The sequence below is a fragment of the Methylobacterium sp. Leaf102 genome, assembly GCF_001422425.1.
In the GTDB taxonomy this organism is placed as follows: Bacteria; Pseudomonadota; Alphaproteobacteria; order Rhizobiales; family Beijerinckiaceae; genus Methylobacterium.
The window spans coordinates 1-45,533 of sequence record NZ_LMMX01000014.1 but is presented as its reverse complement, the minus strand read 5'-3'; the positions used below and the strand labels follow the sequence as shown (position 1 = coordinate 45,533).

The window sequence follows — 45,533 nt, the reverse complement described above, 5'->3', positions numbered from 1 at the left end:
CGCGGGGTGGAGCAGCCCGGTAGCTCGTCAGGCTCATAACCTGAAGGTCACAGGTTCAAATCCTGTCCCCGCAACCAACATCACAACAACAAACCAAAGCCCCCAACCTCACGGTCGGGGGCTTTTCGCTGTGCCAAGGAGCCCGTCCCATCGCCGAGTCGCCAGACCTCCTCGTTCCTCGTCCGCATCAGGAGGAGGCGGCTCGGACCATCCTAGAGGCGCGGGCCGACAGGAAACCCGGTTTCCTGCTCGGAGACATGACGGGGCTGGGAAAGACCCTGTCGGTGTGGAGCGCCCTGGCGCGCATGCCTGAATCCGAGATCCTCATCGTCTGCCCGAAGGGCGCCATGCCGCAATGGCGGCGGACCATCGCGCAGGCGGGCCTGGCGCCAAAGGCCGTGACGCTCATCAATTACGAGCGCACCAAATCGCTCATGGCTCCCCCGGCCACGAGCACGAAACGGTCGACGCGGGCGAAGAACAACGAACTCGCCAAGCGCGGGGTCCTGAAACGGACCTGGCCCATCGTCGCCTTCGACGAGAGCCACCGCCTGCGCAATCCGACGGCCCAACAGAGCCTGGTCTGCCGCCAGATCGCGGAAGCTGCCACCTTCACGGTCTATCTCAGTGCCACCGCGGGTCAGGCGCCGCACGAACTGTCCTATCTCGGCCGACTCCTCGGGGCTGCCGCCGGCACGCCCTGCGAGACCCTGGCCGACTTCCGCATCCTCCTGCGAAGCCTCGGCATCGGTGGGGCGAAGGGCCGGTGGGCCAATTGGAGCTGGACCGCCAATGCGCGCGACTGCGCCGTGATTGCGGATCTTCTCTATGGGGGATCGAAGGCCATCGGCCTGCGCCGGCGTCCGGGCGACATCGTCGGTTGGCCCGAGGTACAACGTGAGCTCGCCGCCACCGCCCTCGATCCCGCGGCGCGCCGGCTCTACGATGCCAACTGGCGGGAGTTTCGCCGGTCCTGGGGCCTGCTCGGCGGGAGCGGCCGCCGCCCGGCCGGGTGGGCGGCCGATCTGCGCTTTCGGCAGAAGGCGAGCCTTCTGCGCGTCGACGGCACGGCGGATTTCGTCGAGACCCTGCTCGAAGCCGGCCAGGCTGTGGCGATCTCCGTCGCCTTTCTGGAAACGGGCGCCGCCCTCACCGAAATTCTAGCCCGACGCGGCTGGCGTGTGGGCAGCATCGACGGAACGCGGGACGCCGGGACGAACGAGAGCGAACGGGTGGCATTCCAGTCCGGCGCACGCGACGTCATGGTCTTCACCGTCACGGAATCGATCTCGCTCCACCGCAACGAGATGGCGGGGGGCGAGGCGGTGCGTGCCCTCGTCATCCACGACATGCGCCACAGCGCGATCCAGGTCGCGCAGATCGAGGGCCGCTGCCATCGCGACGGGGAGCAGGCGACGATCTACTATGCGTTCGCGGAAGCCACGGTGGAGGAAGCCATCGCCGGTACGGTTCTGCGCCGCATGAGAGCCATGGACGCGATGGCCGGCGAGGACACGGCGCTGCTCGATGCGATTGCGGTCCTCATCGAACGGTCCCCCGAGCCTTGCGACCTCTGATCTCTGTTTCCGACCGATGCGAATTCCGAGCGCTTTCCGAGACTGGCTTCGACGCTTCCGGCGAAACGTCGTCCGATGAACCGGATCGGCGAACGACGTTGCGGACAAGTCCGCAGGCAGTCGTCGGCCGGGTCGGCTTTCGCCAGAATCGGATTCCACTTTGCCGAGCGATGCCGTAAGGCGAGCCCATGTCAGACTTGGAAGCTCTTCTCGACCGCCTGAAGAATGCTCAGCGCGATCTCATCCTGGACGCTGCGAAAGTCGCCATGTTGCCACCCGACAGCATGTTGCGCCGGATCGCCGATCTGGAGAATACCATCGCGGCCGTCGAGGCGCTCATCGATGAACAGCGTCACGCCCGCGCCTGACCGTCGGGTCCTGGAGACGCCGGACGGTCGCTACATCGTCGTGCGGGGACGGCTCTGGCGGCGGGCCCGGCCGGATCTGCCCGCAGATGTCCGCGATCGTCTCGTGCACGGTCTCATGGATGCCCGGCGTGCGGTGAAGGCCGGCCGAAAGGGCGACGACGCGGCCGCCGTCGCGGACGCCCGAGCGGCCGTCGATCGCGCCAAGCGAGGTCTCGGCGAGCGTGGGCCGGTCTGGTGGACGGATGGGGCGCCGGATCTCAACCGCCGCCTCGCGCGCAACACGCCTTACGCGGACTGGTACGCCGGCCAAGATGAGACGGCATAGGGCGGGAGCGGACCGCGGGCATCGTTTTGGTGCAGCCCGGACTGGACCCGGGGCGAGGCATCACCTATATTCCAAGTGCGGTTGATGACCGGTTCATAATAACGTTTCAGGACCCGGAGGGCAGTACTCCGGCGCCTCCACCAAAAGCCCATCGCGGGACATCCGGGTAGCGTTGGGCTTCTGATGGGGGCGAAATAGGATCGACTGGGCGGTAAAGGGATCGCGAGTTCAGTCTCACTTCGGTGGGATACGATGCGACTGTCGGTAAGGTTTCGACCGGTTTGGCGTAGGTAACCCCTATTCCAGGCATCTGACCAAAACTCTAAATGCCAACGATAACGTTGTCATGGATGCCCGCCTCGCGGCGTAAGCATCTTGCGGTAGGGTAACCGTCGAAACAGAACCCGGGGCTTCGGCTCCGGGACCCATCTTTCTCCTTGCAGCCCTGTCAGCATCCGGATCGCACGAAGTGCGGTGCGGTTCTTTCGCGTGCGTGGCGCGACCGGGGGTTCGGTCACGAAAAACGCCCCGCGACGGATCGCGGGGCGTTGTCTTTCACCGAAGCGGCGCGAACCTTAGACGGGGTTCGTCGGGTATGCCCGAACGCGGGTCCGTCCATCGGCAGCGCTCGGAAGTGCGCTCGGATGCGCGGCGGAAGCGGCCTGCGGTGCCGTCCAACCCTCAGCGCGCCAGCCCTGAGCGCGCTCGTCGATGTCGATGGAGCCATGCTCCTCCAGAACGTCCATGACGGTCGCCGAGCGGGTCTCGTCCGCGCGCACCGTCACGAGGGTGCCGCCGCGGCGCACGCCCTCGGAATAGGTGTGCGCATCCGTCTCGCTCAGGCCCGCACCGGTGAGACCACCGGCCAGACCGCCCGCTGCCGCGCCGATGCCGGCACCCGTGAGGGTGGCGACGAGCCAGCCGGCCGCGACGACGGGGCCGACGCCCGGTATGGCGAGCAGTCCGAGACCGGTGAGGAGGCCGGCGGCACCGCCCAGGACCGTACCGACGGTCGCGCCGGTACCGGCGCCGGTGGCCGCGCTTTCCGTCGTATCGGTGTGGCCGGTCGTGGTCGCGTGCGTACCGACGCGTCCGCTGTGGCGATCGCCCTCGTTGCTGCCGACGATGCTGATGTCGCTGTGGGGAATGCCCTGCGCTTCGAGCTTGGCGACGGCGGCGCTCGCATCATCGTAATTGTCGTAGAGGGCCGTGATGGTCTGGTGTGCCATGGTGGACTCCTGTTCGGATCGTGAAGGATTGGTCGAGGTCGCGCTTACTGCGCGGCGACGTTGCCCTTGAAATCGACGCCGACCTTGACGGGCTTGCCGTCGAGCATCGCGTTGGCGCGCCAGATGCCCTTCTCGTCCTTGGTCAGACCTTTGACGTCCTTGTACCCGGCTTCCGTGAGGCGGTGATGCGTCTGGGCCTCGGTGAAGCTGTTCGCGCCCTCTTCGAGCTTCGCACCCGTGGCGGCGTGGGCCGTTCCGGGCTTGGTGGCATCGGGCTTGTCGGTGTTCGGCCGGGTCACGGCCTCCTGGCCGCCGGACGTGGCGCTGGACTTGGCGTCGGGGGCGGGAGTTCCGGTCACGGTGGTCTGGGCCAAAGCCGGGCCGGCGCCGAGGACCGTCAGGATAGCGAGGGTTTGCAGGGTCCGGTTCACGGTATTCTCCTTGAGCTGAGGACCCAATCAATCATCGGGATCGCCCAATCGTTCCGCTTGCACAGCGATTGGGTCAGTCTTGATCGCCACGATGCATGCGTTTGACCGGGCGTCGTTCGCCGGCTCACCGTAGCGATCGGGCCTAATCCGACCTGGATACGAAAAACCGTCCCCCGCCGAATGAACCTGATCCTTCCCGATACGGTGGCTTTGCTGTGCCGAGCACCCGAGCGCGGCGTCGGGCGTCCGAGCGGATCAGGATGCGGCGTCCGATCCCTCTGCGTCCTGCGGCGTGGCTTCGTCGCCGGCGAGTCCCGCCGGGTGCTCCACGGGCGGAAACATCTCGGACAGGCCCTGGGCGACGCCGTAGGTCACGGGATCGAAGGCGGCGGCACCGCAATAGAGAAGGGAATTGGTTTCGTTCACGGACCGCTTGCTCCCAGGGCAATCTCTCCCACCGCGGCGATCCATTCGCCGGGAGAGATGAGTCACAGGGACGTTCAAGTCGTCAGATGCCGATCGTTTCCCATGTCCCAATAAAAAGTCGTCGGTGTGGCCTTGCATGCCGCCTCGCGCTCCCGCCTCACGACGGATGCATCGAGGATCTATCGGTGGCGGGAAGAGCTATATCCGGAGTCCGGCCATCGGCACTCCCGACCCGCCGGAGGAATTCGCGCGATCGGCCTCAGACGATCCTAAGCATTCGCGACAAACCCCACGAATCGGTGGGAACTGTTCAGATTTAGGATCCGTTAACGGCTCATCCCGGCGTGCAGCGGGGATTGACAACGAGAGCCGAATTCCCATGACCCGAGCCCGGCCTTTCGTGCGTGGCGCCGCTGCCGCCACCCTCCTCGCCAGCCTGTGCCTCGCCCTGCCGAGGCCCGCCTTCGCGGCCGATGACGGATTGGGCGGCCTGTTCCAACGACTGTTCCAGCCGAGCCCGCCCGCGGCGGTGCAACCCGTGCCCGCACCGGACACCCTGGGCGCGCGTCAGACGGATGTCCGCCGTGCCGCCCGGGCCCTGAACAGGCGGCCACGCCCGATGACGCGCTACGCCGCCCTGCCGAAGGCAGAACCGCTCAAGCTCCACGTCGGCGACCGCCAGGTGCCCCTGGACATGAGCGCGGGTGCCGCCGCCGCGTTCATGAAGGATCCGACCTTGCGACCCGGCGACATCGTCGTTCTAAAGGACGGCGTGAAGGTGTTCACCGGCGATCCGGACAAGCGCCACGCGGCGCGTGATTTCGAGAGCATTGGGCGGTCCGCCTTCATCGACAGGCATACCCGGACGTTGCTCTCCGCCATGGTGATGCCCGCCGGAGCGATCCCGGCCGCGGAAGCCCGGCGGATGACGGCCCAGGCACGCAAAGTTCCGCCGACCGCCGTCGCCCCGGTCCAGGCCGAGACGGCGTCCATGCGCATCATCTCGCCGTGGATCGTCGCGACCTCGAACTGATCGTCAGGCGTCGGCGGCGGCGCGATCGAGGAGCCACGTCACCGGTCCGGCGATGCGGGCCGCCGGTAGGTCTTCGCCATCGGCGAGGCGCTCGAGCGGTCGTCGCTTGGACGCCCCCGTGACCAACACCAGAACATGCCGCGCGGATGCGAGGGCCGGGAAGGTCAGGGTGATCCGGGGAACGAACGGGGCGAGGCCCGCCTCCGGCACCGGAGCGACCCAGGCGCCGCTCTCCTCGACGGCCGGTTTGCCCGGGAACAGCGAAGCGGTGTGCCCATCCTCGCCGAGGCCGAGGAGAACGAGGTCGAACAGGGGGCGGTCGGGATCGAGGGTCTCGGCTCCGTAGAACGCCTTCAGTACCGATTCATAGGCGGCGGCATCGGCGTCCAGGGTACCCCCCGTGGGGATGGGATGGAGGTGCCCGGGCGGGATCGGCGCATCCCCGAATGCGTCCTGGGCGGCGCGGACATTGCTCTCCGGATCGTCCCACGGCACGTGCCGGTCGTCCCCGAAGAACCAGTGCAGGCGCGCCCAGGGGAGGGCGTCCGCATACTCGGGGCGAGCCAACAGGGCGTAGAGGCGCTTCGGCGTCGAACCGCCCGAGAGGCAGACGGCGATGGCCCCCTCGGGCGATGCTTCGCAGAGGGCGACGAACCGGTCCGCCGCCGCCCGTGCGACGGCGTCCGCATCGGCGAGAAGGTCTGCATCGTTGGGCAGGGGGATCATCGCGGCTCCTCGTTTCGGAAGGTCTCGGCGCGTCGATCGAAGGGGATGCGGTGCGGCCCCTATTTCGGCTCCTGGTGTCCGCCGAACCCCTTGCGCATGGCGGACAGCAGCTTGTCGGCGTAGCTCGCATCCTCGCGGGAACGGAAGCGGGCGTAGAGGGCCGCCGAGAGGACGTTGGCGGGCACGGATTCCTCGATGGCCGCATTGAGGGTCCAGCGACCTTCACCGGAATCAGCGACGAAGCCCGAGAAGTTCGACAGGCTCTCGTCACCCGCGAGTGCCCCGGCCGTGAGGTCGAGGAGCCAGGACGAGACGACGCTGCCGCGGCGCCACACCTCGGCGATGTCGCCGATGTTGAGGTCGAAGCGCTGGCCCTCGGGGAGGTCCGTCGAGTTCGCATGCTTGAGGATGTCGAAGCCCTCGGCATAGGCCTGCATCAGGCCGTACTCGATGCCGTTGTGGATCATCTTGACGAAGTGGCCGGCGCCGCTCGGGCCTGCATGGATGTAGCCGTCCTCGGCGCGGGCATCGCGCCCCTCGCGGCCGGGGGTCTTCGGGATGGTGCCGGGGCCCGGCGCCAAGGTCTTGAAGATCGGGTCGAGGCGCGCGACGGCCGCGGCGTCGCCGCCGATCATCATGCAATAGCCGCGCTCCAGGCCCCAGACGCCGCCGGAGGTGCCGACATCGACGTAATGGATGCCCTTCGGCTTCAGTTCGGCGGCGCGGCGGATGTCGTCCTTGTAGAACGAATTGCCGCCGTCGATGATCACGTCGTCGGCGGCCATGAGGCCGGCGAGGGTGGCGACCGTGCCCTCCGTGACGGCGCCGGCCGGCAGCATCACCCAGGCGGTGCGCGGCCCATCGAGCTTGCCGACGAACTCTTCCAGGCTCGCCGCGCCGGTAGCGCCTTCGGCGACGAGGGCCGCCACGGCCTCCGGACTCTGGTCGAACACCACGGCCGTGTGCCCGTCGCGCAGCAGCCGGCGGACGATGTTTCCGCCCATCCGGCCGAGGCCGATCATGCCGAGTTGCATGGGTGATCTCCGTCGCGTGAGGAACGCGGGGCGCCGAGGCCCCGCGCCGAAACAACCAATAGAAGGCTCTTCATCACCGGCGCCGTCATTCCGGGGCGTCAGAGGCGGACCCGGAATGACGCAGCGCTGGAACGTCGAACTGCCCGCCCTACGCCAAAGCCGCCTTCAGCGCGGCGGCGATGCGCTTCAGGCCGGCCTCGACCTCGCCGCCCCTGATGTGGACCCGCAGGGCCCGCCGGCCCCGTTCGGCGAGCACCGCAAAATCACCCCGCGCCTGGGCCGCCACCACGGTGCCGAAACCGAGCTTGCGCCCCGGGATCGACAGGTCCTCCGACGGGTCCGCGGTGATCTGGAGGAAGACGCCGGTGTCGGGCCCGCCCTTGTAGGCCTGCCCCGTGGAGTGGAGGAAGCGCGGGCCGAATTCGAGGCAGGTGGCGAGCCGGGTCTTGTCGCGCAGCGCGACGCGGGCATCCTGCAGGATCGCGTGATGCTTCGGGTTGCGCGCCACGTAGGCGAGCAGGGCGACGTAATCGCCGGCCTTGGTGCGGGCGAGGTGCGCCTTCAACGCCGCGTCGAGACCTTCGCCGGCCTGGGGCAGGGCTTCGGCGTTCTTCGCATCGGCGTAGAGCGCGAGGGTGTCGTCGGAGAAGAGCGGCGTCTCGGCGGGCAGGGACCCGCTCGCCTCGGCGGCGTCGAACAGCTTCTTCGTCTCGATCTTGCTCGCTTCCACGTCGGGCTGGTCGAACGGATTGATGCCCAGCATCGCGCCGGCCACCGCCGTGGCGATCTCGAAGCGGAAGAACTCCTGCGGCAGCTGCTCCTCGTTCGCCAGGGTGATGTGGACGACGGGATGGCCCTCGCGCTCGAGGTTGCGCACGGCCTCGTCCTGACGGGCGTCGGCCCGGCTGTCGAGGCGCAGGTACACGAAGATCCGGTCGAGGCCGTAGACGGCCGGCACGTCGACGGGCTCGCCGTCGATGGGGATCAGGCCCTTGCCGTCCTTGCCGGTGGATTCGGCGATGAGCTGCTCGGCCCAGGCGCCGAAGGTGTCGATCCCCGGGGAGGCGATGAACGTGACCTTGTCGCGCCCGGCTGCGAGCGCGGCGGCCCCGAGCGCCGTTCCGAGGAGGACGCCGGGGTTCTGCGCCGGCGGCACGGCCGGTCCGCAGGAGCGGACCATGGTGCGGGCGGTGTCGAGGAACGCCTTCACGTCGATGCCGGAAGCCGCCGCCGGCACGAGGCCGAAGGCCGAGAGCACGGAGTAGCGTCCGCCGATCTGCTTCACGCCGTAGAAGATCTTGCGGAAGTTGTCGGCCTTGGCCGCCGCCTCCATGGCCGAGCCGGGATCGGTCACGGCGACGAAATGCGCTCCGGCGCGCTCGCCCACCGCCGCCTTCATCCGGCCGAGGAAGTAGTCGCGGAAGACGTTGGGCTCCAGGGTGGAGCCGGACTTCGAGGCGACGATGAACAGCGTCGTCTCGAGGGTGATCGCGGCCTCGGTCTCGCGCACCTGATCCGGGTCGGTGGAATCGAGGATGCGTAAGCGTGGGAAGCCCTCGCGTGTGCCGTAGGTCTCGGCCAGCACCTCGGGGCCGAGGCTCGACCCGCCCATGCCGAGCACCACCACGTCGGTGAAGCCGGTCTGGCGCACGTCGTCGGCGAAGGCGGCGTAGTCGGAGACGCGGGCGAGCTCGTCCTCGACGATGCGCAGCCAGCCGAGCCAGGTGTCCTCGTCGGCATTCGACCACACGGTCTTGTCGTGGGCCCACAGGCGGCGGATGGCGCCGGACGCGCGCCAGGCTTCCACGGCCTTCTTGGCTTCCGCCGCGATGGGCTCGGGGAGCACCAGGGTCTGGCCGTCGAGCTTGGGCCCAAGGAAGTCGATGCGCTTGCCCGCGACCGCGCCGAGGAGCTTGTCGGCGGCGTCGATGAAGAGCTGCACGCCCTCGTCCACGAGCTGGTCGCCGACCGTCTCGATGTCGATGCCGGCACGGGCCAAACCGTCCATCACGGCCTTGGCCCCAGGAACGTCGGTCTCGATGGCGGCCTTCACGGTGCCGTGATCGCGAAAGGCGTCCATGGTGGCCGGCGGCATGGTGTTGACGGTGTCGGGGCCGATGAGCTCCTCGACGTAGAGCACGTCGGAATAGGCCTTGTTCTTCACGCCCGTGGACGCCCATAGCAGGCGCTGCGCCTTCGCGCCCCTTGCGGCGAGGGCCTGCCATTTCGGCTCGGCGAAGACCGCCTTGTAGCGTTGGTAGGCGAGCTTGGCGTTGGCGATGGCGACCTTGCCTTTGAGAGCCTCCAACGCGGCCTTCTCATCCGCGCCTTCCGTGGCGGCGATCCTGTCGTCGAGGGCCTTGTCGACGGCCACATCGATGCGGCTGATGAAGAAGCTCGCGACGCTCGCCACCTTCGAGACGTCGCCGCCCTTGGCGCCGAATTCCTCCAGGCCGTCGATGAAGGCGCGGGCCACGGCCTCGTAGGTCTCCACCGAGAACAGCAGGGTGACGTTGATGCTGATGCCGTCGGCGGTCAGCGCCCGGATCGCCGGGATGCCCTCACGGGTCGCCGGCACCTTCACCATCAGGTTATCGCGCGCCACCGTCTTGTGGAGCCGCCGGGCCTCGGCCAGGGTCTCGTCGGTGTCGAGGGCGAGGTAGGGCGAGACCTCGAGGCTGACGTAGCCGTCGGCCCCGTCGCTCGCCTCGTAGACCGGCCGAAGCACGTCGGCCGCCGCCTGGATGTCGGCGATGGCGCAGCCCTCGTAGAGGTCGATGACCCGGGCGTCCCCCTGGTCCATCACCGATTTGAGGGCGGCATCGTATTCCTGCGAGCCGCCGATGGCCTTCTCGAAGATCGACGGGTTCGAGGTCACGCCGCGCAGGCCGTCCTCGTCCACCAGGGCCTTGAGCTTGCCGTCGAGGACGAACCCGCGGGCGACGAAGTCGAGCCACACGGCCTGGCCCTGTTCGGGGAAGAGAGCCTTGAGCGGATTCATGGAAACTCCTCGTCGTCCGTCGCGGTGCGTGGCGCTCACGCGGGGGAGCGCCGTTCAGCCATCATGTCGGGATGCGCCCCCCTCCGACGAGGGGAGCGCATCCCACCTTCGAGAAACCCCCGAACCCTACTTCTTGTGCCGCGCGATCTGGTCGCGTGCGGCCTGAAGCACCTTCTCGGGGGTGAAGCCGAACTTGGTCTGGAGGTCCTTGATCGGCGCCGAGGAGCCGAAGGTGTGCATGCCGATGATCGTGCCGGCGGAACCGGCGTAGCGGTCCCAACCGATGACCGACCCCTGCTCGACAGCGACCCGCGCCAGCACGTCCGGGATGAGGACGGAGTTGCGGTAGGCCTCGTCCTGGCACTCGAACAGGTCCCAGGACGGCATCGAGACCACGCGGGCCTTCACGCCCTCGGCCTTGAGGGCCTCGTAGGCGCCGACGCAGAGTTGCACCTCGGAACCGGTGCCGATGAGGATCACGTCGGGCGTGCCTTCACAGTCGGCGAGCACGTAGGCGCCCTTGGCGGTTCCGGCGGCGCTCGCATACTGCGAGCGGTCGAGGGTCGGCAGGGGCTGGCGGGAGAGGGCCAGCACCGCCGGCTGGTCCTTCAAGCCCATGATCACCCGGTAGGCTTCCGCGACCTCGTTGGCGTCGGCCGGGCGCAGGGTGACGAGGCCGGGGATCGCCCGCAGGGTGAGGAGCTGCTCCACCGGCTGGTGGGTCGGCCCGTCCTCGCCGACCCCGATGGAATCGTGGGTGAAGACGTGGAAGACCGGCAGCTCCATCAGGGCCGCGAGGCGGATGGGCGGGCGCATGTAGTCGGCGAAGACCAGGAAGGTGGCGCCGTAGGCGCGCAGGCCGACGAGGCCGAGGCCGTTGACGATGGACCCCATCGCATGCTCGCGCACGCCGAAATGGATGTTGCGGCCGCCCGGCTCGAACGGCGTCAGGGTGCCGGCGCCCTCGAATTCGAGCTTGGTCTTGTTCGACGGGGCGAGATCGGCCGAACCGCCGAGCAGGTGGGGCACGTTCTTCGCGATGGCGTTGAGGACCTTGCCCGACGATTCGCGCGTCGCCATGCCCTTGGCGTCGGCCGGGAAGACCGGGATGTCGCGGTCCCAGCCCGCGGGCAGGCGGCCGGCGTGCAGGGCGTCGATCTCCTCGGCCAGCGCCGGCTCGGCGGCCTTGGCCTGCCCCATGAACCGTTCCCAGTCGGCGAAGAGCGCCGCGCCGCGCTCGCCGATGCCGGCCTGGAAGTTTTCGCGCACCCCCTCGGGCACGAGGAACTGCGCGTCCTCGGGCCAGCCATAGGCGCGCTTGGCTCCCCGGGCCTCCTCCTCGCCCAGCGCGTCGGAATGGGCCTTGGAGGTGTTCTGCTTCTTCGGGGCGCCGAAGCCGATGATCGAGTTGACGACGATGAGCGTCGGCCGGTCACTGGATTGGAGGAAGGTCTCCAGGGCCCCCGAGATCGCGTGGACGTCGTTGGCGTCGGCCACCCGCAGCACCTGCCAGCCGTAGCCGAGGAAGCGTGTCGCGACCTCCTCGGAGAAGGCCAGTTCCGTATGCCCTTCGATCGTGATGGTGTTGTTGTCGTAGATCCAGCACAGGTTCGACAGGCGCAGGTGCCCGGCGATGGAGGCGGCCTCGGAAGCGACGCCCTCCATCAGGTCGCCGTCCGAGCAGATCGCGTAGACGTTGAAGTCGAACAGCGGCAGGTCGGGACGGTTCAGGGTCTCGCCGAGGAAGCGCCCGCCCATGGCCATGCCGACGGAATTGGCGACCCCCTGGCCGAGCGGCCCGGTGGTGGTCTCGACGCCGGTGGTGAAGTGGTATTCCGGGTGGCCCGGCGTCTTGCTGTCGAGCTGGCGGAAGTTCTTGATGTCGTCGAGGGACACCGCCGGCTCGTTGCCGCCGTCGGTCTGGGCGACGCCCGCGAGATGCAGCAGGCCGTAGAGCAGCATCGAGGCGTGGCCCGCCGAGAGCACGAAGCGGTCGCGGTTGGGCCAGTGCGGATGCGCCGGATCGTAGCGCAGGTACCGGTTCCACAGGGTGTAGGCCACGGGCGCGAGCGCCATCGGGGCGCCGGCATGGCCGGAATTCGCCTTCTGCACGGCATCGATGGCGAGGGTGCGCAGGGTATCGATGCTGAGCTTGTCGATGGGGCTCAGGGCCTCGCTCGGCTTGGTGTCGGCTCCGCTCATGATCTCACGTCTTCCTTCGTGTCGCCTGGGCCGCCCGCGCCGCGGATCCGGCCCTCGTCCCGTGGGGGGTCGCCGACGCGACGCCGGACCCGCCCACCTCGATTCCCATAGTGCCGGCCGTCAGGCCGACATCTCGACCGCTTTGATTTCGTCGACCTTGATTTGGTCGACCTTGGCCTCGCCGGCCTCGTCCCCCTGGAAGCATGCCCCCTCGGACCCGGTTCCATCCTCCGCGCCCGCGCTGCGTTCCCGGGCCGGCCCGTTGGCGCGGCTGTAGTTCAGGATGGTGTTCACCAATGTGACGTGGCTGAACGCCTGTGGGAAGTTGCCGACGAGGCGCTTGGCCTTCACGTCGTACTCTTCCGAGACGAGGCCGACGTCGTTGCAGACGCCGATGAGTTTCTCGATCAGGGCCCTGGCCTCCTCGCAGCGGCCGAGCCCGATGAGGTTGTCGGCGTACCAGAAGCTGCACGGCAGGAAGGCGCCCTCGTCGCCCGGCAGGCCGTCCGTGGTCTGGTCCTCGGTGTCGTAGCGCAGGACGAAGCCGTCGCGCATGAGGGTCCTGCCGATGGCCTCGACGGTGCCGACGACGCGCGGATCGTGCTGGGGCAGGAACCCCATATGGGCGATGAGCAGCAGGCTCGCGTCGAGGCGCTTCGAACCGTAGGACTGCACGAAGCTGTTCAGCTCCGTGTCGAAGCCCTTCTCGCAGACCTCGGCGTGGATCTGGTCGCGGATCTCGCGCCAGCGCTCCACCGGCGCCCCTGGGCGGGTTTCGCCCTCTTCCTGGGAGCGGATCGCCCGGTCGAAGGCCACCCAGGCCATCACCTTGGAATGGACGAAGTGCCGACGCCCGCCGCGCACCTCCCAGATGCCCTCGTCCGGCGTGCTCCAGACCTTCTCGAGGTGGCGCAGGAGCGCCAGGCCGACGCGCCAGCCATCGGCATCGCCGAGCAGGCCGCGCTGGCGCGCCTGATAAAGGGCGTCGAAGATCTCGCCGTAGACATCGAGTTGGAACTGCTCGACGGCCGCGTTGCCGATGCGCACGGGCTTCGAGTTCTCGTAGCCGGGCAACCAGTCGAGTTCGATCTCCGGCAGCATGCGCTCGCCGGCGATGCCGTAGAGGATGTGGGCCTGCTCGGGGTTGCCGGCCACCGCCCGCACGAGCCAGTCGCGCCAGGCGCGGGCCTCGTCGAGGTAGCCGCCATCCATCATCGCGATGAGGGTGAAGGTGGAATCGCGGAGCCAGCAGAACCGGTAATCCCAGTTGCGCACGCCGCCGAGGTCCTCCGGCAGGGAGGTGGTGGGCGCGGCGACGATGCCGCCGGTGGGATGGTAGATCAGCGCCTTCAGGGTCAGCAGCGAGCGCTGCAGGATGGCGTCCCACGGCGTGCCGCGGGCGCAGCGGTTCGACCAGTCGCGCCAGTGGCGATCGGTCTCGAACAGCACCTTGCGCGGCTGCACCGGCGGGGGGTCGTCCTCGTGCGAGGGGCCGTAGCTCAGGGTGAAGGCGACGCTCTCGCCCGCCGCCACGGTGAAATCGGCCGCCGTGGTCTGGCCCTCGCCGTGGAGCGGCACGAGGGTGCGCAGGACCACCTTGTGCGGCCCCGAGATGGCGCGCAGGTCCCCGAGCTCGTTGTGCGACACCCACGGCACGGCCAAGCCGTAATCGAACCGTACGGCGAGATGCATCCGCATGGCGACGTCGCCGCGCAGTCCCTCGACGATGCGCACGAGGTGCGAGCCGTCGTTGGCCGGCATGTAGTCGGTCACCCGGACGCATCCGGCCTCCGTCTCGTGTTCGGTCTCGAGGACGAGGCTACCGGTCCGGTACTGCCGCGAGGTCTTCGCCGCCGGGTCGGCGGGGCCGAGCTTCCAGAAGCCGTGATCCTCGGTGCCCAGGAGGGCGGCGAAGCAGGCGGCGGAATCGAACCGGGGCCAGCACAGCCAGTCGACGCTGCCGTCGCGCCCGATCAGGGCAGCGGTGCGGCCGTCACCGACGAGCGCGTAATCCTCGATCCGTCCCGCCATTCACGCCCTCGTCGCGGCCACCTCTCGATGGGCCCCGCCGCGTGGCGCCGCACCATCGATGGCGTCCACCTAGTCCCCCGAGGGGGCAGGGTCCAGGGTCCATTCGGCGATTGCCCGAAGCCGGGCGGCGAAACCGGGGTGAAACCGGACTGCGTTCAGCGCAGGGTCCCGACGAAGTCCACCACCGCGCCGCCCAGCGCAGAGGCCTGCGTGCGCGCCGCAGCGCCCTGAACGCCGACGAAATCGCGAGCCCGGCCCACGGCCCGGATCGCCGGGGCGAAGGGCAGGGCGAGATCGGGCAGGAGGCCGCCCTCCTCGACGGGCACCTCCGCCTGCGCCACGGTCCCGACGGGATCGGCGTGCTGCGCCGCAGCGGGGGCGGCAATGGCCTTGGCGGGGGCGGGCCGACGCAGGGCGGCGACACGGGGCCCGGAGGGCCGGTGCTGCGCGACGGCGGGCGCCGCGAAGGTGCCTTGTGCCGGGGGAGTGCCTTGTGCCGGAGCGGCGACGTGCGCCGCCACCATCAGGGGGAACTGGCGCGGAAAGGTGAGGGCGGCGGGCACGAAGGGCGTCGCGGGAACGGCCTCGGACACCAGGGTCGCGGGCGCCGAAGCGATCCGCGCCGCGAGGGTCGTGGGGGCCGGGGCGGGCACCTCCGGTTCGCGGCAGAACAGCGAGGCCGCGCCGAGCACGAGGGCCATGACGAGGGTGGGGAGCAGGGGCGGGGTGACGCCGGAGGTCGCATCCATGGCGAGGCCGTCATTGGCACACCCGCACTGGCTTCGCTCCGTCATGCCGGCGTCCTCGCAATCCATCGTCTTCGAAACCCCATTAGCGGCGCCGTTTACGGCGGAAGCTGGGCTATTTCCTTTCGCAAAGGTAAACCACGCCGGGCGCGATGCGTCCCGCTCCCCGCTGCTTCGGGCCGAGGCCGTTGCCGACACGACGAACCGCCCGTGCCCAAAACCTCGCCTTGCCGAGAATCGTGAGGCCGTGCGATCAGCGGAAGGGCGGCCTTCCCCCAATGTCGGACCCCGCGCCCTTCGCTTCGGACACCCAGCCCCGCTTTCGGACACCGATGACCGAGCCGTCCCTCACCGTGGCCGTGATCGACCCGAGCCCGGCGCGCGCGGCGATCCTCGAAGAGGGCCTGGCGGCGGCCGGCATCGCCCGCGTGGTGATCCTGCCAGACACCGCCGATCTTCCCGCCCGCGTCGCCGCCCTGAACCCCGACGTGGTGGTGATCCATGTCGAGAGCCCGAGCCGCGACATCCTCGAGCAGATGTCCGGCCTGTCGCGCCACGTCGAGCGGCCGGTGGCGATGTTCGTCGACCGCTCGGACGTGCCGATGATGCAGGCGGCGGTGGATGCGGGCATCTCGGCCTACGTGGTCGACGGCCTGCACCCGCAGCGCATCCGCTCGATCCTCGATGTCGCGATCCTGCGGTTCAACGCCTTCGCGCGGCTGCAGCGCGAACTGCTGGAGGCGCGGGGCGAACTCGCCGACCGCAAGCTCATCGAGCGGGCCAAGGGCATCCTGATGACGGCCAAGGGCCTCCCCGAGGAGGAGGCCTACCGGCTGATGCGGCGGAAAGCCATGAACGAGAAGCGCAAGATCGCCGACATCGCCCGCGCCATCGTCACGGCGGCGGATCTGCTCGGATGAGAGCCGTGGTCAGATGAGACTCGCTCTGGGATACGTTCCCCTCGTCGATGCGGCGGCGCTCATCGTCGCCGTGGAGCGCGGGTTCACCGCGGCCGAGGGGCTGGCGGTGGATCTCGTCCGCGAGCCCTCGTGGGCGACCCTGCGCGACAGGCTGGCCCTCGGCCACCTCGACGGCGCCCACATGCTGGCGCCCCTGGCCCTGGCCAGCAGCCTCGGGATCAGCGGACCCGAGACGCGCCTCGCCGTGCCCCTCGCCCTCAATCTCAACGGCAACGCCATCACGGTGTCGCGGCCGCTCTGGGCCGCCATGATGCGCGACGGACCGGGGGACGAGGGCCTCGACACGGTGGCCACGGCCTTCGCCGGGGTGGCCCGCGCGCGCGCGCGGGAGGGGGCTCCGTTGACCCTCGGCACCGTGCATCCGTTCTCGAGCCACACCTATCAGCTCCGCCTGTTCGCCGCGCGCGGCGGCCTCGACCTCGATGGGACGGTGCGGATGGTGGTGATCCCGCCACCGCGCATCGCCGAAGCCCTGCGGGACGGCCACATCGACGGCTTCTGCGCGGGAAGTCCCTGGAACAGCCTCGCGGTGGAGGAGGGCTACGGCCGGATCGCGGCCTTCGGCTGTGCGCTCGCACCGGACTGCCCCGAGAAGGTGCTGGCCCTGCCCGCCTACGCGGCGCCGACCTGCGGAGCCCTGGTGCGGGCGGTGCACCGGGCCGGCCGCTGGTGCGCGCGGCGCGAGAACCACGAGGAACTCGCACGCCTGCTCGCGCGGCCGGACCACCTCGCCATCGCGCCCGCCCTCGTCCGCCGCGCCCTGGCCGGCACGGTGGTGGTGGATCCCGACGGCACGCGACGGGACGCGCCGGATTTCGTCCTGTTCGGCGAGACGGCCGAGCGGCCGAGGCCCGCCCAGGTCGATTGGCTCCTCGACCGAATGACGGAGGCCGGCCAGATCGTCGCCACGCCCGAGGTGAGCGAGCGCGCCCACGCCCTCTATCGCCCGGATCTGTACGACGACGCTCTGCCGGATTGATGCGGCTCGCACTGGGCGAGCACATGCCCGTGCCACCGGCATTCTGCACGCGGATTGTGCAGTGCGGGAGAGAGGCTCTCCACCGAGTTGGAGGACGATATGGTTCCGGCACGTGGAATCACAGGTCCGTGAGGCCGTGGGTCGCGCTCGGGCCCGTCTCGCCCGACCATTACGGAGGGGCCTGAGACAAACTCGAAAAATTCCAGAACTGGCATCCGCTTAGGTCGCGCGCAGGATCCCCGACAGGATCGCCGGGACGCACGCACGGAGGCCGTCCCTTCGTCCTGGCACGCCTCCTGCTAGGAGCTGGAGGCCCGTCAACGACGACGGGCCTTATCCGTCGGCAGAGCCGCTGACCCGAGTCTCCCCAAGGCACGCACCGTTATGCGTCCGACGGATGTGCTTGGTCGGCGGCTTTCTGTTTTGGCGCTTTGCAGTCCTGGCGAGGATTCCGGTTTCGATGAGTGATGGTTTTCGCAACAGCCGGCGCAACGTCCTGAAGGGGGCCGCCGCGACCCTCTCCCTGGCAGCACTCGCCCGGACGGCCTTCCCGGGCGGCGCCTTCGCGCAGGGGGCGGGCCCGGAGGTGAAGGGAGCCAAGCTCGGCTTCATCGCCCTCACCGATGCCGGCCCGCTGTTCGTCGCCAAGGAGAAGGGCTTCTTCGCCAAGCACGGCATGCCCGACGTGGAGGTGCTGAAGCAGGCGAGCTGGGGCACCACCCGCGACAACCTCGTGCTCGGCTCCGAGGGCAACGGCATCGACGGCGCCCACATCCTCTCGCCGATGCCCTACCTCATCACCGCCGGCCGGGTGACGCAGAACAACGTCCCGGTGCCGATGCAGATCCTGGCGCGCCTCAACGTCAACGGCCAGTGCATCTCGGTGGCCAAGGAATACCTCGACCAGAAGGTCGGGCTCGATTCCAAGGTGTTCAAGGCGGCCGTCGAGAAGAAGAAGGCCTCGGGCAAGTCCGTGAAGGCGGCCATGACCTTCCCGGGCGGTACCCACGACCTCTGGATCCGCTACTGGATGGCCGCCGGCGGCATCGACCCCGACAAGGACATCGAGACCATCGTCGTGCCGCCGCCCCAGATGGTGGCGAACATGAAGGTCGGCACCATGGACTGCTTCTGCGTCGGCGAGCCGTGGAACGCGCAGCTCGTGCAGCAGGGCCTGGGCTACTCGGCGCTCACCACCGGCGAACTCTGGAAGGACCACCCCGAGAAGGCCTTCGCCATGCGGGCCTCCTGGGTCGAGAAGCATCCGAACGCCGCCAAAGCCCTGACCATGGCGGTGCTCGAAGCGCAGATGTGGTGCGACAAGCCCGAGAACCGGGACGAGTTCGCCGCCATCGTGGCCAAGCGCCAGTGGATCAACATCCCGGTGGCCGACGTCGCCGGCCGGATGAAGGGCACCATCGATTACGGCGACGGCCGCATGGTCGAGAACAGCCCGCACATCATGAAGTTCTTCTCCGACAACGCCTCCTACCCGTACCAGTCCCACGACCTGTGGTTCCTCACCGAGGACATCCGCTGGGGCAAGTTCGATGCGCAGACCGACACCAAGGCCCTCATCGCCAAGGTGAACCGCGAGGACATCTGGCGCGAGGCGGCCAAGGCCCTCGGCGTCGCCGCGATCCCGACCTCCACGTCGCGCGGCAAGGAAACGTTCTTCGACGGCAAGGTCTTCGATCCGGCCGATCCCGCCGCCTACCTGTCCAGCCTCGGCATCAAGAGGACCGCGTGATGGCCAACACCTCCACCATCGCCGCCAGCCCCGCCGTCGCGAAGGCGGCCGCCAAGCCCAAGCGCGCGCCGTTCGTCACCATGGCCACCCTGAACACCATCGCGAAAAACCTGATCCCACCCGTGGTGGTGCTCATCGCCTTCCTGGTGATCTGGGAGCTGCTGTGCTCGCGCCCCGGCGCCGGCCTGCCGCCGCCCTCGCGCGTCGTCACCGAGGCGTGGGACATCATCGCCCACCCGTTCTACGACAACGGCGGCACCGACAAGGGGCTGTTCTGGCACATCTCCGCCAGCATCCAGCGCGTGGCCCTGGGCTTCGCCCTCGCCACCGTGGTGGGCATCCTCGTCGGTACCCTGATCGGGCAGTCGGAATGGGCCATGCGCGGCCTCGACCCGATCTTCCAGGTGCTGCGCACGATCCCGCCGCTCGCCTGGCTGCCGCTCTCGCTCGCCGCCTTCCGGGACGGCCAGCCGTCGGCGATCTTCGTGATCTTCATCACCTCGATCTGGCCGATCATCATCAACACGGCGGTCGGCATCCGCAACATCCCGCAGGATTACCGCAACGTCTCGGCGGTGCTGCGCCTCAACCCGCTGGAGTTCTTCTCCAAGATCATGCTGCCCTCGGCGGCGCCGTACATCTTCACCGGCCTGCGCATCGGCGTCGGCCTGTCCTGGCTCGCCATCGTGGCGGCCGAGATGCTCATCGGCGGCGTCGGCATCGGCTTCTTCATCTGGGACGCGTGGAACTCCTCCCACATCTCCGAGATCATCGTCGCCCTCGTCTATGTCGGCATCATCGGCTTCATCCTCGACCGCTTCGTCGCCTTCGTCGGCAATCTCGTCACCCGCGGCACCGCGACGGCCTGAGGATCATCCCATGACCTATCTCAGCATCGAGAACGTCGGCATCTCCTTCACCCGCGGCGGCCGCACCAACGAGGTGCTCCGCGACGTCAGCGTGAAGATCGACAAGGGCGAGTTCGTCTCGCTCATCGGCCATTCCGGCTGCGGCAAGTCGACGGTGCTCAACATCGTGGCCGGCCTGCTCAAGGCCTCGACCGGCGGTGTCCTCCTCGAAGACAAGGAAGTGAACAGCCCCGGCCCCGACCGCGCCGTGGTGTTCCAGAACCACTCGCTCCTGCCCTGGCTCACGGTGCGGGAGAACGTGGCGCTCGCCGTCGACAAGGTGTTCAAGGGCAAGAAATCGCGGGCCGAGCGTGGGGCCTGGATCGACCACAACCTGGCGCTGGTGAACATGACCCACGCCGCCGACCGGCGCCCGAGCGAGATCTCGGGCGGCATGAAGCAGCGCGTCGGCATCGCCCGGGCGCTGGCCATGGAGCCGAAGGTCCTGCTCCTCGACGAGCCGTTCGGGGCCCTCGACGCGCTCACCCGGGCGCATCTCCAGGACTCGCTCATGGACATCCATGCGCGGCTGAAGAACGCCGTGATCATGATCACCCACGATGTCGACGAGGCGGTGCTGCTCTCGGACCGCATCGTGATGATGACCAACGGCCCCTCCGCCACGGTGGGCGAGATCCTGACCGTCGATCTCGAGCGGCCGCGCCGCCGCCTCGATCTCGTGGAGGACGCCACATACACCCACGCCCGCGCCGCCGTCCTCGAGTTCCTCTATGCCCGGCACGCCAAGCCGGCCATGGCGGCCTGAGACGCGGCGATGAAGGATCGGCTGGTCGTCATCGGCAACGGCATGGCGTCGTTGCGGTTTCTGGAGCGCCTCACCGAGCGGGCGCCGGGGCGCTACGACGTCTCCGTCGTCGGCGCCGAACCGCAGGCGGCCTACAACCGCGTCCTGCTCTCGTCGCTGCTGGGCGGCGAAGTCGACGAGGCCGGTTGCGCGTTCCGGGGCCTAGACTGGTACGAGAGCCACGGCATCCGCCTCATCACGGGCGCGCCGGTCACCGAGATCGACCGCGAGAACGGCCTCGTGATGGTGGGCGAGACCCACGTCCTGCCCTTCGACAGGCTCGTGCTCGCGGTCGGCTCCGTGCCGATCCGGCTGCCGAAGCCCGGCATGGACCTGCCCGGCGTCCTCACGTTCCGCGATCTCGCGGACGTGACGGCCATCCGCAAGGCGGCCGTGGAGCACGCCCGCGCCATCGTCATCGGCGGCGGCCTCCTGGGGCTCGAGGCCGCCGTCGGCCTCGCGCGCCTGGGCGTCGACACAACGCTTCTCCACGTCATGGACCGGCTGATGGAGCGCCAGCTCGATCACGCCGCCGCCGGCCTGGTGAAGCGCGCCATGGAGGCGCGGGGCGTCAAGGTGCTGCTCAAGGCCGACACCGCCACCGTCGAGGGTGACGGAAAAGTCGAGCGCCTGATCCTGTCGGACGGCACCGTGCTGCCCGCCGACCTCGTGGTGATGTCCGTGGGGGTGCGCCCCAACGTGGCCCTGGCCCAGAATGCCGGGATCGCGGTGGGCCGCGGCATCAAGGTCGACGACCGGATGCAGTCGTCCGATCCCCGCATCTTCGCGCTCGGCGAATGCGCCGAGCATCGCGGCCAGATCTACGGCCTCGTCGAGCCCGCCTACGAGCAGGCCGAGACCTTGAGCCGCCACCTCGTCGGCGAGGAGGCGGCCTATGCGGGCACGTCGCTCGCCACCAGCCTCAAGGTCTCGGGCCTGCCGGTGTTCTCGGCCGGCGCCATCGAGGCGCCGGAGGGCTCCGAGACGATCCTCATGAGCGATCCCGGCCTCGGTCTCTACCGCAAGCTCATCGTCGCCGACGACCGGCTGCTCGGCGCCGTGTTCGTCGGCGACATCGCCGAGCAGGGCTGGTGCAAGGACCTCATCCGCACCGGCGCCTCCGTCGCGGCGCATCGCGACGACCTGATGTTCGGGCGAACCGCCCCCCAACCCCTCGCAGCCTGACGGAGGCTTTCATGGCTGACGATTTCAACACCGAGCAGAAGCGCTACCTCGAAGGTTTCGCCTCCGGCATCTCCGCGGCCCGCATGACGGGCGGCCTCGCCCTCGGGCAGGCCGCCGCTCCGCCGGCCGAGCCCACCGGGCCCGACGCCATCCACATCAAGGCCCAGGACGCCACGGTGAAGGCCGGCGGCAAGCTCTGCGACCAGGAGAAGTGGAAGCGCGCCGAGAACGCCTTCGACGGCCACAACCGCCTCATCGCGGAGGCCGCCACCGGCAAGGCCCCGAAACCGGAGGACAATTTCCGCTGGCGCTATCACGGCCTGTTCTGGGTGGCACCGACCCAGAACTCCTACATGTGCCGCCTGCGCATCCCCAACGGCATCCTGCAGCACTGGCAGTTCGCCGGCATCGCGGATCTCGCCGACGCCCATGGCGGCGGCTACAGCCACGTCACCACCCGGGCGAACCTCCAGGTCCGCGAGATCACGCCCGAGCACGGCCAGCCCTTCCTCGACGGCCTCATCGACCTCGGCCTGACCGCGCGCGGCGCGGGCGCCGACAACATCCGCAACGTCACCGGCTCGCCGGTCGCCGGCATCGACGCCCAGGAACTGCTCGACACCCGGCCGCTCGCCAAATCCTGGCACAACCACATCCTCAACGACCGCTCGCTGTTCGGCCTGCCGCGCAAGTTCAACGTCGCCTTCGACGGCGGCGGGGTCATGCCGGTGCTGGAGGAGACCAACGACATCGGCTTCCAGGCCATCCGGGTTCTCGACGGCGCCGCCGTGGCGCCCGGCATCTGGATGCGCCTCGTGCTCGGCGGCATCTCGGGCCACCGCGATCTCGCCCGCGACACCGGCGTCGTGCTGAAGCCCGAGGATTGCAACCGGGTGGCGGACGCCATCCTGCGGGTCTTCATCAAGAACGGCGACCGGACCAACCGCAACAAGAGCCGGATGAAGTACGTCCTCGACGCCTGGGGCTTCGACAAGTACCTCGCCGCCGTCGAAGACGAACTCGGCCGCAAACTCGACCGCGTCGATCCCGCCCATGTCGCCCCGCGCGGCCCCATGGACCGCTTCGCCCATGTGGGCGTGCACGCCCAGGTGCAGCCCGGCCTCAACTGGATCGGCGTGATCCTGCCCGTCGGCAAGCTCACCACCGACCAGATGCGGGATCTGGCCAGCATCGCGACCGAATGCGGCGACGGCGCCATCCGCATGACCGTCTGGCAGAACTTCCTGTTTTCCGGGGTTCCCGACGCGAAGGTGGCCGAGGTCCAGGCACGGGTCGCCGCCTTGGGCCTCACCACGGAGGCGTCGAGCATCCGCGCCGGTCTCGTCGCCTGCACGGGCAACCGGGGCTGCAAGTTCGCCGCCTCGGACACCAAGGGCCACGCCCTCGTCATCGCCGATTACATCGAGGCCAACCTCAAGGAACTCGACGTGCCGGTGAACGTGCACCTCACGGGCTGCCACCATAGCTGCGCCCAGCACTACATCGGCGACATCGGGCTCATCGGCGCCAAGGTGGTGGTCTCGGAGGAGGGCGACACCGTCGAGGGCTACGACATCGTCGTCGGCGGCGGCTTCGGCGACAGCCCGAAGATCGGCACGGAGATCTGGAAGGCCGTGAAGGCCGAGGATTGCCCGGCCCGGATCGAGGCGCTCCTACGCAGCTACCTCGGCAGCCGCGAGGGCCCGCAGGAGAGCTTCCAGGCCTTCACCCTGCGCACCGGTCCCGAAACCCTGCGCCACAGTGCCGAAGAGCAACCCGTCCTGAAGGCAGCCGCATGAGCGAGCACGTCACGCCCCCGCTGGTTCTCATCCCCGAGAACGCCCCGTTCAACCCCGACCAGCGCTCGTGGCTGTCGGGCTACTTCGCCGCCCTTCTGGGCCCCGCCGTCGAGGGCGCCACGGCGCTGGCCCCCGGCGACATGGGCGGCGGCCAAAAGCTCGCCGACAACGACGACGCGCCGTGGCACGACCCGTCGATGCCCCTGCCCGACCGGATGGAGCTCGCGCGTGAACGGCCCGAGGCGCAGAAGCTCATGGCCGCCATGGCGCAGCAGGATTGCGGCCAGTGCGGCTACAACTGCGCCGACTACGCCAACGCCATCTTCCTCAAGAGCGAGGAGCGCCTGAACCTGTGCCAGCCCGGCGGCAAGGACACGCTCCGGATGCTGAAGAAGCTCGACGAGGAGTTCGGCGCCGGCGGCGGGGCCGCCCCGAAGACCGCCGGCGACACCGCGCCCAAGGCCGAACCGACCCTCGGCCCCCTCGGCTTCTGCCGCGAGAACCCCGTGGAGGCGACGTTCCTGTCTCGGCTCCGCTTGAACGCGCCTGGGGGCGAGAAGGAAACCTGGCACGTCGAGATCGATCTGACCGACACGCCCATCGAGTACGTGGTCGGCGACTCCCTCGGGCTGTTTCCCGCCAACGCCCCGGCCCTGGTCGACGCGGTCATCGCCGAGCTCGGGGCCCGTCCCGAGCGCAGGATCGGACGCAAGACCCTGCGGGATTGCCTGCTCACGGACTATGCGCTGGGCGGCGCGCCCGACGGGCTCTACCAGCTCCTCTCCCTCCTCACCTCGGGCGAGGCGCGCAAGAAGACCCAGGCGCTCGCCGCCGGCGAGGATCCGGACGGCGACGCCGCCCATCTCGACGTGCTCGGCGCGCTCCACAAGTTCCCCGGCGCGCGGCCCGACGCCGAGGTGTTCCTCGAAGCCCTCGACGAGTTGCAGCCCCGGCTCTACTCGATCTCGTCCTCGCCGAAGGCCGATCCCGGCCGGGTCTCCCTCACGGTGGACGCGGTCCGCTACAGCCACCGCTCGCGCCTGCGGCTGGGCGTGGCCTCGACCCATCTCGGCGAGCGCATCCCCGAGGGCATGAAGGTCAAGGTCTACCTCCAGAAGGCGCACGGCTTCGCCCTGCCCGACGACCTGTCGAAGGACGTGATCATGGTCGGCCCCGGCACCGGCATCGCGCCGTTCCGCGCCTTCCTGCGCGAGCGCGACGCCACGCAGGCGCCGGGCCGCAACTGGCTGTTCTACGGCCACCAACGCCAAGCGAGCGACTTCTTCTACAGGGACGAGCTCAACGCCCTGAAGGACAAGAAGCTGCTCACCCGCCTGTCCCTGGCCTGGTCCCGGGACGGCGGCGAAAAGACCTACGTGCAGGACCGCATGCGCGAGAACGGCGCCGAACTCTGGAAGTGGTTCGAGGGCGGTGCCCATTTCTACGTCTGCGGCGACGCCAAGCGCATGGCCAAGGATGTGGAGCGGGCGATCATCGACGTCGCCGGCCAACACGGGGGCAAGAACCCCGACGAGGCCGTGGCCTACCTCGCCCATCTGAAGAAGACCGGGCGGTATCAGGCCGACGTGTACTGAGAGGCAAAACCCTCCCGGCGCCGTGGGCTATCGAACTCCGCATATCTGGCGCTCTTCAGAACGGGCGCGTCCCTCTCCCCCTTGTCGGGAGAGGTTAGGAGTGGGGGCGGTTCCGCCAGACCCCGCAGCATGAGGGGCACCCGACCCCCCCCACCTCCAACTCCTCCCCACAAGGGGGAGGAGGGCTGGCCGGCGCTTCAGGCCCGACTCTTGCTCCCATCCATGCTGACAAAAAACCCCGCCGAGGATCACGCCATGAACGCGCACGTCCAGGCGCCCGCCCCCGTCAAAACCACCTGCCCGTATTGCGGCGTCGGCTGCGGCGTACTCGCGACGCCGGACGGGCAGGGCGGGGTCGGCATCGCCGGGGACACCGCGCATCCGGCCAATTTCGGCCGCCTCTGCTCCAAGGGCTCGGCTTTGGGCGAGACCGTCTCCCTGGACGGCCGCCTGCTCCATCCGCAGGTCGACGGCGCGCGCGCGAGCTGGGAATCGGCGCTCGGCACCGTCGCGGGGTCCCTGCAGAAGATCGCCGCGCAGCACGGGCCGGAATCCATCGCCTTCTACCTGTCGGGCCAGCTCCTCACGGAGGATTACTACGTCGCCAACAAGCTCGCGAAGGGCTTCCTCGGCACCCCCCACGTCGACACCAACTCGCGCCTGTGCATGTCGAGCGCCGTGGCCGCCCATCGGCGCGCCTTCGGCTCGGACACCGTGCCGGGCTGCTACGAGGACCTCGACGAGGCCGACGTCATCGTGCTCGTCGGCTCCAACACCGCCTGGTGCCACCCGATCCTGTTCCGCCGGATGATCGACGCACGCGCCAAGCGCGGCACCAAGCTCGTGGTGGTCGATCCCCGCCGCACCCAGACGGGGGAGGAGGCCGACCTGTTCCTCGGCCTCGCGCCCGGCTCCGACACCGCCCTGTTCTCGGGCCTGCTCGTGCATCTCGCCGCCACCGGCGCCGTCGATGCGGCCTACGTCGCCGACCATACCAGCGGCTTCGACGGCGCCCTGGAGCGCGCCGCCGCCATCGCCCCGAGCGTCGCCGCCACCGCCGCCGCGACGGGCCTCGCCGAGGCCGATGTCGCCCGGTTCTTCGCCCTGTTCGCCGGTACGAAGCGCGTGGTCACGGCGTTCTCGCAGGGGGCGAACCAGTCGGCGCAGGGCACCGACAAGGGCAACGCCATCATCAACTGCCATCTCGCCACCGGCCGCATCGGTCGGCCCGGCGCGGGGCCGTTCTCCCTCACCGGCCAGCCCAACGCCATGGGCGGGCGGGAGGTCGGAGGGCTCGCGAACATGCTCGCCGCCCACATGCACTTCGCCCCCGAGGAGGTGGACCGCGTCCGCCGGTTCTGGAAGGCGCCCAACATCATCACCGGCGAGGGCATGAAGGCGGTGGCCCTGTTCGAGGCGGTGGCGCGCGGCAAGATCAAGGCCCTGTGGGTGATGGGCACCAATCCCGTCGTCTCCATGCCCCGGGCCGACGCCATCCGCGAGAGCCTGAAGGGCCTCGACCTCTACGTGGTCTCCGAGGCCGTGGCCGACAGCGACACCGCCCGGGCGACGGGGAAGAAGACCGTGCTGCTGCCGGCCCTGGCCTGGGGCGAGAAGGACGGCACGGTGACGAATTCCGAGCGCCGGGTCTCGCGCCAGCGCGCTTTCCTCAAGGCGCCCGGCGAGGCGCGGGCCGACTGGCAGATCATCGCGGACGTGGCCAAGCGCCTCGGCCACGGCGAGGCCTTCGCCTATCCCAACGCGGCCGCGATCTTCCGCGAGCACGCGGCCCTGTCGGCCTACGAGAACAACGGCACCCGCGATTTCGACATCGGCGCCCTCGCGGACATGCCCGATGCGACCTATGCGGGAACGCCCCCCCTGCAATGGCCCCTGCCGAAGCGCGGCAAGGGCCGGGCCCGCCTGTTCGCCGACGGCCAGTTCTACACCTTCGACAAGCGTGCCCGCTTCGTTGCCGTGCAGGCGCCAGCCCTGGCCCAGCCCGTCACGGAGGAACACCCCTTCGTCCTCAACACCGGCCGGGTGCGCGACCACTGGCACACCATGACGCGCACGGGAAAGAGCCAGCGCCTCTCGGCCCACCGCGCCGTGCCCTTCGTCGAGATCCACCCCGACGACGCCGCGCGGCTCGGCGTCGCGGAGGGCGATCTCGCCCGCGTCTCCACGCCCCACGGCACCGCGATCCTCGAGGCGATGGTCACGGAGGGCGTGCGCCGGGGCGATCTCTTCGCCGCCTTCCATTGGAGCGACGCCACCGCGTCGGATGCCCGCGTCGGCGCCCTGGTGCCCGGCGTGCCGGACCCGGTCTCGGGCCAGCCCGAACTCAAGGCGACGCCCGCCGCCCTCGCGCCCGCGCCCTACCGCAACCGCGGCTTCCTGCTCACCCGCGAGGCGCATACCCCGCCCGCCGGCTGGTGGTGGGCGCGCGCCACGGTGGAGGGCGGGTCCGGCCTGCACTTCGCCACCCAGGAGAGCTCACGCGCCGTCGCCCTGATGATGCGCGGCCTGTTCCAGGGCCTGGAACTCGCCGAGTACGCCGACCATGCGCGGGGGCATTACCGCTGCGCCGTCTATGACGGAGTTCGCTTGGTCGCCTGCCTGGCGCTCGCCCCGAGCGAGGCCCGACCGAGCTGGGAGGCGGCCAAGGCGTACTTCGCCGCCGAGGAGATCGAGCCCGCCGCCCGCCGCGCCCTGCTGTCGGGCCGGGCCGAGACGGCTTCGGCCGGTCCGACGATCTGTGCCTGCCACGGCGTCGGCCTCGACGTGATCACGGGCGTGATCGCGGCCGGAGCCGGCTCCGTCGAGGCCGTCGGCGCCGCCTGCAAAGCAGGCACGAATTGCGGCTCGTGCATCCCCGAGATCCGCAAGCTGCTGCCGCAGGCGCTTGCGCGCAACGCAGCATAGGCTCACTTTGTGGGTACGAAGGACCCCGATCCGAGATCCATGAGCACACCTCGCCAGCCCCGCGAAACCCGCCCCGCCAGTCCCGAATCCACCCGCGGCGCCAATGCCGCCGGCCTCGAGCCCCTGGCCGTCCTGCCGGTCTTCGTACCGTTGCAGGGCAAACGCGCGGTGCTGGCCGGCTCCAACGGCGGCGCGCCCTGGAAGGTGAAGCTGCTGGCCGCCGCCGGGGCGGACGTGGACGTCTACGCCCCCGAGCCGAGCGAGGAACTCCGCGCCGTGCCGGGCGAGATCGTCGCCGGCTCCGTCACCCTGCACGCGCGTCAGTGGGCGGAGGCCGACCTCCAGGGCGCGGCCTTCGTCATCGGCGCCATGGAGGACGAGGCCGACTGCATCGCCTTCGTCGCCGCCGGACGCCGAGCCGGCGCCATCGTCAACGCCGTCGACCGCCCGCATCTCTGCGACGTGAAGTTCGGCGCCATCGTCAACCGCTCGCCCATGGTGGTGGGCATCTCGACGGAGGGCGCCGCCCCGGTCTTCGGCCAGACCGTGCGCGCCCGCATCGAGGGCATGCTGCCGCGCGGCTTCAAGGCCTGGATCGGCGCCGCCCGCGACTGGCGCGAGGAGGTCACCGGCCGCTTCCACGGTTTTTCGGACCGCCGCGCCTTCTGGGAGCGGTTCACCGACCGCGCCTTCGCCGAGCCGGACCGGGCGCCGACCGCAACCGATCTCGCCGAGTTGCTGGGCGAGACCGAGGCCGCGCCGAAGGGCGGGGCCGTCACGCTGGTGGGTGCCGGACCGGGCGACGCCGAACTCCTCACCCTCAAGGCGCTCAGGGCGCTGCGCAATGCCGACGTGATCCTCTACGACGACCTCGTGGCGCCCGAGATCCTCGACTACGCGCGCCGCGAGGCCCGCACCATGCTGGTGGGCAAGACCGGGCACGGCCCCTCCTGCCGCCAGGACGACATCAACGCCCTGATGGTGCAGCTCGCCAAGTCCGGCAAGCAGGTGGTGCGCCTGAAATCCGGCGACCCCCTGGTGTTCGGCCGGGCCGGCGAGGAGATCGACGCCTGCCGCGAGGCCGGCATTCCCGTCTCCATCGTGCCCGGCGTCTCGGCGGCCCAGGGGGCCGCGGCCTCCCTCTGCGTCTCGCTCACCAACCGCGACGCGGCGCGGCGCCTGCAATACGTCACCGGCCACGACCGGCGCGGGGCGCTGCCCGAGGACCTGAACTGGGGCGCCCTCGCCGATCCGAGCGTGACCACCGTGGTCTACATGCCGAAGAAGACCCTGCGCGTGCTGCTGGAGCGCGCCATGACCGAGGGCCTCGCCCCCGGGACCCCGGCGCTCCTCGTCTTCAACGCCACCCGGCCGAACCAGACAGTGGTGGAAGCCAGCGCCATCGACCTCGCCGACCGCGTCGAGGCCTCGGGCCACGGGGGGCCGGCGCTCCTCATGGTCGGCGAGGCGCTGCGTCGGACGAGTGCGCAGGCCGCCCCCGCGATGGCCGAGCCGGACAAGCTCGCGATCTGATCCGGAAGCGGCGGCGGCGGCGGCGGCGGATCAGGCCGCCCGTCGGTTTCCAAAGATCGACAGGAAGTAGAAGGCCACGCCTGAGACGCACGCCCCGAAGAGAAAGAGAAGGTTGTCCATCGCGAGGATCGCCACGGCGAAGCGGTTGAGAAACCCCTGCGCGGCGGCGGCCGGGCTGCTGGGTATCGACGCAAAGATCCCGCAGACGAACAGCCAAACGATGATGGGTGCCGCGAGACTCCACCGCAGGAGGTTCCGTTCGATCGACCGCTTGAGCAGCAGGCCGCAAACGATCGCGACGACGATGAGCGGTCCGGCGAGGATGAGGGCGAACTGCAGGAGAAGCGTCGCAAGGGCGAGCACCCGCAGCGCGCCGCCGAACAGGGGGACGCGGAGCAGTGACGGATCGCCATGGGGGCCGTGCGCCAACACCAGGAGCACCGAGGCGCCCACGCCGATGAATCCCGAGGCCGCGATGCGCACCGGGATGGGGCAGGGGGCGGGGGTTCCGATCATGCCCGCCCCTCAGCTGGCCCGAGGCGGCGAAGCCCCGTGCGCGGCACCAGATCGGCCGGCTGCTTGAGGTCCCAGACCAATCCGATTCGACGCAAGGCCAGCAGAACCCACCAGCCCGGATCGTGCTGGCCGGGCTCGAGCCCGAACCGGGCCGAGTCCGGCCACGCATGATGGTTGCCGTGCCAAGCCTCTCCGAAGGTGACGAGGGACGCCGCCGGCAGGTCGTGCCCCTGCACGGCCACGCCGTCGACGACCCAGCCCTGCGGCCCCCGGCGATGCGTGAGATGACCAACGAGCCAGTGCCCCGTGAGGCTCACGGCGACCCGCACCGGCACGCCCCAGACCAACCACGGCATCCCGCCCACCCAGAAGAACAGCAGGGCCCAGGGAAGCTGCTGCACCATCCATGTCGCCTCGAGGAAGGCGAGCCCCCGATTCCGGGCCAGGAGCGGTTCCGGCACGAAACGTGGCGGGTTCGTGAGAACGAGACGGCAATGCATCTGCCACCAGGCATCGCGCAGGAACCCGGTCCGGTGGGCATGGAGCGGATGGCACACGATCTGACGCTGCGCCCAATCGCGGGTGTCGTGGAGTTGCACCATGCCAAGGGGCCCGGCCATGCCAACCAAGGTGCCGAGGTAGACGAGACCGTACTCGACCCATGGCGAAGCCGCGAAGCTACGGTGGATCAGCAGCCGGTGCAGGCCGAGGGAGTGCCCGGCGCAGAGCGTCACGGCGCTGGTGACAAGGAACAGCAGCACGGCGCCGGGTGTGACGAACACAGGCCCCAGAATCAGGGCGGTCGCGGTCATACCACCGACCCAGAGGGAGCGCGCGGGCGCCCAGACTACGCGACCGTCGGTGGCCGATGTGGCGGTCCCGGCGATCAATCGCGGTGTCGAAAAACAACCCACCCGAGCCCCCAGTACATGTCGATTAGGTAATTACCTAAACAACGATATTCTTGATTTGTCAATGGTTAGCTCCGCACTTAAGTACCGGGTGCGTGTCATCCCGTGCCCCTCGAATCACCCCTCCCATGCAGCGCGTCTTCGAAGCCCTATCCTCCTCCGTGCGAAGGAAAATCCTGGCTTATCTCGCCCACGGCGAACTCAGCGCGGGGGAGATCGCCGGGCGTTTCTCCATGTCGAAGCCTTCGATCTCGCAACATCTCTCGGTGCTCGAAGCAGCCGGGCTGATCGTCGGGGAGAAGCGCGGGCAGTTCGTATTCTATCGGCAGGTGGAGGACAGCCTGCTCAACACCCTCAACGGCTTCGTGCAGGAGGCCTGTCCGATCGGACGGCCGCTCAAGCGCGAGAGTGCCGCCCTCGCCGGAAGTCGCCGCGGACAGGATTCGAACCCCGACGATGTCTGACCGGACCTGAAGGACGCCGTGAGCCCAGCGACGGTTTAAGCGATTGCCCGGGCACGGTGCCTGTGGTCAGAAGCCGCCTTCCGTCTCCACCGTAAGGTGTCCCATGCGTCGCGCTCTGCCGCTCATCTTCTTCGCCGTCGGCCTCGTCGCCCTGGGCGTCGCCGCCGTGTTCGTTCTGGTGCCCCAGGCCAACGTCGTCGCCACCAGCACCGTCGGCGGACCATTCACCCTCACGGATCAGAACGGGCGCCGCGTCACCGAGCGTGATTTCACCGGCCGGACGCATCTCGTGTTCTTCGGCTTCACCCATTGTCCGGACGTGTGCCCGACGACCCTGCAGCAGATCGGCGACGTGCTCCGTGCACTGGGACCGAAGGGCCAGGACACCAAGGCCCTGTTCATCGCCGTCGACCCCGAGCGCGACACGCCCGCTGCCCTGAAAGCCTATCTGGCGAGCTTCGACCCGCGCATCGTCGGACTGACGGGCACGCCGGAGGAGATCGCCGCGGCGGTGAAGGGCTACCGCGCCTATGTCCGCAAGGTGCCGACCAAGGACGGCGACTACACCATGGAGCACACGGCCCTGGTCTACGTGATGGATGGCCAGAACCGCTTCCTCAACGCCCTCAACCTGACCAAGCCGCCCGAGGCCGCCGCCGCCGACCTCGCCAAGATGCTGTGAGCGCTCCGTCTCCGCATCGGCTTCTCCCGAAAACCGGCGTTCACTTTTGGGGCTGAGGGTCAGGTTCGGTGCAGCGCCCCGCTGCGGGAGCTGCGCGACAGGCCGTGCTCGGTCTTGTTCCAGCGGTCGGGGGCGAGGACGAGTTCGACGAGCCCGAGCCAGGCACCGGCGCTGACGAGGAGGAAGTAGGCCGGCATCAGGGGCACGTAGGGCAGGAGGTCCCACCAGCCCCGGCGCACGCAGCCGAGGGCGGCCGGCAGCAGCATGGCGAGGAGGCCGGACACGAACACCGTCACCGCCGTGCCGGTGGGCAGGTTGCTCCAGAATCCCGCGACGGGTTCGACCCCGGCGAACACGAACCGGTAGGCGGCGTGCCCCATCAGGAACGGGTAGGCGAGGGCGCAGACGACGGTGCCGGGCACCAGGGCGATGGCGGCCAGGGTCCCGAACGCCCCGAGTTGGCGGAACGTCTCGCGCGGCTGACGGCCGTGGGTGAAGCTCGTCTGGATGAAGCCCTTCATCCAGCGGGCGCGCTGGTGCAGCCATGCGCCGGGCCGCGCTGGAGCCTCCTCGAAGGTGCTGCTCGGCAGGTCGCCGACCCGGTAGCCCGCCCGCGCGAGGCGTAGGCCCAGATCGGCATCCTCGGTGACATTCCACGCATCCCAGCCGTGGACGGCCCGGAGGATGTGGGTCCGGAAATGCGTCGACGTGCCCCCGAGCGGAATCGGTACGTTCCAGGCGGCGAGCGCCGGGATCAGCACATCGAACAGGGCGGCGTATTCGAGGGCGAAGCATTTCGGCAGCGGGCCGTCGCGCTGGTTGTCGATGACGAGGCGCCCCTGGAGACAGGCCGTCCTCGGGTCGCTGCGGGCGAACAGCGCGGCGGCGGCGCGGAGCTGGCCCGGATCGGGTACGTCTTCGGCGTCGTAGACCACGAGGCAGGCGCCGCGGGCGAGAGGCAGGGCGCAGTTGAGGGCACGCGGCTTCGTGCGCGGCAGGCCGGGCGGCACCACCACGATCTCCGCCCCGGGCGGCAGGGCTGCGGCGGCGAGGGCGGCGGCCGTCTCGGCATCGTGCGCCTCGATCACGAACTTGATGTCGAGCTTGGCCGCCGGATAGTCGAAGGCCGAGAGGGCCGCGGTGAGGCGTGGGACCACGGCCGCCTCCCGGTGGAGGGCGACGAACACCGTGTAGACGGGGAGGTCGGCATCGGCCAGGCACGCGTCCGCCGCCACGCCCTCCGCCTCGACGCTGACGGCGGCGACCCGCAGGGTCACCATGGCGAGGAGCACGAGTTGGACGGCGGTCCAGAGGCCCACGACCAGGGTGGGCGGAAGTTCGACCATGGCGACCACCGCGAGTCCGGCGATCAGGCCGGCGATGGCGAGGGTCGGTCCCATGGGACGGGCCTTCAGCGCCCAGTCGGGCCGGTGGACCTGAAGGGAATCCGCCGCGGCGGCGGCGATGCCGGCGGGGTTGGCGCTGAAGACGGCTTCGCGCAGGGCGCGCGGCGTGGTCAGCGCCGGCATCCGACCCATGGGGCTGCGCCCGCCCAGCACTTCCGCGATGGCGGCGCCGCGCGGCGCCAGGACGAAGGCGGCCGGCGCGCCCGGCAGCAGGGGGGCGACGCCGGCGACCACGCTCTCGGGGTAGCGTGCGCCGGGCCCCAGGGGGATCGCGCCGGCGAGGAAGGGGGTGCCGAGTTCGGCCGCGAGCGCCCGGTAATAGGCCTCCTCCGTGACGGTGCCCGACGCGAGAAGGGCGGAGGCTCCGTCGGTGCCCCAGGCGCGGGCGCGGTCGGCGGCCTTGGCCAGGGCTGCCGGATCGACACCGTGATCCAGGAGGAAGGCGAGGTCGGGCGGCAGGGGCGAGACGCCGGCCTGCGACACGAAGGGTAAACCGAGGATCGACAACGGGAGCGTCTCCCGGCGGCTCGAGAACGTGCTAGGGAGACGGCGTGAGCCAGACCGCGTCCGCGCACAACCAGCGCACCACGAATACAACCCCGAGGTCAAGGACGCGCTGGATTTCTCCGGCGGTCCTCGCCGTGGCGATGGCCCTGCTGGTGGGACGCGCAGACGCGCAGACGCCTCCCGCGCCGGGACAGGGGGTCGCCATCCCGAACTTCTGGAACCCGCGCGCGCGCCAGGAGCGCATCGACGCGCCCCAGACGAGCCGCACGGTCCGCTTCCTCACGGACGACGAGTTCCCGCCCCTGCACTTCCCCGGGCCGGACGGCACGCCCACGGGCTTCTCGGTGGAGCTCGCCCGCGCGGTCTGCGAGAAACTCGCCCTGACCTGCACGGTCCAGGCCCGGCGCTTCGACACGCTGCTCGATGCGCTGGCCGACAAGCAGGGCGACGTGGTCGCCGCCGCCATCCCGCTCACGCCGGCCCTGCGGGCGCGGTTCCTGGCCACCCGGCCGTACTTTCGCTGGCCGGGCCGGTTCGCGGCGCGCACGGACAAGGCGCTGCCCGTCCCCTCCGCCACGGCCCTCGCCGGCCGCAGCGTCGGCGTGGTCGCGGGCAGCGCCCACGCGGCCTACCTCAAGGCGTTCTTCCCCAAGGCGGAGGCGCGCGACTTCAACGATCTCGCCGCCGCCGAGGGCGCCCTGCGGCGCGGCGAAGTGGAGTACGTCTTCGCCGACGGCCTCAACCTCGCCCTGTGGGTCGGCGGCATCGAATCGGCGCAGTGCTGCGCCCTCGTCGGCGGCGACTACCTCGAGAACCGCTATTTCGGCGAGGGCATCGGCCTCGTCACCCGACCCGACGACGCGGCCTTGGCCCGCGCCCTCGACGACGCCCTGCAACGGGTGTGGGACGACGGCAAGTACGCCGAACTCTACCTCAGGTTCTTCCCCGTCAGTCCGTTCTAGAGCGTTCCGCGAACGGCACCGTTCTGCCCGGGGAACTCGCTCCCGGCAAGGGTATCGCGCGCATCCCAAGGGTATCGCGCGCATCCGATGCGTATCGCACCTCAAAACGACGACTTACAGCAAGCTCACACCGGCCGACATTACGTCATCGCCCGACAAGGCGCGATCAGGTCCGCAACTTCTAACGGACCATAGCTTCGCCATGACAGCCTTGTCGGAAGGCGATGCATCGCCAGCGGGGCCGGTCCTTCGCCGTTCGCCGCGAAGTCTTGCGGCGCGACCGCGAAGACCAGTGCATCCGGAACCGGCGCGCGACAGTCCGGTTGAGTCCTCATCACCCGTTCGATGCCCAGAGGAGGCCGCATGACCACCAAGGCACCGCCCGTCCCCCCGGCCAACCAGTCCGACAAGGGGCCCGGAAGCGCACCCGACGCCCCCCTCGCCACCGGGCCCAAGGGTTCGGGTCAGACCCGGAACCCCGACACGATCGGTCAGGCCGGCAATTCCAAGGTGAACACCACCCATCAGGGCCATCAGCAGGATCGGTAATGAGCACCTCGAAGAAGACACCTGCCGCCGACCGGCATCACGGCGGCCCCGGCAGCAGTCACCAGGACGCGAGCAAGCCGCAAGCGGAGACGCGTGACGGCTCGAATCCCGGCAGCCCGACCAGCGATGCCAAGTCCCACGTCTCGGGCGGCGGCGGAGAACGTGACCGTCACCACGCCCACGACGCGGACGGCAACAGTCCCGCCCGGTCGCACTGACATCGTTCCCCCAACGCGATCTGCCCCGGCGCGGATTCGTCCCGGGGCGAAGCCGAATGAGAGAGTGAGCGCAGCATGGCGAACGCGAACAAGCACAAGATGGGGCCTGGCACCCAAGGCAAGAGCTCCGGAACGGGCGCGATGACCGATCTCCCGGAGGGCATCCTCCCGGAAAACATGGTCCTGAGCAATCGCGACAAGGCCCAGCACAGCGACGAGCGCGGCCTCGACAGCAAGAACGTCCAGACCGAGCAGTATCAGGACCACGTCGGCAACCGCCTGGCCGACGACGTGGGCGCCGCGGCCACGGGCGGCGACAACGTCAGCGGATCCACGAGCCCCATGACCGATACGTCCGGCGACGCGAGCAGCCTCACGCGTCAGCAGAACGGCTGAAACGCCCGCCGCCGGAACCGGTCCGCACGCTTCAGGGGTTCGAAGACGGGATTGCGTTGGCCTGCCGGCGCAATCCCGCTTAGGGTGACGCCCTTCCGCCAAGGCGCTCACTGGAACCGAACCCCGGCCTCATGTCGTCCTCGACTTCGTCCCCGCTCGCCCTCGACCCCGCCCTCATAGAGGCCGCTGTCTCCGCCACCGCGTGGCCGTTCGAGGAGGCGCGCAAGCTGTTGGCACGGCTCGAGCGAAACCCTAAAAGCGAAGTGCTGTTCGAGACCGGCTACGGCCCCTCGGGCCTGCCGCATATCGGCACCTTCGGCGAAGTCGCCCGCACCTCCATGGTGCGTCACGCCTTCCGGGTCCTGACGAAGGACAGCGTGCCGACGCGGCTCATCGCGTTCTCGGACGACATGGACGGCCTGCGCAAGGTGCCGGACAACGTGCCGAACAAGCCGATGCTCATCGCGGCCCTCAACCAGCCCCTGACCAAGGTGCCGGACCCGTTCGGCACCCACGAGAGCTTCGGCGCCCACAACAATGCCGAGCTGCGCCGCTTCCTCGACGCGTTCGGCTTCGACTACGAGTTCCACTCGGCCACGGAATGCTACAAGCAAGGCCTGTTCGACACGGCCCTGCTGACGGTGCTCGACCGTTACGAGGCCGTGATGGCGATCATGCTGCCGTCCCTGCGCGCCGAGCGCTCGGCGAGCTACTCGCCGTTCCTGCCGATCCACCCTGTGACCGGGGAGGTGATGCAGGTGGCCATCGACGAGGTGCGGTCTGGCGCCGGCACTCTGGTGTGGCGCGACCCGAAGACGGGGGAGGCCTACGAGACCCCCGTGACCGGCGGCCATGCCAAGCTTCAATGGAAGCCCGACTGGGCCATGCGCTGGGTGGCGCTGGGCATCGACTACGAGATGGCCGGCAAGGATCTCATCGATTCGGTGAAGCTGTCGGGCGAGATCGCCCGCGCCCTCGGTGGCGAACCGCCGGAGGGCTTCAACTACGAGCTCTTCCTCGATCGTGAAGGCCGCAAGATCTCGAAGTCGAAGGGCAACGGCCTATCCATCGACGACTGGCTCGTCTACGGCACCGCCGACAGCCTGGCGCTGTTCATGTACAACAAGCCCCGCGAGGCCAAGCGCCTGTTCGTGGAGATGATCCCGCGCCAGGTCGACGACTATCTCGGCTTCCTCGAGAAGTTTCCCGGCCAGGAGCCGGCCCAGCAGCTCGGCAACCCGGTCTGGCACCTGCACGCCGGCCGGCCGCCGGCGGCCGAGGCGGTCGGCAAGGGCGGTGCGCTCAACTTCGCCATGCTCCTCAACCTCGCGGCGGTGGCCAACACCGAAGATCCGGCGGTGCTGTGGGGCTTCATCCGCCGCTACGATCCGGATGTCGGCCCGCAGACCCATCCGGTCCTCGCCCGGCTGGTCGGCCACGCACTCGCGTATTTCCGGGACGTGGTGCGGCCGCAGAAGACCTACCGGGCGGCGACGGAGGCGGAAGCGGCCGCCCTCTCGGACCTGTCCGAGACCCTGGCGGCGCATGAGGGCTCGACCGATCCGGAAGGGCTCCAGGCCATCGTGTACGAGGTCGGGCGGCGGCACTTTCCCGACCTCTCGGGCAAGGCGAAGAGCCCGGACGGACGGCCCGGCGTGTCGCAGGCCTGGTTCACCACCATCTACAACGTGCTGTTCGGCGAGGCGCGCGGCCCCCGCTTCGGTTCGTTCGTCGCCCTCTACGGCGTGGCCGAGACGCGGGCGCTCATCGCGGAGGCCCTGTCGGGGGCCTTCGTGCCCACGGAAGCATGAATCGGCTGTCCGCACGAAGAATTGCGCAACAAAACACCACCCCTTCGGCGGCCGGCGCATCATTGTGCTTGTCGCCAGGGGGCCGGGAGGCTAGAAGCCGCTCCACCGAAGACAAAAAAAGGCCGCCCCGGTGAGGGAGCGGCCCGAAGTCTAGGGAGGAAACGCCCAAGAAGGGCACACCGCGGCGACGCCATCGCTGCGGTGCATGTGACTGAGATGCCATTTTGCACTGCACCCTACAACGCCCCCGAATGGGGGGATGGGTATGCGCGGAATGCATTCAGACCCGTCCGGTCCCCGCCGCTCCGGATGACGCGGCCGTCGAAGGCAGACCGAGCTGGTCGAGGCTCAGGTGCCAGATCCGTTCCTGCAGATCGGGATCGGCGGCCCGGCGCGAGGTCGCCACCGGACGCGAGCGCGCGAAGTAGAGTCCCGTCACACCCGCGAGCTCCGGTGCGCTCGCCACGTGGATCGACGTGGCCGCGCCGTCGACCGGCGAAGCCATGAACGGGCGGATCAGGCGCCAGCCGAAACCGAACCAGCCCCCGGTGCCGCCGGCGAACCCGCTGGCGATGACCCCGGGATGCAGGGCGTTCACCGTCACGCCCGTGCCGTCGAGGCGGCGGGCGAGGGCCTTGGTGAACAGCACGTTCCCGAGCTTGGCCTGGGAATACACCGTCATGGCGGAGAAGCCGCGCGCATGGCCGATGTCGTCGAAGGCGATGCGCCCGCGGGTATGCGCCGCCGAGGCGACGTTGACGATGCGCGACGGCGCGCTCGCCTTCAGCAGGTCGAGAAGTTCGAGGGTGAGGCACACATAGGCGAGATGATCGAGCGCCCAGGTGCGCTCGATCCCGTCCTCCGTGAGCCGATGGCTGTCGAAGATCGCGCCGGCGTTGTTCACGAGCACGTCGAGGCGCGGATAAAGCGCCCGGACTTCGCCGGCGAGACGCCGGATCTCAGCCTGTGCGGAGAGGTCCGCCACGAAGGCATCGACCTGTGCACCCGGGACCGCCGCCTGGATCGTCCCGACCGCGTCACGGGTGCGGGCGGCATCGCGACCGACGAGGCCGACCCGGGCGCCCCTTCGGGCGAGGCCGAGGGCCGTCTCGAAGCCGATGCCGGAGGTCGCGCCCGTGACGAGGCAGATCCGGTCCCGCATCGGCGCCGCGCCGGTCATGCCGCCCGCCACGGGATCAGAAGACCGCCTGCCCGACGGCGAAGGCCACGACCACGATGACGATCGCCACCACGAGGAACAGCCCGAACAGGATGCGCGCCAGGGAGCCCGCGCCCGAGGCGATGCCGGTGAAGCCGAGACCACCCGCCACGAGGGAGATCAGGAAACAGATGAGGGCCCATTTCAACAGGGTCATGCGCAGCACTCCAGCACGCGGGAACGAGCGATAACCCTGCGGTCACGCTTCCGTTCCCGCCAAGCTCGCGGATTCGGTCGGGCGTCCGGGGTCGGCCCGGTCGTCGGGCCGCATCAGCCGGCCTGACGGTTCTCCGCCCGCGCCAGCAGGCCCGCGGCCAGGGCATGGTAGAGCCCCTCCGGGCAGATGGATTTCGAGACGGCGTCGCTGATGAGGGCGGCGATCATGAGGGGGATCATCAGGGCGTGGCCCTGGGTCATCTCGGTGACGATGACGAAGGCCGTGATGGGCGCCTGGAGCACGCCGGTGAGGTAGGCCACCATGCCGACGAGGACGAGGGCCGCCACGGGCACCCCCGGGAAGGCGCCCTGGAACACGGCGCCGAGGCCGGCCCCGACGCTGAGGGAGGGCGCGAACAGGCCGCCCGGAATGCCGCTGATGGCCGAGAACAGGGTCGCGAGGAACTTCAGGGGCGCGAAATCGAGGGCGCCGCCGCCGGCGCCATGGAGGAGGGTGCGGGCCTCCTCGTAGCCGGTGCCGTAGACGGCGCCGCCCGAGGCGAGGCCGCACAGGGCGACACCGAGGCCACAGGCCACCGCGAACACGATGGGCCGGCGCGCGATGACGGCGCCTGGACGCCCGGGCAATCCGCGGGCGAACAGGATGACGACGCGGGCGAACACGCCGCCCGTCAGCCCGCCGAGGACGCCGATCACCGGCACGGCGATCCAGCCGGGGCCGAACGGGAGGGCCGCGTCGGTGGTGCCGAAATAGGTGTAGTTGCCGGTGATCGCCAGGGCGGTGAGGCCGGCCGCCACGATGGCCGCCACGATCAGTCCGCCGGTCCGGGCCTCGTAGGCGCGTCCGAGTTCCTCGATCCCGAAGACGATGCCGGCGATGGGCGTGTTGAAGGCTGCGGCAACCCCGGCGGCCCCACCGGCGAGGATGAGACCGGGCTGGCGGTTGGGGGTGAGGTGGCCGACGGCGGCCATGATCGCCGCGCCGACCTGGACGGTCGGGCCCTCGCGTCCCGTGGAGGCGCCGAACAGCAGCCCAAGCGCCATCACGACGATCTTGCCCGCGGCCGTGCGCAGGGAGACCAGGGCCCGCCGCAGGGACGCCGTCGCCGTGTGGCGCGCCGCGATCACCTGGGGAATGCCCGAGCCCTGTGAATTCGGGAACACCGTGCGGGCGAGGTAGGTGCACAGGCCGAACCCCACGGGCGTGACCGCGAGGGCCATCCAGGGCGACAGGGACAGAATCATCCGGAACCCCTCCTGCGCCGCATCGGCGAGCTTGGCCATCAGGACGGCGGCGAGGCCGACGCCGATGCCGCCGAGGAGGAACAGCAGCCGCCGCCGCCAGACCGCGAAGGCATCGACGGCCCCACTGCGCAAACGTGTGATGGTGGGGCGGATGCGGGAACGGGACGGCATGGGTGGGGGATCCGGCGTTGCGGCGCACGGCGCCTCAGGCAAGGCGCATACCCGGCGCCGGCCCGCCTTGCATCACCCCTCTCGAATCACGTCTTGCATCACGCTTGCACGCCTTCCGCCGCGCACAGCTCCGCGACGGTCTTCAGGTAGGCCTTGGCGTCGAACTTTCGGAGGGAATTCTCGCTCTGGTAGCGCACGGTCCCGAAGACCTTGCGCCGGGCCCAGGGGCGGTCGTGCAGGCCGTAGACCCAGGCGACGTTGGTGAACGAATTGGCGTCGCGGCCGTCTAGGAAGTAGCGGTTGTTGAGGCGCAGGGTGCGCCTGAATCCTTCCTCGGGGGAGGGCGACCAGTCGAGGATCTTCTTGCCCCAGTACATGCGCAGGTGGTTGTGCATGTAGCCGGTCTCGCGCATCTCGGCCTGGGCCGCGTTCCAGTGGACGTCGTGGGTCCCGCCCGCGGCGAGTTCGGCCTCGGTGTAGGTGTGCGGACGCGGATCGTCGGCATGCTCGGCCAGGGTCTTGCGCGCCCATTCGGGGACCGCGTGGGCGTAGGACTCGTAGCCCTTCGTGTAGTGGACGTGGTTCATGGCGAGCTCGCGCCGCACGATGAGCTCCTCGAGATAGGCGGTCTTGTCGTCGTCCCCGCCGGTCCTGGCGGCGCGCACGGCGAGCGCGATCTCCACGGGCGAGATCTGGCCGAAATGCAGGTAGGGGCTCATGTGCGAGGCCGCGCCCGCCTCGGGCTTGTTGCGCTCGGCCCCGTAAGTGGCGAACGGGCCGGCGAGGTAGGCCTTGAGGCGCCGCCGCGCTTCCGTCTCGCCGCCCGTGAAGCGTTTGACCGGGGGAACGTCCCGGTCGAGGGTCATGCCGGCCAGCACCGCGTCCGGGTCGGCGATGTCGATCTCGGCCTTCGGCAGGCCGCGCCCGGCCCTGTGCTTCACGGTGCGCTCGGACAGGCCGAGGATATAGTCGTCGAACAGGCGGTTGAGCTTCGGCCGCAGGGTGCGGGCGGCGTATTCGTGCTTGGTCGAGGCCACCTCGACGGGGACGACGACATCGCCCTCGACCTGGACGATGCGGGTCTTCACCGCCGCCACGATCTCCCCGTACCAGCGCTTCTGGATGGCGAGATAGCCGCGGTCGAGGACGAGCAGGGCGGCGTCGCGGGCGAGGTCGATGGCGATCTCGGCGGGGGAGGCCTTGCGCAGGCAGAAGCCGATCCCGCGCCGGTCGAACCCGGCCCTGGCGTCGGCGAGGCCCTGCAGCAGGAAGGCATAGTGCCGGGCGTTGGCCTCGGGAAAGCCGTTGGCCCCGTCGAGGAGGCCGAAGCACGCGACGACCGGCACGCCGAGGCGGTTGGCCTCCGCGACGGCGTATTCCAGCGCCGGGTTGAAATGGGCGCGATTCGCCTGCTGCAGCAGGTAGACGACGTAGGCCCCGTCCGCGCGGGGTTCCACATCGTTCAACACCCTGATTCGCCCTGCCTGTATCGTCATCGTGCCCGCTGCGTCCCGTGTGGTGCTGAAAATGTAGAGCCTCGGCGACACGCGCGGCGGCGGCGGATCAGCACGGCCTTCGGCCAGATCCGCACCGCGGACCGGTCTTTGTCGCGCTCGAAAAACCCCTTGGTATCAGGGCGTTGACGCTGGCCCCGCCCGTCTCGATGCGGCTCGGCGACGTTGCAGGGATGCCACCGGGGGCCTGCGACATTTTGGAGACAGGCGGATTACAACGCGTCGGGTTGCACGAAAAGCGACAGGGGTGCTGCCCCAACGGCCTTGCATTTCCGAGCGGGAGGATCAGATTGTGCATTGCGGGAACGCGATGGCGTCGCGCTCCCGTTGCCCTTCTTGGGCGTTTCCTCCCTAGACTTCGGGCCGCTCTTCGGAGCGGCCTTTTTTTCGGCGCGATGCAGGTCCCCCCGCGCGGGCGCGGATCGTGAAGTCATCCCCGCGCGCGGGCGCGGATCATGAAGTTGTCGTAGGTGTACTCGGCGACCTGGAACCAAAGGTATTCCTCGTTCCGGAAGGTCCGCATCGCTTCGTAGATGCGCTTGAAGTCCGGATTCTTGCCCGCGATCTCGTTGTAGACATCCGTCGACGCCTTCAAGGCGGCTTCCATCACCTCCTGGGGGAACGGACGCAGCTGCGCCCCGGCGGCGACGAGGCGGCGCAGGGCCTTGGGATTGCGCGCATCGTACCGGGCCTGAACCTCGGCGTGGACCTGCGCGGCCGCAGACCGCAGGATCGTCTGATACGCCTTCGGCAGGGCCTTCCACGCTTCGGCGTTGAACCAGACGTGGATGAGGGCGCCGCCCTCCCAGAAGCCCGGATAATGGTAGATCGGCGCCACCTTCTGGAGGCCGAGCTTCTCGTCGTCGTAGGGGCCGATCCATTCGGCGGCATCGAGGGTCTTGGCTTCGAGGGCGCCGTAGATCTCCGGACCGGGCGTCGCCTGCGGCACGGCGCCGAGCTTGGCCAGGACCTGGCCACCGAGGCCGGCGATGCGCAGCTTGAGGCCCTGGAGATCGGCCGTCGCCTTCACCTCCTTGCGGAACCAGCCTCCCATCTGCGCGCCGGTGTTGCCGGCCGGCAGGGCCACGAGGCCGTTGCGGGAGAAGATCTCGGCGAACAGGTCGGCGGCGCCGCCGTCGAGCCACCACGCGGACTGACCCCGGGCGTTGAGGCCGAAGGGGATGGCGGTGGCGAGGGCGAAGGTCTGGTCCTTCGCCACCCCTTGCGTCGCGGGCGCATAGCCCATCTCGACGGTGCGGGCCGCGACGGCATCGAGGATTCCGTCCCCCGGCACCGGCTCGCCCGGTCCCTGAACCTGAATCTGGAAACGGCCGTCGGTCGCCTCGGCCACGAGGCGGCCCAGGGTCTCGGCAGCGCCGTACAGGATATCGAGGCCCTTGGGGTACGCGCTGGCGAGGCGCCAGCGCAGCTCCGGCGCCCCTTGCGCGAGGGCGGGCGCGGCGACGGCCGCCGCACCGCCGAGACCGGCGGCGAGGAGGGCGCGCCGGGGGAGGGCGCGTCCGGAGAGGGGTGGGGGCATGACGCCTCGCTTCACAATCGATCCACGCACCGGAGAATCGGCGCGGGCGGCCCGTCCGGCCATCGGTTCACGAACGGGGACGCGCCCGAAACGATCCCGTGCCGGGTCATTTGGCGAAGAATCATCAGGGCCGGGATCATTTGGCGTAAGCGAAGGTCCCGTCGTTCCAGACGTAGAGAACGTAGCCCTGCGCCGTGACGTCGCCCTTGGCGTCGAAGCCGACGGAACCGAGTACGAGGTCGAAGCGCTCGGCATGCAGGGTCGCGGCGAGGCGCTTGGAATCCTGGCTGTGGGCGAAGTTGCCCGCCGCCACCAGGGCCTGGAGGGCGGCGTAGCCGTAGATCGTCGAGCCCTCGGGCTCGACGCCCTCGGTCTTGAAGGCGGCGACCACGGCCGCCGCCTCGGGCTTGCGGCGCGGGTCGAGGTAGAAGGTCATCAACACGCCGTTGCTGGCCGGTCCCGCGATGGTGGCGAATTCCTGGGTGGCGATGGCCGAGGTGCCGAACCATTGCGGCCTGTAGCCCCGCTCGGCCGCGATCCGCACCAGACGGCCCATCTCGCGGGCGTCCCCGCCGTAATACGCCACCGCGATGCCGGCTTCCTTGAGGCGGTCGGCCAGCGCCGCGTCGTCGGCGTCGCTGGAGGCGAAGGCCGTGGCGAGGGCCTCGTTGATGCCGATGCGGTTGAGGTTCTCCTTCGTCGCGGCGGCGAGGTTGCGCGAGCCCGGCGTGAGGTCGTTGAGGATGGCGATCTTCTTTTCGCGGAAGCGCTCGGCCAGGATCGTCGCCGACAGCTTGGCCTGGTCGTCGTCGCGCCCGCAGACCCGAAAGATCGTCGGCAGGCCGCGATCGGTGAGCTTGGCGGCCACGGACGCCGCCGTGATCATCAGGGTGCCGTTGGCGGCGTAGACTTCCGAAGCGGCGAGCGAGGCGTTGGAGCAGACATGGCCGACCACGAGGCGCACGCCCTGCGCGGCGTAGTGGTTGGCCACCGCCACGGCCTTGTTGGAATCGCAGGCGTCGTCCTGCACGTCGAGGACGATGGTCTGGCCGTCGAGGCCGCCCTTCGCGTTGGCATCGCGGGCCGCAGCCTGGACGCCGCGCAGAACCTGCTCGCCCACCGCCACGTAGGCGCCCGAGCGCGGCACTGCGACGCCGATGACGACGTCCGCCCGCGCGGCCCCGGCCGGCAGGAGGCTCACCGGCACGAGGCTCAACAGCAGGAGGCCGGCCGCCCACCGCCCATCGAGCCCGAGGCGCCGGGTCGCGCGTCTGAACCTCGTCTCGCCCCGTCTCACGCCTCGTTCGACCTCAGGAAGGTTTCAGCGGATCTACCGAAGACAATGCGGGGCTCGCACCCCTTGGACCGCCCGACCCGTGCGGGAAGCCGCACGAGAACGCAAGTCTGGATTCGTGCCGCGATCCGCAACGGGCGAACCCGCCGCGGACCATCGCCCCGTGGAAGACCGCTCCGGCCCGCATCGTCCTCTCAGCGGGCGGTGGCGTAGAGGGAGGCACCGGCGGCGACGGGCGCGGTGACGGTGGAGAAGACCGACAGCACCTTCTGAACCTCGGTGAAGGGGGCGTTCGACACGTAGACGAGGTCGCGGTTGCGCATGCGGAAGGCCTGGGTGAGGAACAGGCTGTTGGGGTCGCGC

39 protein-coding genes, 1 tRNA gene, 1 other RNA gene and 1 pseudogene are annotated in these 45,533 nt (G+C 69.7%); 22 read left to right on the top strand and 20 right to left on the bottom strand.

Annotation, left to right across the window (positions count from 1 at the left end; all coding sequences use genetic code 11):
* Together ASF27_RS10565 and ASF27_RS10560 are read left to right on the top strand one after the other, a co-directional pair.
* Window positions 1-77: transfer RNA gene (locus tag ASF27_RS10565), tRNA-Met, on the top strand.
* 51 nt (window positions 78-128) lie between these two features.
* Complete coding sequence (locus tag ASF27_RS10560; RefSeq protein ID WP_347379633.1) at window positions 129-1,577, top strand: DEAD/DEAH box helicase family protein; 1,449 nt, start codon at window positions 129-131, stop codon at window positions 1,575-1,577.
* A 191-nt stretch (window positions 1,578-1,768) separates the two neighbouring features.
* Here the strand turns inward: ASF27_RS10560 and ASF27_RS22200 are convergent, their stop codons facing one another.
* Window positions 1,769-1,933, bottom strand: coding sequence for a hypothetical protein (locus ASF27_RS22200; RefSeq protein WP_156398795.1), 165 nt, complete (start codon window positions 1,931-1,933; stop codon window positions 1,769-1,771).
* On the opposite strand from ASF27_RS22200, the gene ASF27_RS10550 reads away from it, so the two are divergent.
* Together ASF27_RS10550 and ssrA are read left to right on the top strand one after the other, a co-directional pair.
* Complete coding sequence (locus ASF27_RS10550; protein WP_056264645.1) at window positions 1,920-2,270, top strand: hypothetical protein; 351 nt, start codon at window positions 1,920-1,922, stop codon at window positions 2,268-2,270. The two genes, ASF27_RS22200 and ASF27_RS10550, sit on opposite strands and share 14 nt — an antisense overlap.
* A 38-nt stretch (window positions 2,271-2,308) precedes the next feature.
* Window positions 2,309-2,682: a transfer-messenger RNA gene (ssrA, locus tag ASF27_RS21540) on the top strand.
* Window positions 2,683-2,845: 163 nt separating this feature from the next.
* On the opposite strand, the gene ASF27_RS10545 is transcribed toward ssrA, so the two are convergent.
* The 3 genes from ASF27_RS10545 to ASF27_RS22195 all read right to left on the bottom strand — a co-directional run bounded on the left by ASF27_RS10545 (window position 2,846) and on the right by ASF27_RS22195 (window position 4,356).
* Window positions 2,846-3,499 (bottom strand): general stress protein, encoded by a 654-nt coding sequence (locus tag ASF27_RS10545; RefSeq protein ID WP_056359902.1) that lies wholly within the window; start codon window positions 3,497-3,499, stop codon window positions 2,846-2,848.
* Window positions 3,500-3,543: 44 nt separating this feature from the next.
* Window positions 3,544-3,930 carry a hypothetical protein gene (locus ASF27_RS10540; RefSeq protein ID WP_056168604.1) on the bottom strand — a complete coding sequence of 129 codons (387 nt, stop codon included), beginning with the start codon at window positions 3,928-3,930 and terminating at the stop codon, window positions 3,544-3,546.
* Between the two features lie 255 nt (window positions 3,931-4,185).
* Window positions 4,186-4,356, bottom strand: a complete 171-nt coding sequence (locus tag ASF27_RS22195; protein WP_156398796.1) for a hypothetical protein — start codon at window positions 4,354-4,356, stop codon at window positions 4,186-4,188.
* Window positions 4,357-4,735: 379 nt separating this feature from the next.
* Here ASF27_RS22195 and ASF27_RS10535 point away from each other — a divergent pair, with 379 nt between their 5' ends.
* Window positions 4,736-5,389 (top strand): hypothetical protein, encoded by a 654-nt coding sequence (locus ASF27_RS10535; protein WP_082478979.1) that lies wholly within the window; start codon window positions 4,736-4,738, stop codon window positions 5,387-5,389.
* A 3-nt stretch (window positions 5,390-5,392) separates the two neighbouring features.
* On the opposite strand, the gene pgl is transcribed toward ASF27_RS10535, so the two are convergent.
* From pgl to ASF27_RS10505, 6 genes are all read right to left on the bottom strand, one after another.
* A complete protein-coding gene (gene pgl, locus ASF27_RS10530; protein WP_056359899.1) occupies window positions 5,393-6,115 on the bottom strand; it encodes a 6-phosphogluconolactonase in 723 nt (240 codons plus the stop codon).
* 59 nt (window positions 6,116-6,174) lie between these two features.
* Complete coding sequence (gene gnd, locus ASF27_RS10525) at window positions 6,175-7,149, bottom strand: phosphogluconate dehydrogenase (NAD(+)-dependent, decarboxylating) (RefSeq protein ID WP_056304721.1); 975 nt, start codon at window positions 7,147-7,149, stop codon at window positions 6,175-6,177.
* A 148-nt stretch (window positions 7,150-7,297) separates the two neighbouring features.
* The gene (locus ASF27_RS10520) at window positions 7,298-10,150 is read right to left on the bottom strand and encodes a bifunctional transaldolase/phosoglucose isomerase (protein WP_056359898.1); all 2,853 of its coding nucleotides are present in this window, start codon (window positions 10,148-10,150) and stop codon (window positions 7,298-7,300) included.
* Window positions 10,151-10,276: 126 nt separating this feature from the next.
* Window positions 10,277-12,352 carry a transketolase gene (gene tkt / locus ASF27_RS10515; RefSeq protein WP_056359895.1) on the bottom strand — a complete coding sequence of 692 codons (2,076 nt, stop codon included), beginning with the start codon at window positions 12,350-12,352 and terminating at the stop codon, window positions 10,277-10,279.
* Between the two features lie 120 nt (window positions 12,353-12,472).
* Entirely contained in the window at window positions 12,473-14,383 is a 1,911-nt protein-coding gene (locus tag ASF27_RS10510) for a glycoside hydrolase family 15 protein (RefSeq protein ID WP_082478977.1), read from the bottom strand.
* 155 nt (window positions 14,384-14,538) lie between these two features.
* The gene (locus tag ASF27_RS10505) at window positions 14,539-15,177 is read right to left on the bottom strand and encodes a hypothetical protein (protein ID WP_156467500.1); all 639 of its coding nucleotides are present in this window, start codon (window positions 15,175-15,177) and stop codon (window positions 14,539-14,541) included.
* A 284-nt stretch (window positions 15,178-15,461) separates the two neighbouring features.
* Between ASF27_RS10505 and ASF27_RS10500 the strand changes: the two genes are divergently transcribed.
* The 10 genes from ASF27_RS10500 to cysG all read left to right on the top strand — a co-directional run bounded on the left by ASF27_RS10500 (window position 15,462) and on the right by cysG (window position 29,588).
* The gene (locus ASF27_RS10500) at window positions 15,462-16,049 is read left to right on the top strand and encodes an ANTAR domain-containing protein (RefSeq protein WP_056168611.1); all 588 of its coding nucleotides are present in this window, start codon (window positions 15,462-15,464) and stop codon (window positions 16,047-16,049) included.
* 13 nt (window positions 16,050-16,062) lie between these two features.
* Window positions 16,063-17,088, top strand: a complete 1,026-nt coding sequence (locus tag ASF27_RS10495; protein ID WP_056359889.1) for a CmpA/NrtA family ABC transporter substrate-binding protein — start codon at window positions 16,063-16,065, stop codon at window positions 17,086-17,088.
* Window positions 17,089-17,548: 460 nt separating this feature from the next.
* Window positions 17,549-18,838, top strand: a complete 1,290-nt coding sequence (locus tag ASF27_RS10490) for a CmpA/NrtA family ABC transporter substrate-binding protein (protein WP_056304731.1) — start codon at window positions 17,549-17,551, stop codon at window positions 18,836-18,838.
* Complete coding sequence (gene ntrB / locus ASF27_RS10485; RefSeq protein WP_056304734.1) at window positions 18,838-19,707, top strand: nitrate ABC transporter permease; 870 nt, start codon at window positions 18,838-18,840, stop codon at window positions 19,705-19,707. Before ASF27_RS10490 ends, ntrB begins: the two co-directional genes overlap by 1 nt.
* 10 nt (window positions 19,708-19,717) lie before the next feature.
* Complete coding sequence (locus ASF27_RS10480; RefSeq protein WP_056168452.1) at window positions 19,718-20,512, top strand: ABC transporter ATP-binding protein; 795 nt, start codon at window positions 19,718-19,720, stop codon at window positions 20,510-20,512.
* 9 nt (window positions 20,513-20,521) lie between these two features.
* Complete coding sequence (locus ASF27_RS10475; RefSeq protein WP_056304738.1) at window positions 20,522-21,736, top strand: FAD-dependent oxidoreductase; 1,215 nt, start codon at window positions 20,522-20,524, stop codon at window positions 21,734-21,736.
* Between the two features lie 11 nt (window positions 21,737-21,747).
* On the top strand, window positions 21,748-23,535 hold the full coding sequence (locus tag ASF27_RS10470) for a NirA family protein (protein WP_056359887.1): 1,788 nt from the start codon (window positions 21,748-21,750) through the stop codon (window positions 23,533-23,535).
* Entirely contained in the window at window positions 23,532-25,130 is a 1,599-nt protein-coding gene (locus ASF27_RS10465) for a sulfite reductase subunit alpha (RefSeq protein ID WP_056168459.1), read from the top strand. The genes ASF27_RS10470 and ASF27_RS10465 overlap by 4 nt, the downstream gene beginning before the upstream one ends.
* A 255-nt stretch (window positions 25,131-25,385) precedes the next feature.
* The gene (locus ASF27_RS10460) at window positions 25,386-28,055 is read left to right on the top strand and encodes a nitrate reductase (RefSeq protein ID WP_056359884.1); all 2,670 of its coding nucleotides are present in this window, start codon (window positions 25,386-25,388) and stop codon (window positions 28,053-28,055) included.
* Window positions 28,056-28,094: 39 nt separating this feature from the next.
* Window positions 28,095-29,588 (top strand): siroheme synthase CysG, encoded by a 1,494-nt coding sequence (gene cysG / locus ASF27_RS10455; protein ID WP_056359881.1) that lies wholly within the window; start codon window positions 28,095-28,097, stop codon window positions 29,586-29,588.
* A 30-nt stretch (window positions 29,589-29,618) separates the two neighbouring features.
* Here the strand turns inward: cysG and ASF27_RS10450 are convergent, their stop codons facing one another.
* Both ASF27_RS10450 and ASF27_RS10445 read right to left on the bottom strand, forming a co-directional pair.
* Window positions 29,619-30,071, bottom strand: coding sequence for a hypothetical protein (locus ASF27_RS10450; protein ID WP_210166268.1), 453 nt, complete (start codon window positions 30,069-30,071; stop codon window positions 29,619-29,621).
* 29 nt (window positions 30,072-30,100) lie between these two features.
* Window positions 30,101-31,018 (bottom strand): acyl-CoA desaturase, encoded by a 918-nt coding sequence (locus ASF27_RS10445; RefSeq protein ID WP_056359875.1) that lies wholly within the window; start codon window positions 31,016-31,018, stop codon window positions 30,101-30,103.
* Window positions 31,019-31,143: 125 nt separating this feature from the next.
* Between ASF27_RS10445 and ASF27_RS10440 the strand changes: the two genes are divergently transcribed.
* Together ASF27_RS10440 and ASF27_RS10435 are read left to right on the top strand one after the other, a co-directional pair.
* Window positions 31,144-31,479, top strand: a complete 336-nt coding sequence (locus ASF27_RS10440) for a metalloregulator ArsR/SmtB family transcription factor (RefSeq protein ID WP_056359871.1) — start codon at window positions 31,144-31,146, stop codon at window positions 31,477-31,479.
* A 103-nt stretch (window positions 31,480-31,582) separates the two neighbouring features.
* A complete protein-coding gene (locus ASF27_RS10435; protein WP_056168470.1) occupies window positions 31,583-32,161 on the top strand; it encodes an SCO family protein in 579 nt (192 codons plus the stop codon).
* Between the two features lie 59 nt (window positions 32,162-32,220).
* Here the strand turns inward: ASF27_RS10435 and ASF27_RS10430 are convergent, their stop codons facing one another.
* A complete protein-coding gene (locus ASF27_RS10430) occupies window positions 32,221-34,074 on the bottom strand; it encodes a glycosyltransferase family 2 protein (protein WP_082478975.1) in 1,854 nt (617 codons plus the stop codon).
* Between the two features lie 140 nt (window positions 34,075-34,214).
* Between ASF27_RS10430 and ASF27_RS10425 the strand changes: the two genes are divergently transcribed.
* The 5 genes from ASF27_RS10425 to ASF27_RS10405 all read left to right on the top strand — a co-directional run bounded on the left by ASF27_RS10425 (window position 34,215) and on the right by ASF27_RS10405 (window position 38,010).
* Window positions 34,215-35,036 (top strand): transporter substrate-binding domain-containing protein, encoded by an 822-nt coding sequence (locus ASF27_RS10425; RefSeq protein ID WP_082478973.1) that lies wholly within the window; start codon window positions 34,215-34,217, stop codon window positions 35,034-35,036.
* Between the two features lie 363 nt (window positions 35,037-35,399).
* Entirely contained in the window at window positions 35,400-35,585 is a 186-nt protein-coding gene (locus tag ASF27_RS10420) for a hypothetical protein (protein WP_056168573.1), read from the top strand.
* Window positions 35,585-35,803, top strand: a complete 219-nt coding sequence (locus tag ASF27_RS10415) for a hypothetical protein (protein ID WP_056168577.1) — start codon at window positions 35,585-35,587, stop codon at window positions 35,801-35,803. The genes ASF27_RS10420 and ASF27_RS10415 overlap by 1 nt, the downstream gene beginning before the upstream one ends.
* Window positions 35,804-35,878: 75 nt before the next feature.
* Window positions 35,879-36,199: a hypothetical protein gene (locus ASF27_RS10410; protein WP_056264685.1), complete on the top strand. Its 321-nt coding sequence runs from the start codon at window positions 35,879-35,881 to the stop codon at window positions 36,197-36,199.
* Between the two features lie 131 nt (window positions 36,200-36,330).
* Entirely contained in the window at window positions 36,331-38,010 is a 1,680-nt protein-coding gene (locus ASF27_RS10405) for a lysine--tRNA ligase (protein WP_056359868.1), read from the top strand.
* A 280-nt stretch (window positions 38,011-38,290) separates the two neighbouring features.
* Here ASF27_RS10405 and ASF27_RS10400 read toward each other — a convergent pair whose 3' ends face one another.
* The 7 genes and pseudogenes from ASF27_RS10400 to ASF27_RS23095 form a co-directional block, all read right to left on the bottom strand.
* Entirely contained in the window at window positions 38,291-39,172 is an 882-nt protein-coding gene (locus ASF27_RS10400; RefSeq protein ID WP_056264701.1) for an SDR family oxidoreductase, read from the bottom strand.
* Between the two features lie 34 nt (window positions 39,173-39,206).
* Window positions 39,207-39,386 (bottom strand): DUF1328 domain-containing protein, encoded by a 180-nt coding sequence (locus ASF27_RS10395; protein ID WP_056168587.1) that lies wholly within the window; start codon window positions 39,384-39,386, stop codon window positions 39,207-39,209.
* Window positions 39,387-39,499: 113 nt separating this feature from the next.
* Window positions 39,500-40,822, bottom strand: a complete 1,323-nt coding sequence (locus ASF27_RS10390) for a chloride channel protein (RefSeq protein ID WP_056359865.1) — start codon at window positions 40,820-40,822, stop codon at window positions 39,500-39,502.
* Between the two features lie 98 nt (window positions 40,823-40,920).
* Window positions 40,921-42,318, bottom strand: a complete 1,398-nt coding sequence (locus ASF27_RS10385; protein ID WP_056359862.1) for a deoxyribodipyrimidine photo-lyase — start codon at window positions 42,316-42,318, stop codon at window positions 40,921-40,923.
* Between the two features lie 448 nt (window positions 42,319-42,766).
* Window positions 42,767-43,876 (bottom strand): TRAP transporter substrate-binding protein DctP, encoded by a 1,110-nt coding sequence (gene dctP / locus ASF27_RS10380; protein WP_056168597.1) that lies wholly within the window; start codon window positions 43,874-43,876, stop codon window positions 42,767-42,769.
* Window positions 43,877-44,012: 136 nt separating this feature from the next.
* Entirely contained in the window at window positions 44,013-45,098 is a 1,086-nt protein-coding gene (locus ASF27_RS10375) for a branched-chain amino acid ABC transporter substrate-binding protein (protein WP_056359905.1), read from the bottom strand.
* Between the two features lie 266 nt (window positions 45,099-45,364).
* A pseudogene (locus ASF27_RS23095) lies at window positions 45,365-45,533 on the bottom strand (sugar transporter); the annotation flags it as partial.

What these genes read in the sequence shown, in the direction of transcription:
- ASF27_RS10550 (WP_056264645.1), top strand. Translation starts at nt 1,920, where the DNA reads ATGAACAGCGTCACGCCCGCGCCTGACCGTCGGGTCCTGGAGACGCCG.
- ASF27_RS10475 (WP_056304738.1), top strand. Translation starts at nt 20,522, where the DNA reads ATGAAGGATCGGCTGGTCGTCATCGGCAACGGCATGGCGTCGTTGCGG.
- dctP (WP_056168597.1), bottom strand. Translation starts at nt 43,876, where the DNA reads ATGCCCCCACCCCTCTCCGGACGCGCCCTCCCCCGGCGCGCCCTCCTC.
- ASF27_RS10385 (WP_056359862.1), bottom strand. Translation starts at nt 42,318, where the DNA reads ATGACGATACAGGCAGGGCGAATCAGGGTGTTGAACGATGTGGAACCC.
- cysG (WP_056359881.1), top strand. Translation starts at nt 28,095, where the DNA reads ATGAGCACACCTCGCCAGCCCCGCGAAACCCGCCCCGCCAGTCCCGAA.
- ntrB (WP_056304734.1), top strand. Translation starts at nt 18,838, where the DNA reads ATGGCCAACACCTCCACCATCGCCGCCAGCCCCGCCGTCGCGAAGGCG.
- ASF27_RS10510 (WP_082478977.1), bottom strand. Translation starts at nt 14,383, where the DNA reads ATGGCGGGACGGATCGAGGATTACGCGCTCGTCGGTGACGGCCGCACC.
- ASF27_RS10395 (WP_056168587.1), bottom strand. Translation starts at nt 39,386, where the DNA reads ATGACCCTGTTGAAATGGGCCCTCATCTGTTTCCTGATCTCCCTCGTG.
- ASF27_RS10500 (WP_056168611.1), top strand. Translation starts at nt 15,462, where the DNA reads ATGACCGAGCCGTCCCTCACCGTGGCCGTGATCGACCCGAGCCCGGCG.
- ASF27_RS10425 (WP_082478973.1), top strand. Translation starts at nt 34,215, where the DNA reads ATGGCCCTGCTGGTGGGACGCGCAGACGCGCAGACGCCTCCCGCGCCG.
- ASF27_RS10390 (WP_056359865.1), bottom strand. Translation starts at nt 40,822, where the DNA reads ATGCCGTCCCGTTCCCGCATCCGCCCCACCATCACACGTTTGCGCAGT.
- ASF27_RS10440 (WP_056359871.1), top strand. Translation starts at nt 31,144, where the DNA reads ATGCAGCGCGTCTTCGAAGCCCTATCCTCCTCCGTGCGAAGGAAAATC.
- ASF27_RS10460 (WP_056359884.1), top strand. Translation starts at nt 25,386, where the DNA reads ATGAACGCGCACGTCCAGGCGCCCGCCCCCGTCAAAACCACCTGCCCG.
- ASF27_RS10410 (WP_056264685.1), top strand. Translation starts at nt 35,879, where the DNA reads ATGGCGAACGCGAACAAGCACAAGATGGGGCCTGGCACCCAAGGCAAG.
- tkt (WP_056359895.1), bottom strand. Translation starts at nt 12,352, where the DNA reads ATGAGCGGAGCCGACACCAAGCCGAGCGAGGCCCTGAGCCCCATCGAC.
- ASF27_RS10545 (WP_056359902.1), bottom strand. Translation starts at nt 3,499, where the DNA reads ATGGCACACCAGACCATCACGGCCCTCTACGACAATTACGATGATGCG.
- ASF27_RS10505 (WP_156467500.1), bottom strand. Translation starts at nt 15,177, where the DNA reads ATGACGGAGCGAAGCCAGTGCGGGTGTGCCAATGACGGCCTCGCCATG.
- ASF27_RS10535 (WP_082478979.1), top strand. Translation starts at nt 4,736, where the DNA reads ATGACCCGAGCCCGGCCTTTCGTGCGTGGCGCCGCTGCCGCCACCCTC.
- ASF27_RS10435 (WP_056168470.1), top strand. Translation starts at nt 31,583, where the DNA reads ATGCGTCGCGCTCTGCCGCTCATCTTCTTCGCCGTCGGCCTCGTCGCC.
- ASF27_RS10470 (WP_056359887.1), top strand. Translation starts at nt 21,748, where the DNA reads ATGGCTGACGATTTCAACACCGAGCAGAAGCGCTACCTCGAAGGTTTC.
- ASF27_RS10490 (WP_056304731.1), top strand. Translation starts at nt 17,549, where the DNA reads ATGAGTGATGGTTTTCGCAACAGCCGGCGCAACGTCCTGAAGGGGGCC.
- ASF27_RS10400 (WP_056264701.1), bottom strand. Translation starts at nt 39,172, where the DNA reads ATGCGGGACCGGATCTGCCTCGTCACGGGCGCGACCTCCGGCATCGGC.
- pgl (WP_056359899.1), bottom strand. Translation starts at nt 6,115, where the DNA reads ATGATCCCCCTGCCCAACGATGCAGACCTTCTCGCCGATGCGGACGCC.
- ASF27_RS10495 (WP_056359889.1), top strand. Translation starts at nt 16,063, where the DNA reads ATGAGACTCGCTCTGGGATACGTTCCCCTCGTCGATGCGGCGGCGCTC.
- ASF27_RS10420 (WP_056168573.1), top strand. Translation starts at nt 35,400, where the DNA reads ATGACCACCAAGGCACCGCCCGTCCCCCCGGCCAACCAGTCCGACAAG.
- ASF27_RS10405 (WP_056359868.1), top strand. Translation starts at nt 36,331, where the DNA reads ATGTCGTCCTCGACTTCGTCCCCGCTCGCCCTCGACCCCGCCCTCATA.
- ASF27_RS10465 (WP_056168459.1), top strand. Translation starts at nt 23,532, where the DNA reads ATGAGCGAGCACGTCACGCCCCCGCTGGTTCTCATCCCCGAGAACGCC.
- gnd (WP_056304721.1), bottom strand. Translation starts at nt 7,149, where the DNA reads ATGCAACTCGGCATGATCGGCCTCGGCCGGATGGGCGGAAACATCGTC.
- ASF27_RS10520 (WP_056359898.1), bottom strand. Translation starts at nt 10,150, where the DNA reads ATGAATCCGCTCAAGGCTCTCTTCCCCGAACAGGGCCAGGCCGTGTGG.
- ASF27_RS10415 (WP_056168577.1), top strand. Translation starts at nt 35,585, where the DNA reads ATGAGCACCTCGAAGAAGACACCTGCCGCCGACCGGCATCACGGCGGC.
- ASF27_RS10480 (WP_056168452.1), top strand. Translation starts at nt 19,718, where the DNA reads ATGACCTATCTCAGCATCGAGAACGTCGGCATCTCCTTCACCCGCGGC.